47 protein-coding genes (1 of these 47 running past the window's edge) are annotated in these 57,671 nt (G+C 71.6%); 33 read left to right on the top strand and 14 right to left on the bottom strand.

What is annotated here, in order from left to right:
• The 4 genes from AC07DO_RS38025 to AC07DO_RS38010 form a co-directional block, all read left to right on the top strand.
• Window positions 1-95 carry the final stretch of a carbohydrate ABC transporter permease gene (locus tag AC07DO_RS38025; RefSeq protein WP_479066765.1) on the top strand. Its footprint begins 877 nt before the window's first position, so 95 of the gene's 972 nt are visible here — the last part of the coding sequence; its start codon lies off the left edge, out of view; it ends in the stop codon at window positions 93-95.
• A gap of 92 nt (window positions 96-187) precedes the next feature.
• Window positions 188-1,009, top strand: coding sequence for a carbohydrate ABC transporter permease (locus AC07DO_RS38020; RefSeq protein ID WP_479066952.1), 822 nt, complete (start codon window positions 188-190; stop codon window positions 1,007-1,009).
• Between the two features lie 72 nt (window positions 1,010-1,081).
• On the top strand, window positions 1,082-2,317 hold the full coding sequence (locus AC07DO_RS38015) for a glycoside hydrolase 5 family protein (RefSeq protein WP_479066950.1): 1,236 nt from the start codon (window positions 1,082-1,084) through the stop codon (window positions 2,315-2,317).
• Between the two features lie 249 nt (window positions 2,318-2,566).
• Window positions 2,567-5,581, top strand: a complete 3,015-nt coding sequence (locus AC07DO_RS38010; protein ID WP_479066763.1) for an alpha-mannosidase — start codon at window positions 2,567-2,569, stop codon at window positions 5,579-5,581.
• A gap of 234 nt (window positions 5,582-5,815) precedes the next feature.
• Here the strand turns inward: AC07DO_RS38010 and AC07DO_RS38005 are convergent, their stop codons facing one another.
• Together AC07DO_RS38005 and AC07DO_RS38000 are read right to left on the bottom strand one after the other, a co-directional pair.
• Window positions 5,816-6,547, bottom strand: a complete 732-nt coding sequence (locus tag AC07DO_RS38005) for a hypothetical protein (protein ID WP_479066761.1) — start codon at window positions 6,545-6,547, stop codon at window positions 5,816-5,818.
• Between the two features lie 136 nt (window positions 6,548-6,683).
• The gene (locus AC07DO_RS38000; protein ID WP_479066759.1) at window positions 6,684-7,394 is read right to left on the bottom strand and encodes a FadR/GntR family transcriptional regulator; all 711 of its coding nucleotides are present in this window, start codon (window positions 7,392-7,394) and stop codon (window positions 6,684-6,686) included.
• Between the two features lie 175 nt (window positions 7,395-7,569).
• Here AC07DO_RS38000 and AC07DO_RS37995 point away from each other — a divergent pair, with 175 nt between their 5' ends.
• The 8 genes from AC07DO_RS37995 to AC07DO_RS37960 are packed head-to-tail and all read left to right on the top strand — an operon-like array spanning window position 7,570 to window position 15,597.
• Complete coding sequence (locus AC07DO_RS37995) at window positions 7,570-8,664, top strand: sugar ABC transporter substrate-binding protein (RefSeq protein ID WP_479066757.1); 1,095 nt, start codon at window positions 7,570-7,572, stop codon at window positions 8,662-8,664.
• Window positions 8,661-10,202: a sugar ABC transporter ATP-binding protein gene (locus AC07DO_RS37990; protein WP_479066755.1), complete on the top strand. Its 1,542-nt coding sequence runs from the start codon at window positions 8,661-8,663 to the stop codon at window positions 10,200-10,202. Before AC07DO_RS37995 ends, AC07DO_RS37990 begins: the two co-directional genes overlap by 4 nt.
• A complete protein-coding gene (locus AC07DO_RS37985; RefSeq protein ID WP_479066753.1) occupies window positions 10,195-11,232 on the top strand; it encodes an ABC transporter permease in 1,038 nt (345 codons plus the stop codon). The genes AC07DO_RS37990 and AC07DO_RS37985 overlap by 8 nt, the downstream gene beginning before the upstream one ends.
• Before the next feature lie 46 nt (window positions 11,233-11,278).
• Complete coding sequence (locus tag AC07DO_RS37980; protein WP_479066751.1) at window positions 11,279-12,664, top strand: L-fuconate dehydratase; 1,386 nt, start codon at window positions 11,279-11,281, stop codon at window positions 12,662-12,664.
• Complete coding sequence (locus AC07DO_RS37975) at window positions 12,661-13,416, top strand: SDR family NAD(P)-dependent oxidoreductase (protein WP_479066749.1); 756 nt, start codon at window positions 12,661-12,663, stop codon at window positions 13,414-13,416. The genes AC07DO_RS37980 and AC07DO_RS37975 overlap by 4 nt, the downstream gene beginning before the upstream one ends.
• Window positions 13,413-14,432 carry an aldo/keto reductase gene (locus tag AC07DO_RS37970; protein WP_479066747.1) on the top strand — a complete coding sequence of 340 codons (1,020 nt, stop codon included), beginning with the start codon at window positions 13,413-13,415 and terminating at the stop codon, window positions 14,430-14,432. The genes AC07DO_RS37975 and AC07DO_RS37970 overlap by 4 nt, the downstream gene beginning before the upstream one ends.
• A complete protein-coding gene (locus AC07DO_RS37965; protein WP_479066745.1) occupies window positions 14,429-14,743 on the top strand; it encodes an L-rhamnose mutarotase in 315 nt (104 codons plus the stop codon). The genes AC07DO_RS37970 and AC07DO_RS37965 overlap by 4 nt, the downstream gene beginning before the upstream one ends.
• Entirely contained in the window at window positions 14,740-15,597 is an 858-nt protein-coding gene (locus AC07DO_RS37960; RefSeq protein ID WP_479066743.1) for an amidohydrolase family protein, read from the top strand. The genes AC07DO_RS37965 and AC07DO_RS37960 overlap by 4 nt, the downstream gene beginning before the upstream one ends.
• Here AC07DO_RS37960 and AC07DO_RS37955 read toward each other — a convergent pair.
• Window positions 15,585-17,012, bottom strand: coding sequence for a lipase maturation factor family protein (locus tag AC07DO_RS37955; RefSeq protein WP_479066741.1), 1,428 nt, complete (start codon window positions 17,010-17,012; stop codon window positions 15,585-15,587). The two genes, AC07DO_RS37960 and AC07DO_RS37955, sit on opposite strands and share 13 nt — an antisense overlap.
• A 143-nt stretch (window positions 17,013-17,155) precedes the next feature.
• On the opposite strand from AC07DO_RS37955, the gene AC07DO_RS37950 reads away from it, so the two are divergent.
• From AC07DO_RS37950 to AC07DO_RS37915, 8 genes are all read left to right on the top strand, one after another.
• Window positions 17,156-18,268 (top strand): DUF6777 domain-containing protein, encoded by a 1,113-nt coding sequence (locus AC07DO_RS37950; RefSeq protein ID WP_479066739.1) that lies wholly within the window; start codon window positions 17,156-17,158, stop codon window positions 18,266-18,268.
• A gap of 388 nt (window positions 18,269-18,656) precedes the next feature.
• Entirely contained in the window at window positions 18,657-21,533 is a 2,877-nt protein-coding gene (locus AC07DO_RS37945; protein WP_479066738.1) for a helix-turn-helix transcriptional regulator, read from the top strand.
• Between the two features lie 221 nt (window positions 21,534-21,754).
• Window positions 21,755-22,258: a response regulator transcription factor gene (locus AC07DO_RS37940; protein WP_479066736.1), complete on the top strand. Its 504-nt coding sequence runs from the start codon at window positions 21,755-21,757 to the stop codon at window positions 22,256-22,258.
• A 7-nt stretch (window positions 22,259-22,265) separates the two neighbouring features.
• Complete coding sequence (locus tag AC07DO_RS37935; protein ID WP_479066734.1) at window positions 22,266-23,501, top strand: sensor histidine kinase; 1,236 nt, start codon at window positions 22,266-22,268, stop codon at window positions 23,499-23,501.
• A 155-nt stretch (window positions 23,502-23,656) separates the two neighbouring features.
• A complete protein-coding gene (gene aroF / locus AC07DO_RS37930; protein ID WP_479066948.1) occupies window positions 23,657-24,700 on the top strand; it encodes a 3-deoxy-7-phosphoheptulonate synthase in 1,044 nt (347 codons plus the stop codon).
• A 381-nt stretch (window positions 24,701-25,081) separates the two neighbouring features.
• Complete coding sequence (locus tag AC07DO_RS37925; protein ID WP_479066732.1) at window positions 25,082-26,026, top strand: streptomycin biosynthesis protein; 945 nt, start codon at window positions 25,082-25,084, stop codon at window positions 26,024-26,026.
• Window positions 26,027-26,158: 132 nt separating this feature from the next.
• Window positions 26,159-28,261, top strand: a complete 2,103-nt coding sequence (locus AC07DO_RS37920; RefSeq protein ID WP_479066730.1) for a SpoIIE family protein phosphatase — start codon at window positions 26,159-26,161, stop codon at window positions 28,259-28,261.
• A 10-nt stretch (window positions 28,262-28,271) separates the two neighbouring features.
• The gene (locus AC07DO_RS37915) at window positions 28,272-29,132 is read left to right on the top strand and encodes an Fpg/Nei family DNA glycosylase (RefSeq protein ID WP_479066728.1); all 861 of its coding nucleotides are present in this window, start codon (window positions 28,272-28,274) and stop codon (window positions 29,130-29,132) included.
• 108 nt (window positions 29,133-29,240) lie between these two features.
• Here AC07DO_RS37915 and AC07DO_RS37910 read toward each other — a convergent pair whose 3' ends face one another.
• Both AC07DO_RS37910 and AC07DO_RS37905 read right to left on the bottom strand, forming a co-directional pair.
• Window positions 29,241-29,885 carry a zf-HC2 domain-containing protein gene (locus tag AC07DO_RS37910; protein WP_479066726.1) on the bottom strand — a complete coding sequence of 215 codons (645 nt, stop codon included), beginning with the start codon at window positions 29,883-29,885 and terminating at the stop codon, window positions 29,241-29,243.
• Window positions 29,886-29,974: 89 nt separating this feature from the next.
• Window positions 29,975-30,490, bottom strand: coding sequence for a hypothetical protein (locus AC07DO_RS37905; protein WP_479066724.1), 516 nt, complete (start codon window positions 30,488-30,490; stop codon window positions 29,975-29,977).
• A gap of 289 nt (window positions 30,491-30,779) precedes the next feature.
• Here AC07DO_RS37905 and AC07DO_RS37900 point away from each other — a divergent pair, with 289 nt between their 5' ends.
• Window positions 30,780-32,060: a CapA family protein gene (locus AC07DO_RS37900; protein WP_479066722.1), complete on the top strand. Its 1,281-nt coding sequence runs from the start codon at window positions 30,780-30,782 to the stop codon at window positions 32,058-32,060.
• On the opposite strand, the gene AC07DO_RS37895 is transcribed toward AC07DO_RS37900, so the two are convergent.
• Window positions 32,047-35,037: a glycoside hydrolase domain-containing protein gene (locus AC07DO_RS37895; protein ID WP_479066720.1), complete on the bottom strand. Its 2,991-nt coding sequence runs from the start codon at window positions 35,035-35,037 to the stop codon at window positions 32,047-32,049. The two genes, AC07DO_RS37900 and AC07DO_RS37895, sit on opposite strands and share 14 nt — an antisense overlap.
• A gap of 94 nt (window positions 35,038-35,131) precedes the next feature.
• Between AC07DO_RS37895 and AC07DO_RS37890 the strand changes: the two genes are divergently transcribed.
• From AC07DO_RS37890 to AC07DO_RS37875, 4 genes are all read left to right on the top strand, one after another.
• Window positions 35,132-36,292: an ROK family protein gene (locus AC07DO_RS37890; protein WP_479066718.1), complete on the top strand. Its 1,161-nt coding sequence runs from the start codon at window positions 35,132-35,134 to the stop codon at window positions 36,290-36,292.
• A gap of 257 nt (window positions 36,293-36,549) precedes the next feature.
• A complete protein-coding gene (locus tag AC07DO_RS37885) occupies window positions 36,550-37,419 on the top strand; it encodes an ABC transporter permease (RefSeq protein ID WP_479066946.1) in 870 nt (289 codons plus the stop codon).
• Complete coding sequence (locus AC07DO_RS37880; RefSeq protein ID WP_479066716.1) at window positions 37,416-38,345, top strand: carbohydrate ABC transporter permease; 930 nt, start codon at window positions 37,416-37,418, stop codon at window positions 38,343-38,345. Before AC07DO_RS37885 ends, AC07DO_RS37880 begins: the two co-directional genes overlap by 4 nt.
• Window positions 38,346-38,427: 82 nt before the next feature.
• Window positions 38,428-40,059: a type 2 periplasmic-binding domain-containing protein gene (locus AC07DO_RS37875; RefSeq protein ID WP_479066714.1), complete on the top strand. Its 1,632-nt coding sequence runs from the start codon at window positions 38,428-38,430 to the stop codon at window positions 40,057-40,059.
• A gap of 6 nt (window positions 40,060-40,065) precedes the next feature.
• Here AC07DO_RS37875 and AC07DO_RS37870 read toward each other — a convergent pair whose 3' ends face one another.
• Window positions 40,066-41,499 carry an amino acid permease gene (locus tag AC07DO_RS37870; protein ID WP_479066712.1) on the bottom strand — a complete coding sequence of 478 codons (1,434 nt, stop codon included), beginning with the start codon at window positions 41,497-41,499 and terminating at the stop codon, window positions 40,066-40,068.
• A gap of 102 nt (window positions 41,500-41,601) precedes the next feature.
• Window positions 41,602-42,063: a universal stress protein gene (locus AC07DO_RS37865; RefSeq protein ID WP_479066710.1), complete on the bottom strand. Its 462-nt coding sequence runs from the start codon at window positions 42,061-42,063 to the stop codon at window positions 41,602-41,604.
• A 165-nt stretch (window positions 42,064-42,228) separates the two neighbouring features.
• Between AC07DO_RS37865 and lysX the strand changes: the two genes are divergently transcribed.
• The gene (gene lysX, locus AC07DO_RS37860) at window positions 42,229-45,528 is read left to right on the top strand and encodes a bifunctional lysylphosphatidylglycerol synthetase/lysine--tRNA ligase LysX (protein WP_479066708.1); all 3,300 of its coding nucleotides are present in this window, start codon (window positions 42,229-42,231) and stop codon (window positions 45,526-45,528) included.
• A 70-nt stretch (window positions 45,529-45,598) separates the two neighbouring features.
• Window positions 45,599-46,444, top strand: coding sequence for a polysaccharide deacetylase family protein (locus tag AC07DO_RS37855; RefSeq protein WP_479066706.1), 846 nt, complete (start codon window positions 45,599-45,601; stop codon window positions 46,442-46,444).
• A gap of 26 nt (window positions 46,445-46,470) precedes the next feature.
• Here AC07DO_RS37855 and AC07DO_RS37850 read toward each other — a convergent pair whose 3' ends face one another.
• The gene (locus tag AC07DO_RS37850) at window positions 46,471-47,160 is read right to left on the bottom strand and encodes a class F sortase (RefSeq protein WP_479066704.1); all 690 of its coding nucleotides are present in this window, start codon (window positions 47,158-47,160) and stop codon (window positions 46,471-46,473) included.
• A gap of 348 nt (window positions 47,161-47,508) precedes the next feature.
• On the opposite strand from AC07DO_RS37850, the gene AC07DO_RS37845 reads away from it, so the two are divergent.
• Window positions 47,509-48,003, top strand: coding sequence for an LPXTG cell wall anchor domain-containing protein (locus AC07DO_RS37845; RefSeq protein ID WP_479066944.1), 495 nt, complete (start codon window positions 47,509-47,511; stop codon window positions 48,001-48,003).
• A gap of 142 nt (window positions 48,004-48,145) precedes the next feature.
• Here AC07DO_RS37845 and AC07DO_RS37840 read toward each other — a convergent pair whose 3' ends face one another.
• The 4 genes from AC07DO_RS37840 to AC07DO_RS37825 form a co-directional block, all read right to left on the bottom strand.
• Window positions 48,146-48,691, bottom strand: a complete 546-nt coding sequence (locus tag AC07DO_RS37840) for a hypothetical protein (RefSeq protein ID WP_479066702.1) — start codon at window positions 48,689-48,691, stop codon at window positions 48,146-48,148.
• Between the two features lie 264 nt (window positions 48,692-48,955).
• Window positions 48,956-49,168: a hypothetical protein gene (locus tag AC07DO_RS37835; RefSeq protein WP_479066700.1), complete on the bottom strand. Its 213-nt coding sequence runs from the start codon at window positions 49,166-49,168 to the stop codon at window positions 48,956-48,958.
• 134 nt (window positions 49,169-49,302) lie between these two features.
• Window positions 49,303-50,067 (bottom strand): bestrophin-like domain, encoded by a 765-nt coding sequence (locus AC07DO_RS37830; protein ID WP_479066698.1) that lies wholly within the window; start codon window positions 50,065-50,067, stop codon window positions 49,303-49,305.
• A gap of 15 nt (window positions 50,068-50,082) precedes the next feature.
• Window positions 50,083-50,646 (bottom strand): hypothetical protein, encoded by a 564-nt coding sequence (locus AC07DO_RS37825; RefSeq protein WP_479066696.1) that lies wholly within the window; start codon window positions 50,644-50,646, stop codon window positions 50,083-50,085.
• Window positions 50,647-50,964: 318 nt separating this feature from the next.
• Here AC07DO_RS37825 and AC07DO_RS37820 point away from each other — a divergent pair, with 318 nt between their 5' ends.
• The 4 genes from AC07DO_RS37820 (at window position 50,965) to AC07DO_RS37805 (ending at window position 55,848) form a co-directional block, all read left to right on the top strand.
• Complete coding sequence (locus tag AC07DO_RS37820) at window positions 50,965-51,945, top strand: SCO0930 family lipoprotein (protein ID WP_479066694.1); 981 nt, start codon at window positions 50,965-50,967, stop codon at window positions 51,943-51,945.
• A gap of 214 nt (window positions 51,946-52,159) precedes the next feature.
• Window positions 52,160-52,972 (top strand): SAM-dependent methyltransferase, encoded by an 813-nt coding sequence (locus AC07DO_RS37815; protein ID WP_479066692.1) that lies wholly within the window; start codon window positions 52,160-52,162, stop codon window positions 52,970-52,972.
• Window positions 52,969-55,104, top strand: a complete 2,136-nt coding sequence (locus AC07DO_RS37810) for a putative bifunctional diguanylate cyclase/phosphodiesterase (protein ID WP_479066689.1) — start codon at window positions 52,969-52,971, stop codon at window positions 55,102-55,104. The genes AC07DO_RS37815 and AC07DO_RS37810 overlap by 4 nt, the downstream gene beginning before the upstream one ends.
• Window positions 55,105-55,107: 3 nt before the next feature.
• Entirely contained in the window at window positions 55,108-55,848 is a 741-nt protein-coding gene (locus AC07DO_RS37805; protein ID WP_479066687.1) for a VOC family protein, read from the top strand.
• 10 nt (window positions 55,849-55,858) lie between these two features.
• Here the strand turns inward: AC07DO_RS37805 and AC07DO_RS37800 are convergent, their stop codons facing one another.
• Window positions 55,859-56,734: a LysR family transcriptional regulator gene (locus AC07DO_RS37800; RefSeq protein WP_479066685.1), complete on the bottom strand. Its 876-nt coding sequence runs from the start codon at window positions 56,732-56,734 to the stop codon at window positions 55,859-55,861.
• 95 nt (window positions 56,735-56,829) lie between these two features.
• Here AC07DO_RS37800 and AC07DO_RS37795 point away from each other — a divergent pair, with 95 nt between their 5' ends.
• A complete protein-coding gene (locus tag AC07DO_RS37795; protein ID WP_479066683.1) occupies window positions 56,830-57,537 on the top strand; it encodes a succinate dehydrogenase in 708 nt (235 codons plus the stop codon).
• The last annotated feature ends 134 nt before the right edge of the window (window positions 57,538-57,671 follow it).

The raw sequence follows: 57,671 nt of genomic DNA, 5'->3' as shown, positions 1-57,671 counted from the left end.
TCGGCTACGCCTCGGCCATCTCCGTCGTCGTCTTCGTCGTCACCGTCGCGCTCATGCTGCTCGTCCTGCGGGCGGACCGGAAGGAGGACGCGTGACCACCATCGACGGCGGTGCGCGCCACGAGACCCGCACCGACAAGTCCCGGGGGCCGCGTCGGCGGCGGATCACCGACGAGAACGGCCGCAGGATGCCCGTCTGGGAGATCGTCCTGCGCTACCTCCTCCTTGTCGCGGTCCTCGCGCTGATGATCGGCCCGTTCCTCTGGCAGCTGTCCACCGCGCTCAAGGGCCCGCACGAGAACATCTTCAGCTCACCGCCGAAGTTCCTGCCCGCCGACCCCACCCTGCACAACTTCGAACGCGTCGCCGACACCATCCCGGTCTGGGACTACGCGCTCAACTCGCTCAAGGTGGCCGCCGCCAACGTCGTCACCAACTGCGTCGGCGCCGCACTCGCCGGCTACGCCCTGGCGCGCCTGCGCTACCGCGGCCGCAAGGCAGCCACGATCGTCTTCATCCTGGCCATGCTGGTGCCCGTCGAAGGCATCATCATCGCCCAGTTCACCACCATGCGTGAGCTCGGCCTGAACAACACCCTCATCGGTGTGCTGCTGCCCGGCTGCGTCTCCGCGCTCAACGTCCTGCTGATGCGCAACGCCTTCCTCAACGTGCCCTACGAGATCGAGGAAGCCGCGTTTGTAGACGGCGCGAACGTCTGGCAGCGGTTCCTGCGCATCGCGCTGCCCGCCGTCAAGGGCACCCTCGCCGTCGTCGCGATCTTCGCCTTCATGGGGGCCTGGGACGACTTCCTGTGGCCGCTGATCGTGCTGAGCGACCCGGACCGGTTCACCCTCACCATCGGCCTGAACTACCTGCACGGCACGTTCGCCAACGACGAACGCCTCGTCGCCGCGGGCACCGTCATCGCCGTACTCCCGCTGATCATCCTCTTCGCCTGTCTGCAGCGGTACTTCTTCCGCGGTGTGGGCGAGGGCGCGGTCAAGGGCTGAGGCCCGCTCCGCGCCCCACATCCTCCAGAACCAGGATCCGCATTGCCTTCCGCATCGCCTTCCCCGCTGCCCATGGGCCGGCCGCGCTTCGGCGCCAACTACACGCCCGGCCAGGGGTGGTTCCACCACTGGCTCGACTTCGACCTCGACGCCGTGCGCGCCGACCTCGACGCCATCGCCTCGCTGGGCCTCGACCACATCCGGGTCTTCCCGATCTGGCCGTACTTCCAGCCGAACCGCACCCTGATCCGCCCGCGCGCCGTCGAGCAGCTGGTCCAGCTCGCCGACGCCGCCGCCGAACGCGGCCTCGACGTCAACGTCGACGGCCTCCAGGGGCACCTCTCCAGCTTCGACTTCCTGCCCGCCTGGACCCAGACCTGGCACCGGCGGAACATCTTCGCCGACCCCGACGTGATCTCCGGGCAGGTCGATTACCTGCGGACGCTGGCCGCCGCGTTGGCGGACCGGCCGAACTTCATCGGCATGACCATCGGCAACGAGATCAACCAGTTCTCGGCGGGCCCGCACCCCGACCCCGACCGCATCACCGAGGAGCAGGCCGAGAGCTGGCTGCGCACCGTCCTCGCCGCGTGCGAGGAGGGCGCGCCCGGCAAGCTGCACCTGCACGCCGAGTACGACGCCGCCTGGTACCAGGACGACCAGCCCTTCACCCCGGCGCAGGCCGCCGGGCTCGGCGCGATGACCGCCGTGCACTCCTGGGTGTTCAACGGCACGGCCCAGCGCCACGGACGCACCGGAGCGGCAACGCGGCACCACGCGGCGTACATGATCGAGCTGTCCAAGGCCTGGGCGACCGACCCGCGTCGCCCCGTCTGGCTCCAGGAGGTCGGCGCGCCCGCACCGCTCATACCCGCCGAGCACGCGGCCGCCTTCACCGAGGACACCGTCGAGGCCGCCCTCGACTGCCAGGACGTGTGGGGCGTGACGTGGTGGTGCTCCCACGACGTCTCGCGCGACCTCGCGGATTTCCCGGAGCTGGAGTACAGCCTCGGTCTGTTGACCAACGAGGGGAAGGTCAAGCCCGCGGGGGAGGCGATCGCCCGGATCGTGCGGGAGTGGCGCGGCCGTACGTACGCGCCGGCGCCGCGGACGACCGCGGTGGTCGTGGACGACGCCATGTCCCGGCGGTCGGAGTGTGCCCCTGGAGGGGCGGTCTTCGAGGCGTTCGCGCGGCTCGTGGCGGACGGGGTGCGCCCGGCGGTGGTCCTCGCCGGGCGGGTGGCCGACGCGGGACATCTCGCCGCGCGGGGCATCACGGAGGTCGTGACACCGGGGGAGGTCCGCTAGGCCAGAACGCTTCTCCTTCCCCGACCCCGCCCCTCCCCGAGACCAAGGGGCTTCGCCCCCTGGACCCCCTCAATCGCCCTCCGGGCTCGTCCTCGAACGGCGGACGGGCTGCATCTTTGAGCCCCTCCGGCGTTCGAGGAGCGGGGTCTGGGGCGGAGCCCCAGTTTCGGGAAGGGGCGGGATCGGGGAAAGCCCACCGCCCACCCGCCCCCCACTCACTCGCACCGAAGACCCCCCAGGAGAACCCTCATGCATGACGACCGCACCCTGGTCGAAGCCCGCCTCAAGCGGGTTCTGGACGAGCGCATCAGGCCCGCCGTGTACCCCGCGTCCGTACCGCTCGACGTGGCCGTGTGGAACGCGCCCGGCGAGCCCGTGCCGGTCGCCGAAGGGCTCGCCGCCGAGCCGTCGCCGACAGCGGTCGGCGAGAAGTGGGGGGCACCCTGGGGGACCAGCTGGTTCCGGGTGACCGGGACCGTGCCGCGGGAGTGGGCGGGCAGGACCGTCGAGGCCGTCCTCGACCTCGGCTTCGACGAGAACATGCCCGGCTTCCAGTGCGAAGGCCTCGTCTACCGCCCCGACGGCACCCCGGTGAAGGGCCTCAACCCGCGCAACCAGTGGGTGCGGATCGCCGCTCCCGCCGAGGGCGGCGAAGAGGTGCGGCTGCACATCGAGGCCGCGTCCAACCCCGTCATCCTCGACTACCACCCCTTCCTGCCCACGCGGCTCGGCGACAAGGAGACCGCGGGCAGTGAGCCCCAGTACCGGCTGGAGCGCATGGACCTCGCCGTCTTCGACGAGACGGTGTGGCAGCTCGTCATCGACCTCGAAGTCCTCGGCGAGCTCATGCAGGAACTGCCCCAGGACTCCGGGCGGCGCTACGACATCGTGCGCGCCGTCGGCCGCGCCCTCGACGCCGTCGACCTCCAGGACGTGAACGGCTCGGCCGCCGCCGCGCGGGCGCAGCTCGAAGGGGTGCTCACCACCCCCGCCGAGCCGTCGGCGCACCGCATCAGCGCCGTCGGCCACGCCCACATCGATTCGGCGTGGCTGTGGCCGCTGCGCGAGACGGTGCGCAAGGTGGCGCGTACGACGTCGAACATGACCGCGCTCATCGAGGACGAGCCGGACTTCGTCTTCGCCATGTCGCAGGCGCAGCAGTGGGCGTGGATCAAGGAACACCGGCCGGAGGTGTGGGCCAAGGTCAAGAAGGCCGTCGCCGACGGACGGTTCGTGCCCGCGGGCGGCATGTGGGTCGAGTCGGACACCAACATGCCGGGCTCGGAGGCGATGGCCCGTCAGTTCGTGCACGGCAAGCGGTTCTTCCTCGACGAGTTCGGCGTCGAGAACGACGAGGCGTGGCTGCCCGACACCTTCGGCTTCGCCGCCGGACTCCCGCAGATCATCAAGGCGGCCGGCTCCAAGTGGCTGCTCACGCAGAAGATCTCGTGGTCGCAGACGAACCGCTTCCCGCACCACACCTTCAACTGGGAGGGCATCGACGGCACCCGGATCTTCACGCACTTCCCGCCCGTCGACACGTACAACTGCTCGATGAAGGGCAGCGAGATCGCCCACGCTGCGAAGAACTTCAAGGACAAGGGCGTCGCCCGGCACTCCCTCGCCCCGACCGGCTGGGGCGACGGTGGCGGCGGCACGACCCGCGAGATGATCGCCAAGGCGGCACGCCTCCGTGACCTGGAGGGCTCGGCGACCGTCGAGTGGGAGACGCCCGCCGCGTTCTTCGAGAAGGCCGAGGCCGAGTACCCGGGCGCCCCGGTCTGGGTCGGCGAGCTCTACCTCGAACTGCACCGCGCCACCCTCACCAGCCAGGCCGGTACCAAGCAGGGCAACCGCCGCAGCGAACACCTCCTCCGGGAGGCGGAGCTGTGGGCCGCGACGGCGGCGGTGCGGGGCGACTTCGCTTACCCCTACGAGCAGTTGGACCGCATCTGGAAGACGGTGCTGCTCCACCAGTTCCACGACATCCTGCCCGGCTCGTCCATCGCGTGGGTGCACCGCGAGGCCCGTGCGACCTACGCGGCGCTCGCCCAGGAGCTCAACGGCATCATCGACGAGGCGCAGCACGCACTCGCCGGTGAGGGCACGGAAACCTTGGTCTTCAACTCGAACCCGCACACCCTCGACGGCGTCCCCGCAGGAGGCGCGCGGCCCGCCGTCGTCGACGGACAGTCGGCGATCGCCTCCCGCGCCGACGGCGGCTACGTCCTCGACAACGGGCTGCTGCGCGTGGAGATCGACGCGCGCGGTCTGGTCGTCTCCGCGTACGACCTGGTGGCCGACCGCGAGACCGTCGCGCCGGGCCGGGCGGCCAACCTGCCGCAGATCCACGCCGACTTCCCGAACATGTGGGACGCGTGGGACGTGGACGAGTTCTACCGCAACACCGTGACCGACCTCGTGGAGGCGGACGAGGTGACAGCCGGTGAGGGCGGGTCGGTGCGGATCGTGCGCACCTTCGGCACCTCGCGCCTCACGCAGGTGCTCACGCTCGCGCCCGGTGACCGGCGCCTCGACATCGACACCGAGGTCGACTGGCACGAGACGGAGAAGTTCCTCAAGCTCGCCTTCCCGCTGGACATCCACGCGGAGCGGTACGCCTCGGAGACCCAGTTCGGGCACTTCTACCGCGCCACGCACACCAACACGAGCTGGGAGGCGGCCAAGTTCGAGGCGTGCAACCACCGCTTCGTGCACATCGAGGAGCCGGGCTGGGGCGTCGCGCTGGTCAACGACTCGACGTACGGGCACGACGTGACCCGCACGGTCCGCGCCGAGGACTCCGGCACGACCACGACGGTCCGCGTCTCGCTCCTGCGCGCCCCGCGCTTCCCCGACCCCGAGACCGACCAGGGCGTCCACCGCTTCCGGCACGCGCTGGTGCCGGGTGCGGCGATCGGCGACGCGGTGCGCGAGGGCTACCGCGTCAACCTGCCCGAGCGCAGGATCACCGGAGGCGCCGAGGTGGCGCCGCTGGTGACGGTCGACAACGACGCGGTGGTCGTGACGGCGGTCAAGCTCGCCGACGACGGCAGCGGTGACGTGGTCGTCCGCTTCCACGAGGCCCACGGCGGGCGGGCGAAGGCGACGCTCACCACGGGGTTCGCGGCGGGTTCGGTCGCCGTGACCGACTTGTTGGAGCGGCCGCTCGACGGGGTGCCTGTACCCGAACTCGCGGGTGACGCGGTGTCGGTGACGCTGCGGCCGTTCGAGCTGGTGACACTGCGGTTCACGCGGGGCTGAGAGCCTGTCTTTGAACCCCCGTCGTTCGCGCGGAGCGCGGGCGCAGCGGCGTCCGGTGCGTGCGATCGGTGTGCGGCGTTCCAGGTCATGTGGCGGAGCCACCTGTCCTGGGGCGCCGTTCACCATGGGGGTCCCCCCCCTGCTCGAGCGCAGCCGAGAGCTTGGGGGAGTGCGTGCCGGGCGTCGGGGCGCAGGCGGGGGTTCGAAGACAGGCTCTGAGACCCCGGGGTCCCCTCAGCCGTCGGTCCGCAGCCATACGCGCAGCGGGCCGACGGTCTCGAACCCCTGACGGAGCGCGGCCGCGAGGTCGTCGCCGTGCTCGTACCCGACGACGGGCACGCCCGGCCACAACCGGTCCGTGGCCTCCAGACAGGAACGCCACGCGGCGTCCAGGTCGTCGTCGACGGCGAAGAGGTTCGATACGCCGATGACGGAGGCGCCGGGGTAGGCGATGGCGCCCGCGGTGACGGGGTCTGTGGCGGCGGAGGCTGTGCCCGCGGGTGCCAGGAACACCGCTCCGTCGTCGAGCAGCGAGGGCCGGAACAGCCCTCCGCTCTCCCCGTCGCCGCTCCAGGCGGCCTCCCACGCGAGCAGTCGTTCGGCGCCTGCGACCGGCTCCCAGCCGCCGGCGCGCGGCGGTGCGGGTTCCGACGCCGGGCGGTGGATCCACCGTGCCTCGAACAGCACCTCGAAGCCGGCCCCGGAGAGGTCCAGCGTGCCGAAGCTGTCCTTCACGGAGGCGCCGGGGGAGGAGAGGTCGATGCGGGGGAGCACGTCGTCGGGGGTCGCGGCGGGCGAGAGCGTCACGGCGTCGGGATACAACGGGGGAGTGCGCAGCGCGCTTGCCCATACGCCTGCTTCGACGGTGCCTCCCACTCCGTGGGAGCGGCAGACGGCGTCGCACCAGTCGGCGTTGTTGCGTACGGCCGCGGTGAGCGGCGGGGTGGCGTGCGAGTCGGTGATCACCCGCGGATGCTGTCAGAACTGGCCCGTGCGCGTCGCCCGCATTTCTTTCGGCCGCCCCGCGGGGGAGCGGGGCGCGCGAGGTGCACGGAGTGCATGGGGTGTGCGGGGAGTGCGGGGTGCATGGTGTGTGCGGGGCTCACCCCTCCACCTGTGTCCGCAGCCACTCCTCGACCTCGCCCACGTGCGCCGCCGCCGCGGCGCGGGCCGCCTCCGGGTCCCGGGCCACGAGTGCGCGGTGGATGCGGGCATGCTCGCGGCGGGTGCGTTCGAACGCGCCCTCTTCCTGGTAGCCGCGCCAGACCCGGGCACGGAACGTCCGTGACGACAGGCCCTCCAGGATCGCGGCCATCGTGTCGTTGCCCGCCGCGAGGACGATCGTGCGGTGGAACGCCAGGTCGTGCGAGAGGATCTCCTCCGGGTCGTCGGTGGCGTTCATGGCCTCCAGGTGTTTCTCCACGTCCGCCAGTTGGTCGGACGAGATGCGGGCGGCGGCCAGTGCGGTCGCGGTGGACTCCAGTACCCGGCGTACTTCCAGGAGTTCGACCAGGCGTGCTCCCCGGGACAGGTCCGCGACCACCCCGAAGGTCTCCAGGAGGTCGCCGGCCTCCAGCTGGGTGACGTAGATACCGGAGCCGTGCCGGGCTTCGAGCACCCCGAGCACCGTCAGCGCCCGGATGGCCTCGCGCATCGAACTGCGCGAGATGCCCAGCCGCACGGCCAAGTCGCGTTCGGTGGGAAGCCGTTGGCCCGGTTCGAGCCGGCCCTCGCCGATCATCGCCTTGATCTGCTCGATGGCCCGCTGCGTCACGGTGCCCTTCTGCGGGGCGGGCTGGTCCGGCTGGTCCACGTAACGCTCCTCCACTGGACGGGACGCCGCAGTCTAGTCAGTGATGTGGTCCGACCACTACGGCCGGAAACCGGGGAAAGTCGGCGACGAGGGGTGTTGTGGGCGGCAAGTGGTCTGATAAATATTCGCGTCATCAGGTCCCCCTCGTTCCCCCCTGCCGATGAGGAGCCCGCCGATGGCCAGCCGGAACGTGCGCAGCAAACCGAGCAACAGGCCCAGCAGGACGGGGACTTCGCGGGCAGTGCGCGCCGCGGCGGCGACCGCCTGCGCGGCCCTCGCACTCGCCGCCTGCGGCAGTACGAAGGACACCGCGTCGCCCGGCGCGGGTGGCGGCGGCGAGGGCAAGGTCGGTGTGGTCCTGCCCCTGCTGACCTCGCCGTTCTGGCAGTCGTACAACGACTACGTGCCGAAGATGGCGAAGTCCGAGGACGTCGACGCGATGAAGACCGTCAACTCCAACAGCGACCCCTCGCAGCAGATCACCGACATCAACAACCAGCTCAATCAGGGGGTCAAGGGGCTCGTCGTCGCGCCGCTCGACAGCGCCGCGATCGCCGCGGGCCTCGACCAGGCCGAGCGCAAGGGCGTCCCCGTGGTCGCCGTCGACGTCGCCCCCGAGAAGGGCAAGGTCGCGATGGTGGTCAGGGCGAACAACGTCGCGTACGGCGAGAAGGCCTGCGACTACCTCGGCGAGAAGGTCAAGACCGGCAAGGTCGTACAGATCATGGGCGACCTGGCCTCCGTCAACGGGCGTGAGCGCTCCAAGGCCTTCCGGGACTGCGTCAAGAAGAAGCACCCGAAGCTGAAGGTCCTGGAGATCCCCGCCAAGTGGGAGTCCGACACGGCAGCCGCCAAGCTGGACACCCTGCTCAACTCCCACCCCGACATCAAGGGGATCTACATGCAGGCCGGCGGCGTGTACCTCGCGCCCACCCTGCAAACCCTCAAGTCCAAGGGGATGCTCAAGAAGGCGGGGGAGAAGGGGCACATCACCGTCGTCTCCAACGACGGCATCCCGCAGGAGTTCGACGCGATCCGCGAGGGCCGGATCGACGCGACCGTCTCGCAGCCCGCCGACGCCTACGCCAAGTACGGCATGCACTACATCAAGGCCGCGATGAACGGGGAGGAGTTCAAGCCCGGGCCGACCGATCACGGATCCGAGATCGTGAAGCTGCCCAGCGGCATCCTGGAGGACCAGCTGCCCGCCCCGCTGGTCACCAAGGGGAACGTCGACGACTCCGAGCTGTGGGGCAACACGGTCACATGACGACGACCGAACTCCCCACCGGCCGGGCCGGTGTGACCCCGCTCGTCGAGGCGTCCGGCATCGTGAAGCGGTACGGACCCACCGTCGCCCTCCAGGACGGCCGGCTGACCGTCCTGCCCGGCGAGTCCCACGCCCTCGTCGGCCGCAACGGCGCGGGCAAGTCCACCCTCGTCACCGTCCTCACCGGACTGCAGGCCCCCGACGCCGGCACAGTCCGCTTCGACGGCGAACCCGCGCCGCCCCTCGGTGACCGCGACGCCTGGCGACGCAGAGTGGCCTGCGTCTACCAGAAGCCCACCGTCGTCCCCGAACTCACCGTCGCCGAGAACCTCTTCATCAACCGGCAGCCCGCGGGCCGCGGCGGCTTCATCAGCTGGCGCAGGCTGCGGAACGAGGCAGCGGAAGTCCTGGAGATGTGGGACGTCCACGTCGACCCCGACGCCCGCACCGCAGAACTCAAGGTCGAGGACCGCCAAATGGTGGAGATCGCACGGGCGTTGAGCTTCGGCGCGCGCTTCATCGTCCTCGACGAGCCGACCGCGCAGCTCGACAACCGCGAGATCGAACGCCTCTTCACCCGCATGCGCGCCCTCCAGGAATCCGGTGTCACGTTCCTGTTCATCTCGCACCACCTCCAGGAGGTGTACGAGGTGTGCCAGACCGTCACCGTCCTGCGCGACGCCCGCTGGATCCTCAGCGCCCCCGTCGCCGACCTGCCGCGGGGCGCCCTCGTGGAGGCCATGGCGGGCGAGGTCACCGCCGCGAAGGCCGACGCCGAGGCAGCCGTGGCCCGCTCCGGGGTACCGGCCGACGCCCCCGTGCTGCTCAACGTGCGGGGGCTGACCAGCGAGTCGTACACCGGCATCGACCTCACCGTGCGCAAGGGCGAGGTCGTCGGGCTCGCCGGATCCAGCGGCAGCGGCAAGATCAACCTCGCGGAGAGCTTCGCCGGACTGCACACCCCGACCGCCGGAACCGCCCGGCTCGACGGGCGGCCCCTGCCCTTCGGAGACGTGACCGCGGCCCTGCGCGCCGGGGTCGGCTGCGTACCGCGCGACCGGCACGGCCAGGGCCTCGTCTTCGGCATGAGCATCGGCGACAACGCCACCATGAGCGTCCTCGACCGCCTCGGCCGGCACGGGTTCATCGGCACCGACACCAGGCGGCGCTTCGCCGACGACCTCATCGACCGCCTCGACATCCACGCCGAAGGCCCCGACCAGCCCGTCTCCGACCTCTCCGGCGGCAACGCACAGAAGGTCGTCATGGCCCGCGCCCTCGCCTCCGACCCGCGCCTGCTCGTCCTCATCAACCCGACCGCGGGCGTCGACGTGAAGTCCAAGGAGTCCCTGCTCGCCCGCGTGGACCACGCCCGCGAGGACGGCACCGCCGTCCTCGTCGTCTCCGACGAACTCGACGACCTGCGCCGCTGCGACCGCGTGCTCGTGCTCTTCCACGGCCGGATCGTCGCCGAACACGCCGCGGGCTTCCACGACCACGAGCTGATCGCCTCCATCGAAGGAATGGACCATGGCTGACCTGAAGGCCCCGTCGGCCTCGACCACGGCTCCCGTACGCCCGGGGCGCGACAAGGCGGCGGCGAAGACCGTGCTGCTGCGACGCGCCCGGGAACTCGCCCTCGTCCCAGCCCTGTTGCTGCTCGTTCTGCTCGGCGCGCTCGTCAACGACTCGTTCCTGACCGAGCGGAACCTCATCTCCATCCTCGGCGCATCCGCCGCGCTCGCCATGGTCGTCCTCGCCGAGTCCCTCGTCCTCATCACCGGCAAGTTCGACCTCTCCCTGGAGTCGGTCGTCGGCATCGCGCCCGCCGTCGGCGCGCTCCTCGTCCTGCCCGCGGCCCAGGCCGGCTTCGGCACGGACCTGCCCGCCGCCGTCGGCATCCTCGCCATCGTGCTGGTCGGCGCGGCCATCGGCGCCTTCAACGGCGTCCTCGTCGTGAAGCTCAAACTCAACGCGTTCATCGTGACGCTCGCCATGCTGATCGTGCTGCGCGGCGTCCTCGTCGGCGCCACCGAGGGCAAGACACTCTTCGGCATGCCCGACGCCTTCTACACCCTCGCCACCACCACCTTCCTGAGCATCCCCCTGTCGGTATGGCTCGCGGGAGCCGCCTTCGGCCTCGCGGGCTTCGTCCTCAAGTACCACCGCGTGGGCCGCGCCCTTTACGCGATCGGCGGCAACCCGGACGCCGCGCGCGCCGCGGGCATCCGCGTCGACCGGGTCATGCTCGGCGTGTTCGTCGTCGCCGGGGCCCTCGCCGCGGTCGGCGGCCTCATGCAGACCGGCTACGTCGGCGCCATCAACGCCAACCAGGGCCAGAACATGATCTTCACGGTGTTCGCCGCCGCCGTCATCGGAGGCATCAGCCTCGACGGCGGCAAGGGCACCATGTCCGGCGCCCTCACCGGCGTCCTGCTCCTTGGCGTCGTACAGAACCTGCTCACCCTCGCCCAGGTGCCGTCCTTCTGGATCCAGGCCATCTACGGCGGAATCATCCTCGTCGCCCTGATGATCGCCCGCGTCACCACCGGCCGCGCACAGGACTGAGAGCCACGGTCAGCCGCTTCCCCGCCCCTTTCCGGAAAGGCCCCCCGTGCCCCCGACCTCCGCCCGCATCACCGCGGTAGACACCTACGACATACGGTTCCCCACCTCGCGGGAGCTGGACGGGTCCGACGCGATGAACCCGGACCCCGACTACTCCGCCGCCTACGTGGTGCTGCGCACCGACGCCGACGACGGCCTGGAGGGGCACGCCTTCACCTTCACCATCGGGCGCGGCAACGACGTGCAGGTCGCAGCGATCCGCGCCCTGCGCCACCACGTGATCGGCCGCCCGGTCGACGACATCTGCGCCGACCCGGGCACCGTCAACCGCGCCCTCGTCGGCGACAGCCAGCTGCGCTGGCTCGGCCCGGAGAAGGGCGTGATGCACATGGCCATCGGCGCGGTCGTCAACGCGGTCTGGGACCTCGCCGCCAAGCGCGCCCGCAAACCCCTGTGGCAGCTGCTCGCCGACGCCACGCCCGAGTGGCTCGTCTCCCAGGTCGACTTCCGGTACATCGCCGACGCCCTCACCCCGCAGGAAGCCCTCGACCTGCTGCGGTCCGGCCGTACGGGAGCGGCGGACCGGACCGCCGCCCTCCTGGAGCGGGGCTTCCCCGGCTACACCACCTCCCCCGGCTGGCTCGGCTACAGCGACGAGAAGCTCACCCGCCTCGCCCGGCAGGCCGTCGCCGACGGCTTCACACAGATCAAACTGAAGGTCGGCGCCGACCTCGCCGACGACATCCGCCGCTGCCGCACCGCCCGCGAGGCCATCGGCCCCGACATCCGCATCGCCGTCGACGCCAACCAGCGCTGGAACGTCGACGAAGCCGTCCAATGGACGCGCGCACTCGCCGAGTTCGACCCCTACTGGGTCGAGGAGCCCACCAGCCCCGACGACGTCCTCGGCCACGCCGCCATCCGCGCGGCCGTCGCCCCGGTCAAGGTCGCCACCGGCGAACACGTACAGAACCGCATCGTCTTCAAGCAGCTCCTCCAGGCCGACGCCATCGACATCCTCCAGATCGACGCGGCACGCGTCGGCGGAGTCAACGAGAACCTCGCGATCCTGCTGCTCGCCGCCAAGTTCGACGTCCCCGTCTGCCCGCACGCGGGCGGCGTCGGACTCTGCGAACTCGTCCAGCACCTGTCGATGTTCGACTACGTGGCGCTCGCCGGGACCACGGAGAACCGCGTCATCGAGTACGTCGACCACCTCCACCAGCACTTCACCGACCCCGTCGTGCTGCGCGCCGGCCACTACACGGCCCCGACCGCGCCCGGCTTCTCGGCGACGATGCGCGCCGAGTCCATCGCCGCATTCACCTACCCGGGCGGCACGTTCTGGGCCGCGGACCTCCTGCAGGAGAAGCACGCGCGGGACACCCCCGCACACGACCGCACCACACGGGACAAGGGAGCAGCCGCATGACCGACTTCCAAGGCCTCAAGGCCCTCGTCACCGGCGGGGCCTCCGGCATCGGCCGGGCCACCGCCGAGCTCCTCGCCGCCCGCGGCGCCGATGTCGCCGTCCTCGACCTCGACCCGGGCGGCGTCGACAAGCCCCTGCGCGCCTACGCCGCCGATGTCACCGACGACACGGCCGTCCGGGACGCCGTCGCCGTGGCCGCCGCCGACCTCGGCGGACTCGACGTCCTGGTCAACAACGCGGGCATCGGCGCCCAGGGCACCGTCGAGGACAACGACGACGCCCAGTGGCACGCCGTCCTGGACGTCAACGTCCTCGGAATCGTCCGCACCACCCGCGCCGCCCTGCCGCACCTGCGCCTCTCCACGGACGCGGCGATCGTCAACACCTGCTCCATAGCCGCGACCGCGGGCCTCCCGCGGCGCGCCCTGTACGCGGCGTCGAAGGGCGCGGTGCTGTCCCTCACCCTCGCCATGGCCGCCGACCACGTACGCGACGGGGTGCGCGTCAACTGTGTCAACCCCGGCACCGTCGACACCCCGTGGGTCGCCCGGCTCCTGGACGCCGCCCCCGACCCGGCCGCCGAACGGGCCGCACTGGAAGCCCGACAGCCCACCGGACGGCTCGTCACGGCCGAGGAAGTCGCGGGCGCCATCGCCTACTTGGCGAGCCCCCTGTCCGGCGCCACCACCGGCACCGCACTCGCCGTCGACGGCGGCATGCAGGGCCTGCGACTGCGGCAGGCGACCCGATGAGCGCCCTGGCGCGGCGCCCCCTCGGCCCCGGCGGCGTCGAGGTGACCGAGCTGTCCTTCGGCGCCGCCGGGATCGGCAACCTCTACTCGCCGGTCACCGACGCGCGGGCGGCCACCGCACTCGACCACGCCTGGAACGCGGGCATACGCTACTTCGACACCGCCCCGCACTACGGCCTCGGCCTGTCCGAGCGCAGGCTGGGCGAGGCACTGCGGGGGCGGGACCGCTCCTCGTACGTCATCTCCACGAAGGTCGGCAGGATCCTGGAGCCCGCCGACGAGGTGTCCGGCGACGACCTCGCCGACGGCGGCTTCGCGGTGCCGAGGACGCACCGCAGGATCTGGGACTTCAGCGCGGACGGCGTGCGCCGCTCGATCGAGTCCAGCCTCACCCGGCTCGGCACCGACCGCGTCGACGTCGTCTTCCTGCACGACCCCGACAACCACGAAGAGGAAGCCTTCCGCGAGGGCTACCCGGCCCTGGAGAAACTGCGCTCCGAAGGCGTCGTCGGCGCGATAGGCGCGGGCATGAACCAGGCGGAGATGCTCACCCGCTTCGTCCGCGACACGGACGTCGACGCCGTGCTCTGCGCGGGCCGCTACACCCTCCTCGACCACCGGGCCCACACCGGGCTGCTGCCCGCGGCGAGCGAGCGGGGCACCTCGATCGTCATCGGCGGCGTCTTCAACTCCGGACTGCTCGCCGACCCCAAACCGGGTGCCCGCTTCGACTACGTCGAGGCGCCACCGGACCTGCTGGCCCGCGCCCGCGCCCTGCGCACGCTCGCCGAGCGGCACGGCACCACGCTGCGAGCCGCCGCCCTGGCCTTTCCCTTCGGCCATCCGGCCGTCGCCAGCGTGCTCGTCGGCATCCGCGCACCCGAGCAGGTCACCGACGCGGCCGAGCAGTTCGCCGCCGGGGTGCCTGCCGACTTCTGGCAGGAGGCACGGGAGACCGGGCTGCTGCCTCCGGAGGTGCCGGTTCCCGTAGAGATACGGGGAGGTGGCAGGCCGTGAGAGTCGCCCTGCACACCACGGTCCGCGCGGACCGCGTCGACGCGTACGACGCCGCGCACCGCGAGGTGCCCGCCGAGCTCACCACGGCGATCCGGGCCGCGGGCGCCACCTCCTGGACCATCTGGCGCAGCGGCACCGACCTCTTCCACATCGTGGAGTGCGAGGACTACGCCCGCATGCTCGCCGAGCTGGCGAAGCTGCCGGTCAACATCGCCTGGCAGGCACGGATGGCCGAGCTGCTCGACGTCGTCCACGACTACTCGGCCGAGGGCTCGGACGCGGGCCTCCCCGTCGTGTGGGAGCTGCCGTGACGGGGAGCGCGCCGGGCCTCGTCGACGCCCACCACCACGTGTGGGACCTCTCCGTGCGCGACCAGGACTGGATCACCGGGGACGCCCTGGCCCCGATCCGCAGGAACTTCTCCCTCACCGACCTCGCGCCCGAGGCCCGCGCGGCCGGCGTCGGCGCCACGGTCGTCGTCCAGACGGTGACCGTCCCCGAGGAGACACCGGAACTTTTGGCGCTCGCCGATGGGAGCGACCTCGTCGCGGGCGTCGTCGGCTGGACGGACCTCACCCGCCCGGACGTGGCCGACACACTGGCCGCCCTGCGCGAACTCCCCGGCGGACAGCACCTGGTGGGCATCCGGCACCAGGTGCAGGGCGAACCGGACCCCGAGTGGCTGCTGCGGCCGGACGTCCGCAGGGGGCTGTCCGCCCTGGCCGACGCGGGCCTCGCCCACGACCTCGTGGTCCTGCCCCACCAGCTGCCCGCCTGCGCCAGAGCGGCGGCGGACCTGCCCGGACTCACCTTCGTCCTGGACCACTTGGGCAAGCCGCCCATCGTCCGCGGAACCCTCGAACCCTGGGCGTCGGCGGTCCGCGCCCTCGCCGCACGCCCCAACACCGTCTGCAAGCTCTCCGGCATGGTCACCGAGGCCGACCGCGCGACATGGACGGTGGACGACCTGCGGCCGTACGCGGACACGGTGCTGAACGCCTTCGGTCCGCGACGGCTGATGTACGGCTCCGACTGGCCGGTCAGCACCCTCGCGGCGACCTACACCGAAGTCCTGGACGCGGCACGCCTGTTGACGGACACACTGGACACGGCCGAGCGTCAGGAGGTCTTCGGCGGCACCGCCCGGCGCGTCTACTCGCTCTGAGCCGGCGGCGCGAGTCGCGTCGGCCCCAGGAACTCACGGACGTACGTGCGCTCCCAGCACGCGCCCGTATCGCGCAGCTCGCGCCAGGTCGTGAACCGGTAGCGGTACAGCCTGGCGCGGACGTACGCGGGCGGGGACCCGGGCGGGAACGGTGAGCTCCGCAGCAGGCGCAGCGTGTCACGGTCGTCGTCCAGCAGGCGTTCCACCAGCGGGCCGAACCACGAGCGCGCGTACGCGGGGGAGAGCCCGGCGAACCACATCATCCAGTCGAGCCGCAGATGGTACGGAGCGAACTGGCGCGGCCAGCGGTGTACGTCACCGGGCTTGCCCTTGAACTCGTAGGCCCGCCAGTCGGAGTCCTCGCGGGGCACGGTGTCCGCCGTGCCCTCGATGACGATCTCCTGGCGCACCCGGTTGACGCTGCCGAACGCGCCGTACGCGTTGACGAGGTGCAGCGGGTCGAACGAACGGTTCATGACCTGCCGCCGGGACAGCAGATTGCGCACCGGCCGACAGCTCATGGCCAGGAGCAGTGCCGCCACGGCGGTGACCACCACCTCGTACCAGAGGGGCGCGTCCGCGACCTCGGGCGGCGTGTGCCAGGCGGACAGGTCCAGGGCGGAGAACGCGAGCACGATGGTGATCCAGTTCAGCCAGGAGAAGTTGCCGGACAGGACCAGCCAGAGCTGGGTCACGATCATCAGGCAGGCCGCACCCGTCGCCACCGGCTGTGGAGTGAACAGCAGGAACGGCACCACGAGTTGGGTGACGTGGTTGGCCGCGACCTCGACCCGGTGCACCGGCTTCGGCAGGTGGTGGAAGAACCAGCTCAGCGGCCCGGGCATCGGCTGTGTCTCGTGGTGGAAGTCCAGGCAGGTGAGCTTGCGCCAGCACGCGTCCCCGCGCATCTTGATCAGCCCGGCGCCGAACTCCACACGGAAGAGCACCCACCGCATCAGGAAGAGCACCAGGACGGGCGGGGCGACCCGGTCGTTGCCGAGGAAGACCGCGAGGAAGCCCACTTCGAGGAGCAGCGACTCCCAGCCGAAGCCGTACCAGGTCTGCCCCACGTTCACGATGGAGAGGTACAGCGCCCAGGGCACCAGCCACAGCAGCATCGCGCCCCACAGCGGCAGGAGACCGTCCACGCCGGCGAGCAGCGCCACCGCGACCGCACACCCCGTCCACGCGCAGAGCGCGAAGAACCGGTCCGAGAAGTGCAGCTGGAACAGGCTGGGGGCGCCGCGGAACGGCACCCGCTCGACGTACCGGGGCACCGGCAGCATCCCGCGCTCCCCGATGAGCGCCCGGAACTGCAGGGCGGCACCGAGGAACGCCGTCAGATAGAGCGCGGCCAGGGCCCGCTGGAAGATCAGCCGACTCAGCCAGTACGCATCCGCCGTGAACCACTCCACGGGTCCATTGTGCTGCCCACCAGGGTTTTCCGTACGCCGACCGGGCCGCACGCCCGGCTTGCGGGCCCGCGGGAACCCCCGCAAACAATGGCGGAACACCCCCGTCAGCGGGGGCACACGGCACGGCAACGGCGGGAGAACCGGTGCGCACATCCACCAGGACCCACGCGATCGTCTTCGCGATATCCGCGGCCCTAGCGGTGGCGGGCTGTTCGGGCGACGGCGACAAGAAGTCCGCCGACGGCGGCAGCGAACCGTTCATGCAGCCGGTCGCCGCCCAGGGCCCCGACCCGTTCACCGAGTCGACCGCGGAGACCGGCGCCTCCCCGCAGCCCGTCACCCGTTCGCCGCAACCGTCGCCCACCGGATCGGCGACCCCGCAGGGCACCCGTTCCATCCCGGGCGGAACACCGGGACTGTACGGCGGCACGTACAACGTCGGCAGCTGTGACGTCGACCGGCAGGTGCGCTTCCTCACCGACGACCGGGGGAAGGCGCGCGCGTTCGCGCAGGCCTCCGACATCGAGGAGGCCGACGTCCCGGGCTATCTGCGCGGGCTGACCCCCGTGGTGCTGCGGGCCGACACGCGCGTCACCAACCACGGCTTCCGCGACGGCTCGCCCACGCGTTTCCAGTCCGTCCTGCAGACCGGCACGGCTGTCCTCGTCGACGACCGGGGCCTGCCGCGCGTGCGCTGCGCCTGCGGCAATCCGCTGAAGCCGCCGGTCGCGTTCGAGCGCTCGCCCCGGCACAACGGGCAGGCGTGGAGCGGCTACCGGCCGACGCGGGTCGTCGTGGTGACCCCGGCGCCGCGGCCGATCGTCGACATCACCATCGTGAACATCGTCAACAACACCTGGATCGAGCGGAAGATCGGCGACGGGAAGGCACACCACGACCGCCCGACGAAGCCGCCGACCCCCACACCCACGCCGACGCCGACCACGCCGAGCCCGACGTCCCCCTCGCCGTCCAGCCCGACACCCACGGATCCGGACGAGACGGAGCCCGACGAGACGAGCCCGGACGAGACCGGCTCCGGTCAGACCGATCCCGACGAGACCGGTCCCGACGGAACCAGTCCTGACGGGACGAGCCCCGACGGAACCAGCCCCGAGGGCACCAGCCCTGGCGAGTCCAGCCCGGACGAGGACGCCGGAGACTCCCCGACCGGCTGCCCCACGCGGACGGGCACGCCTCCCCACCCCGCGTCGCCGCTCCCGCCCGGCTGCCCCTCGCCGGCGCTGCCCTCGTAGGCGGCGGGGAGCCATATCGGTCAGACGGCGGGTGAGAGGGCCATGCGGAACGCGCCAATCGTTCCCGGGCCCTCTCGTCGCTGTCGCCCCTGTCGCCACGGACGTCCTTTCCCCGCATCGCAACCGCGTTCTGGAATATTGCCGAGTTCAGTCATCAGGCAAATACGACGGAGTTTTCGAATGATATGGAGCGGGCGCGTCCGATTGGTTGGGGGGTGGCGCATTCACATCGGTTATGGCATGGCATTGAGTCAAATGGCGCTGGTAGTTGATTTTCAAATATGGCAGAGTCGTCGGTCGGGTGGCCGGTCAAGTCCAAGCATGGGATCCAACCGGTCTTCCGGCCACCCCGAGGACCAGCCATCAGCCGCGGGGGAGAAGTCGGCTCATGAACTTGGTGGATCGTGGTGAAGAACTTTCCGTCATGGAACACATGCTCGCCTCAACCGAGAGCGGGCACGGCGGCGTCCTTATGGTGAGTGGCGCCGTCGCCACTGGCAAGACCGCGTTGCTGCGCGCCTTCGGCACGCGCGTCACATCCAAGGGCGCACTCCATCTGCAGGCCACAGCGTCCGGCGCGGAGACGGACCTGCCTCTCGGAGTCATGGGGCAACTGCTTCTCGGCGCCGGTCTGCCCGGGGCTGACGCCCGCCGTGCGACACGGCTCGTGGCGCTCGTCGCGGACTCGGCCCGCTCGCGACGGGTGGCCGGCGAACGGCCCGCCGTTGCGATGGACGGGATTCCGGAACTCTGTGGACTGCTGCTCGAAAAATCCAGGGAAAGGCCCCTGGTGCTCAGTATCGACGATGTCCAGCACGCGGACGAAGACTCGCTCGAATGCCTCCTGTACCTGTCGCGCCGACTGGCCGTGAGCCGCATTCTGGTCGTGCTGGGAGAGAACAGCGACTTCCTGGCGGGCAATACGAGATTGCGCGTCGATTTACTGCGTCTGCCCGGCTGCCGGAATATCAGGCTCGGCCCGCTCCAGCGGTCCGGAGTCGCAGAAATGATCTCTGCATTCGGTGCGCCGGGGTGGGGGACGCGCACGTTCGTCCCCGAACTGCTCCACATGGGCGGCGGCAGCCCGCTCCTGACCCGGGCGCTCATCGAGGACCACCGCGCCAAGGGCGCCGCGGCCGCCGGTTCCGGCGGTCCCGTACCGGGCGAGTCCTTCGTCCGTGCCGTCGCCACCTGCCTCTACCGCAGCGACCTCGCCACCCGCCGCACCGCGTGGGCGCTGGCGGTCGCGGGCCCCGACATGTCGCTCGCCGAACTCACGGAGGTACTCGGCGTCGGCAGGGAATCGGTCCTGCGCAGCCTGCGCGCCCTGAACGAGGCGGGCCTCCTCGACGCGGGCTGGTTCCGGCACGAAGCGGGGCGCACCGCGGTCCTCAGGAGCCTGGAGCCCGCCGACCGCGCCCGCGTCGAGGCCTGCTGCGCCCGGGTCCTGCACGAGCACGGAGCGGCCGCGTCCGCGGTCGTACGGCACCTGATCGCGGCCGGGACGGTCGACGCGCCCTGGGCGCGTCGCACCCTGATCGAGGCCGCCGAGCGCGCCCTCGCCGACGACGAGGTCGACCTCGCCCTCACCTGCCTGCGCATCGCCCGCGACACCAGCACCGACGCCCACCAGTCCCTGGAGATACGGGCCGCCCTCACGCGGGCCCTGTGGCGCGTCAACCCGGCCGGCGTCGCCCAGCACCTGCCCGAGCTCACGGCCGCCGCGCTGGACGGACGGCTCGGCACCCGGCACGCCGACGCGTTGGTCGGCCACCTGCTGTGGTTCGGCCGCCCGGAACGGGCCCTCGACGTGCTCCGTGCCGTCGAGCGGCAGAGCGCCGAGCGGCCCGGCCGGACCGGTACCGGCACACCTCACCGGCACGACTGCCCGCGCCTGTGGCTGACGTACGCCTATCCGGGCCTCTCCGTGCCCGACTGCACCGCCCCCGGCGGGACACCGGAACACACGACCGCGCGGGACACCACCCCGCAACACGCGGCGGCCCTGGCCCGCAGCCCGCACCGGCGGGCGGCGAGCCTGGTGACGTCGCTCCTCGACGGGCCGGGCAAGGACGTGGTGGTCAGGGCCGAGCAGATCCTGCAGTCCACCCGGCTCGACGACGACACCGTCACGGCGCTCCTCGTCGCCGTCGACTCCCTGGTGCTCGCCGACCGCCTCGAGGCGGCGGCCTTCTGGTGCGAGACGCTGCTCAACGAGGCCGCCGAACGGCGCGCGCCCCTGTGGCAGGCGCTGCTCGCCGCTGCCAGGGCCCGCATCGAGCTCAGGGCGGGCGCTCTCGCCACCGCGCGGAAGCTGGCGCGTTCGGCACTCACCCTCGTACCGGCGGACGGGTGGGGCGTGGCCGTCGCCGCGCCCGTCGCCACCGCACTGTTCACCGGCACCCTGATGGGGCGGCTCGACGAGGCGGCGGAACAACTCGCCGTACCCGTACCGGACTCGGCCTTCCAGACGACCGACGGGCTGCTCTACCTCCGGGCCCGCGGTCACTACTACCTCGCCGCAGGACGGCCCTACGCCGCGCTGGACGACTTCCTCACCTGCGGGGACCTCATGCGGCGGCGCCGCTTCGACCTGCCCGCGCTGGTCCCGTGGCGCACCGACGCCGCCGAGGCCCACCTGTCGCTCGGCGACGACGAGCGCGCCCGCGCCCTCGCCGAGGAGCAGCTCGCCCTCGCGGGAGGTCGGAACGGCTGGGTGCGCGCGGTATCGCTGCGCGTGCTCGCGGGCACGTTGAAGGCCGCGCACCGGCCGGCGCTGCTCGGCGAGGCCGTCGAGATCCTGCGGGACCGCGGACACCGCATCGAACTCGTCCGCGCCATCGACGCGTTGGCCCGTACGCAGCGCGAGCTGGGCAAGGTCGGTGGGGCCAGGGCCCTGGCCCGTAAGGCGCAGCGGCTCGCGGGGGAGTGCGGCATGCCCGTGCCGCCGTCCGCGGCCGACCCGGGCAGCCCGCACCCGGCTGAGCAGCCGTGGTCGGCCGGGAACCGCCGACATCCCGACGAACTCAGCAACGCCGAACTCCGTGTGGCCACGCTCGCCGTCCGCGGCCACACCAACCGCCAGATCGCCGACAAGCTCTGCATCACCATCAGCACCGTCGAACAGCACCTGACGCGTGCCTACCGCAAGCTCGCCGTCCAGCGGCGCGCGGACCTCGCGGCCAAGATCGGCCCGGTGACGGGGCCGGGCGACGACGAGGAACCCGCGACGCACGACGCCTGCGACCGGCTGCACGTGGGCTAGCGACCGGACATCCGTCATGCGCCTGTCTCCCCCTCGGTGAGGCCGTGGCTGCCGTCGCGGTGACGCGGTTCCGTTTCTACGCGGCGGGCGGTCACACCGCGGTCCGAAGATCTGCCACCGACCCAACCGGCCCACAGGAAACGGCCCGCACGAACCGGCACCCCGGAAGCCGCGCCGGGCTGTGACCGGTGCGTGACGGGCACTCGGGCACCGTGGGATTCATGATCAGCTCCATCCCGATGAGGGCCCTGGCCGCCCAGGCCGTCGACGTCGTGCTCGACCGGGACCCGCCAGGCGTGCCCGGCGGCGAGGTCTGCCGAGGACCGGCCGAACGGCTGGTGCGGGCCCGTGTGCTGTTCCTGACCGCGTCCGGCACGATCGCCCACGCCGAACCGGTGGCGCGCGTCCGCGCACTCGGCGGCCGTTCGCGGGCCGCGCCGCCCCCGGTACTCGTACGTGGCGACCCGGGCCTCGGCCCGGCGCGGCGGGTCGCCTCGCGTGCCGGAGAGCGGTCGGCGCTCACGCCCGAGGAGTTCTCGGTCCCGGAGTGTCCGCTCGCGGCCCGGGGCCGTGTCGTCCCGGTCGGCGAGCTCCCGAAACGGGTGTGGGGCACGGCGACGGGCCCGTTCACCACCACGGTCGAGGTGACGATCGGCTGCCCGCGAGCCAAGCCCGGCACCCCGCCCGTCGTCGAGACCGTTCCTCGGGGCGGCCACCGGATGTGAGGGGCCCATGCACCTGCCCTCGCGGCGTGCGGGCGTACGTCTCACGCTGCTGTACGGCGCGCTGCTCGTCGCCTCCGGGGCGGTCCTGCTCGCGCTCACGTACCTGCTCGTCCTGCGCTTCCCCGCGGACCGGGTCCTCGTCGACGGGGCGGGAGCGGGGGCGGACGTGCGTACCGGCCGCTCCGTCGGAGGGGACCCCGGCGTGCAGTCGGCGGCCCGCTCCGGCGACGTCTTCGCGCGGCTCCAGGAACAGGCGGTCCGTCAGCACGCCGACCAGTTGCGGGAGTTGCTCGCGCAGTCCGGTGTCGCGCTCGCCGCCATGCTGGCGGCCTCGGCCGTCCTCGGGCGGCTGGTCGCCCGGCGTGTATTGCGCCCGCTGCGGGCGATGACCGGCACCGTCCGGCGTATCTCGGCGCACACCCTCCACGAACGGCTTGCCGTCGAGGGCCCGTCCGACGAGCTCAAAGAACTCGCCGACACCGTGGACGGGCTCCTCGGCCGCCTGGAAGCGGCCCTCGGCTCCCACCGGCGCTTCGTCGCCGAAGCCGCCCACGCCCTGCGCGCCCCGCTCGCCCTGGAGCACACGTTGCTGCGGGAGACGCTCATCGACCGCGACGCCACCGCGGAAACGTTTCGCGCGAGCTCCGAGCGGCTCCTGGAGATCAGCGAACGGCAGGCCCGCCTCCTGGAGTCCCTGCTGACGCTCGCGGGCAGCCACCGCGGCCTCGTCCACCCCGAGGAACTGGACCTCGCGCTCCTCGCCGAGTGGGCACTGCGATCCGCGCGACCGGAGAGCGAGCGGTACGGGCTGCGGGTGGCGGCCGCCGTCGGGCCCGCGCCCGTCACGGGCGACCCGGCGCTCGTCCAGCGCCTGGTGTCCTGCCTCGTGGACAACGCGGTGGGCCACAACCGCCCCGGTGGAACGGTGCAGATCACCACCGCCGTACGGGACGGGCACGCCGTCGTCTCCGTCGCCAACACCGGCGACCGCGTGCCGCCCGAGCAGGTGAACCGGCTCTTCGAACCCTTCCATGGCCCCGGCAGAACGGCCGGCGACGGCCACCCCGGTCTCGGCCTGGCGATCGTGCACGCCATCGCACTCGCCCACGACGCGGTGATCAGCGCCCGCGCACACCCGGACGGCGGACTCGCCGTGGAAGTCGCGTTCCCGACACGGGCCGGAGATCCACGTAAAGGCGTAGAAGACATTGGGCAGTTGGACATGGGCGCGGGACTTCATTGAGTAAAACCCCGGACACCTCCTACCGTGGTCGCCCGACGTAATTCCCCGAAGGGTCCCGCACGACGGGCCCGAAAGAATTCCGGGGAATATCACGTATCCGCGATCGGTCCCGCTGGTCGGCGCGGCCTCATCCACGGGAGGAACCCTTGGTCGTCGTGATGGCCCCCGAGGCCACGCAGCACGATGTGGACGCCGTCGTCGCTCTGGTGCGCACGGCGGGCGGGGACGCGTTCGTCAGCCGGGGCGTGACCCGCACCATCGTCGGGCTCGTCGGGGACGTGGCCGCGTTCGGCGCCCTCAACCTCGCCCACCTGCGCGGTGTCCTGGACGTCGTGCGCATCTCGGTGCCGTACAAGCTCGTCAGCAGGGAACACCACCTCGACCGCTCCGTGGTGACCGTGGCGGGCGTCCCGATCGGCCCCGGCACGCTGACCGTGATCGCGGGTCCCTGCGCGGTGGAGACCCCCTCGCAGACCCTCGCCGCCGCCCGGATGGCCAAGGCGGCCGGAGCCACGCTCCTCAGGGGCGGCGCCTTCAAACCGCGCACGTCGCCGTACGCCTACCAAGGGCTCGGCGAGAGCGGACTGCGCATCCTCGCCGACGTACGGGACGAGACGGGTCTCCCCGTGGTGACCGAGGTCATCGACCCGGCAAGCGTCGAACTCGTCGCCCCCTACGCCGACATGCTGCAAGTCGGCACCCGCAACATGCACAACTTCGCCCTGCTCCAGGAGGTGGGCGCGGCCGGCAGGCCCGTTCTGCTCAAGCGTGGCTTCGCCGCCACCGTCGAGGAGTGGCTGATGGCCGCCGAGTACATCGCCCAGCGCGGCAACCTCGACATCGTGCTCTGCGAGCGGGGCATCCGCACCTTCGAGACCGCCACCCGCAACACCCTGGACATCAGCGCCGTACCGGTCGTCCAGCGCCTCTCCCACCTGCCGGTCGTCGTCGACCCCTCGCACTCGGGCGGCCGCAGGGACCTCGTCCTTCCGCTCACCCGCGCCGCCCTCGCCGTCGGTGCGGACGGCGTCATGATCGACGTACATCCCGAGCCGGGGACCGCGCTCTGCGACGGCGACCAGGCCCTCACCCAGGCGGAGATCGACGAGCTGGCGCACGCCGTCGAGACCCTGTCCGCGCTGATGGGGCGCACCCTCGCGGGGTCCGCGGCCGGCGCGCACGCCGGTAGGGGTGAATAGGGGTGGCGGAGCCCGTGGCGCGCCACTAGTGAGGGGTACCAGGCCGGAAAACGCGTTGTTAAGGTGAACATGACCGGCCGGGGAAATGCATCCCACGGCCCGACAGTACGGATTCCGTGAATTCCCGGAATCCGATCGCGGTGATTGAAGACGGCGAAGGGCGCACCCGTGCGCGCCGCACCCTCCGCCGTGATCCGGGAGAACACACGCTGCAGAGCGCGCAACGCATTCACTTCAGGGCCCTCGACCAAGGGCGAACGCGTACGCGGCGCGGCGGTGTGGCGTGACCGGTCGGCATGCCGGGACACGCACACGGGGGACATCAGAGCTTGAGGGGGAGTTGAGTTGGCAACACCCGAGCACGCAGAGATCGACCGATTAATGGTCGTCGAAGTCGAGATCGGCTCGCTTTCGACGGCAGATTCACCGAGGACGGCCGGCGTCGATCCGGAGCACGTTCAGGCACTGGCGGTCGTACAGACCCCGCTGCCGCCCATCACGGTGCACCGCCCGACGATGCGGGTCATCGACGGACTGCACCGGCTGCGCGCCGCCGAACTCCAGGGGCAGCGCAAGATCGCCGTGCAGTACTTCGACGGCGCGGAGGACGACGCCTTCGTCCTCGCCGTCGAGTCCAACGTCACCCACGGCCTGCCACTGACCACGGCCGACCGCAAGCGGGCGGCCGCCCGCATCATCGCCACGCACCCGCAGTGGTCGGACCGGATGATCGCCTCGGTCAGCGGCATCGCACCCGGCACCGTCGCGGACATCCGCAGGCGTGCGCCGGGCGGCGGGGACGGAGAGGAGAGCCGGATCGGCCACGACGGCCGGGTGCGGCCCATCAACGGCGCCGAAGGACGCAGGGTCGCCAGCGAGCTCATCGCGCAGAACCCCGCCCTGTCGCTGCGCCAGGTGGCCCGCGTCGCCTCCATCTCGCCGGAGACGGTACGGGACGTACGCAACCGGATGATGCGCGGCGAGGACCCCGTTCCGCAGCGCGGGAAGCGCACGGACCACGGCAGCCAGGTCCCCGCACCGCGGGTCGGCCGCCCCACGGCCGTGCCCGACCGGGACGCTGCCGACGACCGCGCCGCCGCCGTCAAGCGTCTCAAGGCCGACCCGGCGCTGCGCTTCAGCGAGATCGGCCGCACCCTGCTGCGGCTGCTCAACATCCACACGATCAGCATGGACGAGTGGGACCAGATCATCGAGAAGGTCCCGCCGCACTGCAGGGGCATCGTCGCCTACCTGGCCGGGGAGAGCGCGGAGATGTGGACGGAGGTGGCGATGCGGGTCCAGAGCAAGGTCGCGGAGACGGCGTAGCCGCCCCCGCACGGTGTCCAAGTGGGCGGCGCCCGCGGTTGGACGGCCGAGCCCTGCCCGCCGCGACCGTGCCCCGCCCCGGGCGCCGTGCTCCCGCGTGCGGCCGCGGGAGCCTCCGCCTAGCGTGATCCCATGGAGCACGACCCGGCGGGGCAGAGCCGCTGTGGACAGCAGCCGGCCGGGGAACCGGCCGGCTGTTTCCTCGCGCTGTACGGGGCCGCGCTGCGCACGGGCCGCTTCGACTGGGACCTCGACACGGGCCTCATGACGATGGACGCCACCGCCCACGAGGTCTTCGACGTACCTCCCGAGCAGTACGACAACAGGCCCGAGACCCTCGCCTTCCGCGTGCCGACCGTCGAGGGGCACCGCCTCGACCAGATCGTCTCGCACGCCCTGAAGGACGGCAGCGAGACCTACGGCGCGTACTTCCGCATCCGCTGCCACACCGGGGCACTGCGCTGGACCCACACGCAGGGCTGCATCCAGCGGGACGCCACGGGCCGCCCGCGCCGCATCGTGGGCCTCGTCAGGGACGCCACCCGGGAGCTCGGCGACAGCCCGGCCGCGCTGCGCGAGCGGGCCGACGAGGAGGCGGAGCGACGCCGCACCACGAGCCTCGTCCAGGGCACCACGGCCGCGCTGGCGCACGCCCGCACGGTCCGGGACGTCATCGACGTCCTGCGCGACACCCACGGACTCGCCCACCTGGGCGCGTCGAACCTGGTGATGGGACTCGTCGAGGCGGGCCGCATCCGGCTCGTCGCCGAGGGCCCCGCGGGCAGCTTCGTGCCCGGCACCCGCCTCACGGGCGTCGACGAGGACTACCCCATGAGCGAGGTCGTCCGCACCCTCGCCCCGCGCTACATCGAGACGGCCGACGACTTCGCCGAATCCTACCCGCTGCTCTGGCCGCACATCGACGAGCTCGGCATCACCGCGGCCGCCTATCTGCCCCTGATCGCGCAGGCCCGTCCCATCGGTGTGCTGGGCCTGCTCTACCAGGACAAGACGGGCTTCACCGAGGACGAGCGCAACGTCCTGGTCGCCCTGGGCAGCAGCATCGCGCAGAGCTTGCAGCGCGCCATGTTCTACGAGCAGGAGAAGGACCTCGCACAGGGCCTCCAGCAGGCGATGCTGCCCCGCACCATTCCCGGCGTGCCGGGTGCGGAGATCGCCGTCCGGTACCGCTCGGCGGCCCTCGGACGGGACATCGGGGGCGACTGGTACGACGTGATCTCGCTGCCCGGCGGCCACGTGGGCGCCGTCATCGGCGACGTACAGGGCCACGACACGCACGCCGCCGCCGTCATGGGCCAGCTCCGCATCGTTCTGCGCGCCTACGCGGCGGAGGGCCACACGCCCGCCACCGTCATGGCCCGCGCCTCCGGATTCCTGCACGAGCTGGACACCGACCGCTTCGCGACCTGCCTCTACGCCGACACCGACCTGTCCACCGGAGTCGTGCGGCTCGTCCGTGCGGGACACCTCGACCCGCTCCTCCAGCGCACCGACGGCTCCTGCCGCCGGGTCTCCGTGGACGGCGGCCTGCCCCTCGGCCTCTCGGCGGAGTTCGGCCGCCTCGACTACCCCGTCACGACCCTCGAACTCGCTCCGGGCCAGACCCTGTTGCTCTGCACCGACGGCCTCGTCGAGGAGCCGGGCGCCGACCTGGACGACGGCATGCGCGCCCTCGCGGAACTCGCCGCCGTCGCACCCCGCGACCTGCAGCGGCTCGCCGACCGGCTCTGCGGCATCGTCGACGGCCGCGGCGGGGACGACGACGCCGCGCTCCTGCTGCTGCGCCGCCGCACGGACGACGCGCCCCGCGCGGGCGGCCGCCTCCAGCAGCACGTCGCGCCGAGCGACCCGGAGGCGCTCGCGGACGCCCGGCACATGATCAGGGCCGCGGTGCGGGCCTGGGGCGCCGCCGAGCGCGCCGACGAGATCGAGCTGGTGGCCGACGAAGTGATCACCAACGCGCTCATGCACACCGACGGGTCCGCGGTCGTGACCCTGCGCGTCCTGACCGGCACCGACCGGCGGCTGCGTGTCGACGTCGAGGACTCGTCGAGCGCCCTGCCCCGCCGCCGTGACGCGGGCGAGTCCGGGGTGTCGGGCCGCGGCCTGCTCCTGGTGGACCGGCTCGCGGACGTGTGGGGCGTGGAGGCGCGAGGCGGCGGCAAATGCGTGTGGTGCGAGTTCGTCGTGCCCGCCCGAGAAGAGCGGGAGTGAGGGAAGAGCCATGCCCGAACTGCCAGAAGTGGAAGCGCTGCGCGAGTTCCTGACGGACCATTTGGTCGGCAGGGAGATCGAGCGCGTGCTGCCCACCGCGGTCAGCGTCCTCAAGACGTACGACCCGCCGCCCGGCGCCCTCGAAGGCCGCACCGTCACGGCCGTGGAGCGGCACGGCAAGTTCCTCGACATCGACGCCGACGGGACGCATCTGGTCACCCACCTCGCCCGTGCGGGCTGGCTCCGCTGGCACGACAGCCTTCCCGAGGGCGTGCCCCGCCCCGGCAAGGGCCCGCTGGCGCTGCGCGTGGCCCTGGCGACGGGGGAGGGCTTCGACCTCACGGAGGCGGGCACGCAGAAGCGTCTGGCGGTGTACGTCACAAAGGCGCCGCTGGAACTCCCCGGCATCGCGCGGCTCGGCCCCGACCCGTTGGCCGCCGACTTCGACGAGGAACGGTTCGCGGGCCTCCTGGCGGGCGAACGGCGGCAGATCAAGGGGGCGTTGCGCGACCAGAGTCTGATCGCGGGCGTCGGCAACGCGTACAGCGACGAAATCCTGCACGCGGCCCGCATGTCACCGTTCCGGCTCACGTCGAGCCTCACCGAGGAGGAAGTCCATGGGCTGCATGTGGCGTTGCTGGCCACGCTGACCGAGGCGGTGGAGCGCTCGCGCGGTGTCGCGGCGGGCCGTCTCAAGGCGGAGAAGAAGAGCGGCCTGCGCGTGCACGGCCGCACCGGCGAGCCGTGCCCGGTGTGCGGCGACACGATCAGGGAGGTCTCCTTCGCCGACTCCTCGTTGCAGTACTGCCCGACCTGCCAGACGGGCGGGAAGCTGCTCGCGGACCGGAGGATGTCGAGGCTGCTGAAGTAGCGCGGTCCAGGGGCGCCGCGGGGTCGGGAGGGCCGCAGGGCCAGGAGGGCCGTACGGTCGGGAGGGCCGCAGGGCCAGGAGGGCCGCGGGGTCGGGAGGGCCGCGGGTTCAGGACGGCCGCAGGGTCAGGAGCGGCTCGCCCCGCGCCGTGCGCACCTCGTACCGGTCGGTCCGCGCGGTGCGCAGGGCCGAGGTGCCCTCCGTCCGTACCGTCGGCGCGGGCGCGCGCCACGACATGACGGTCTGCTCGGACCCGTCGGCGGCCACGGCGACCAGCTCGCAGACCCGCTCCTCGTGCGCCGTGTCCCGCACCGTAAGACCGATCTCCGTGCCCCAGGCACGGTCCCGGGCGGTGAGCGTGGCGGATACCCCGCTGCGGGCGTCCCGCGCGGTGATCCGCACCGGGCCCGTCCCGTCCGCCGACGCGAGGGTCATGGCGGAGGCGCCGAGCACCAGGACGGCCCCGACGGCGACCGAGCACAGCCGTCGACCGCGCCGGACGCCGGAGAGCAGCCCTGCCCGGCCCAGAAGGCGGTCCAGGAGGCCGGGGGAGGGCGCGGCGAACGGTTCCACCGGAGCCGGGGTGGCCCGGCCGTAGCGCTCCAACTGGAGCGTCGCCGTGGACAGTTCGTCGAGCGCCAGCAGGCAGGCCGGGCATTCCGTGAGGTGATCCTCGAAGCGGAAGGCGTCCGCCTCGTCCAGGACGCCGAGCGCGTAGGCGCCCGCGTCACGATGCCGCTCCAGGGGCCTCATGGCGTTCCCTGCCGTTCCGTGTCGGTGCGGAGTGCTGTTCCTCCTCCGGTACGCAGCGGAACGCGGAATCATTCAAGAGCCGAACGGCCTCAGAAGAGATGGATCGCCAGGTGCCCCAGCGGCAGCCCGAGCCGCCACGCCGGGGTCCACACCTTCGGCCCGTCCTCCTCGCCCTGGACGGCGCGGCCGGGCACGGAGTCCAGATCGGGCGCCAGGAGCTCGGTCTCCTGCAGCCAGCGCCACGCCTGGTCGGCGAGGTCCAGATCGGGCCCTGGGCCCGCGGCGGCGCCCGCCGTGAGCAACGCCATCCGCTCGCGCACCCAGTCCTGCCAGGGCTGGCCGTACGCGGTCAGGCTCAGCCAGGTGTCCAGCTGGGAGACCACGCGGATGCCGGACAGCTCACCCTCGGTGTCCGACAGGAAGATCGTCAGGGCGAGGGCGTCACGCCCCGCCCGGTACTCGAAGGAGGTGGGCGGCATCAGATCGCCGGTGCGCAGCAGCTCGTCGGCGATGTACTCGGCGTACAACCAGGCCATGGGGACGACCAGTTCGCCGCCCCGGGGGCCTTCCGTGCCGTCGGGGTTTCCTCTGCTCTCGTGCCGCATCCTGCTCCGCCTTCCTCCGGTCCGTGCGCGTCACCGGCCTCTGGCCCCCCAGTCCGGCACACGGTGAGGACAGCCGATTACCCGAGAGGGGTGCTGAGCAAGGCGCTTTACGGAGGCTTGACCCGGGCGCCGGTTTCATCGCAGGTGAGCCGCCCTGTGTTGTTCGCGTCACAGGTGGAATTGTATGACTCCTTTTCAGGTACTTGGACGGCAATGGTCCTTGATTAACCGTTAGCTCCGTATGTGGATTCATCTGGCCGAATATCGCCCCAGCCAGGGAGTCCGACCGATGAAGCAGCGCGCAGGGATCACACGGCACACGCGTCCCGTCCCCACCTCCCACAACCCGCGGAAGGCCCCGCGTCCGCGTCCCGCGACGGCCGCCGCGGCCCTCCTGATCGCCGGCCTCGCGGGCGCCACCGCCTGCGCCGCCCAGCAGCCGGCGGCGGGGAAGGAGCCCGTCCGGCACGGCGACTCCCACCGCGCCGACGAGGGCGCGGCCCCGGCGCACTCCCCGGCCGGCGGCTCCGCGGCGGGCAGGCGCGGCTTCACCCTCGCCGCCTCCGGCGACGTCCTGCCGCACGCCTCGATCATCCGCAAGGCCAACGCGGACGCGGGCGGCGACGGCTACGACTTCAAGCCGATGCTCGCGGGCGCCAAGCCCGTCATCAGCAAGGCCGACCTGGCGATCTGCCACATGGAGACGGTCTACGGCGCGGACGGCGACTACAGCGGCTACCCCAGCTTCAAGTCCCCGCCGCAGGTGGCCCGCGCACTCAAGGCCACCGGGTACGACGCGTGCTCCACCGCCTCCAACCACACCCTCGACGACGGCGCGGCCGGTGTGCGCCGCACCCTCGACGCGCTCGACAAGGCGGGCGTCAAGCACGCGGGCTCGGCCCGCACGGCCGCCGAGGACAAGACCCCCGCGTGGCTGCGGGCCGGCGACGCCAAGGTCGCGCAGCTCGCCTACACGTACGGCACGAACGGCTACCCGCTGCCGAAGGGCAAGCCGTGGACCGTCGACCTCATCGACCGAGACAAGATCGTGGCGGACGCCAGGGCGGCCCGCAGAGCGGGCGCCGACGTCGTGGTCGTCAGCCTGCACTGGGGCAGCGAGTGGCAGGACGCCCCCGACAAGCAGCAGCTGCGGCTCGGCAAGCAGCTCACGGCGTCCCGCACGGACGGGCGCCCCGACATCGACCTCATCCTCGGCACCCACGCCCACGTCCCGCAGGCCTACGAGAAGGTCAACGGAACGTGGGTCGTCTACGGCATGGGCGACCAGGTCGCCGGCGCGATGATCAATCACGAGGGCGCGCACGACCCGCGCGGCAACCAGGGCACCATCGGCCGCTTCACCTTCGCGCCGCCCGCCGGGCCGGGCGCCCGCTGGCAGGTGAAGAAGGCCGAGTTCCTCCCGATGTTGTTCGACACGGGCTCCGTCCGCGTCGTCAACCTCAACAGAGCGATGGACCGCGGCGCCGACGTGAGCGACGTCCGCGACCGCATCCGCCGCGTCGTCCTCAGCCGCGGCGCGGGCAAGGACGGCCTCGTCATGGGGAAGTAGCCGCGGCGGGTCCGGCCGCGGGCGGGTCGATCCGCAGCAGCCAGCCGCGTCCCGGAGTCACCGGGACCGGCTCGCCCGCCGCGAACGACCGCTCCGGCTGGAAACCCTCGACCGCGGGCGCGTACGCCGCCACCGGCCCCGCCTCCGCGGCCAGGACGACCTCGACGGGCTCCGGCGCCCAGGAGGCCAGCGCGGTCGCCGTCCCGCCGGGACCACGCCACGTCGTCGCGAGGACGTCGTCCCGCCCCGTCCGCACCGGCGGCCCACCGGCCCACCAGCCGGTCATCTCCGCCTCGGGGAGGCGCAGCAGGTCGAAGGCCCGCCACAGCGGCCGTACGTCGGTCATCGGGGCCCGCGCCGTCATGCCGAACACCAGCCCGCGCCACGGATTGCCGCCGCCCTCCAGCATCTCGCCCATCAGGCCGAACGGGATGCCGGACAACTCGACCAGCCAGTAGGCGGGGTCGGCGCCGTCCGCACCGTCCCGCCCTTCGTAGTCGAAGAGCTCGCCGAGCCAGAGCCGGTCGACGTACGGCAGCAGCTCCGCGTACAGATTCGCACTCGACGCGAAGCCGTCCGGCTCGCGGAACTGGTTGCACGAGTGAAGGTCGACCAGCGGGGCGGACGCGGCGGACCGGGCGAGCGCCTTGCGGACCCGCTTCATGGTGGTCCTGTCGTACGCGACGTCGTCCAGGTAGAGGCCGTCCACGCCGGCGGCCCGGCGCAGCCGCTCGATGCCGCACACATAGGAGTTGTGCCAGCGCGAGTCGCCGGACGTGACGACCGCGACGTCACCGACGTCGGGCGCCACCCACCCCGGGACATAGCCGCCGCCCAGGTGCTCCTGAAGCCACGCGTGCCCGCCGCCGGGCCCGGGCGCGAAGATCTCGTCACCGAGCGCGGCGAGCACCGGCAACTCCGGCGTGTGACGCGTGAGTTCGCGGATCGTGTCGTACACCTTCACGCGCACCCCCAGCCGGTGCGCCTCGTCCGTGTAGGCGCGCAGCGTCCCGGCGGCGAGCAGCGGGTCGTTGATGTAGGGGTTGGGCGGCGTCGCGTGATGCAGATTGACGACGTTCGCGCCGTACGCCGCGACCTCGCCCGGGGAGGCGTACGCGTGGAAGTACCGCTCGGTGAGCTGCCGTGCCGGGTCGAGCGGCTTGAACGGGGTGAGCAGCAGCCGGAAGGTGAAGCGGCGGCTCTCGCCCGCGCGCAGTCGCAGCGGACCGCTGAACGCGGTGAGCGCCCGCACCCCGTCGCGCGTGCGCAGCCGCATCCCGCCGTCCCCGTCGCCCGCCCAGGAGCGGGGCGTGACCAGGGGCTTCTCCCGGTAGTAGTTGGTGTTGAGCGGGCGCGCGTAGTGCTCGTCGCGCAGTGAGAGCTGCAGGCCGGCCGACGGGTCGCCGAGCCAGAAGGCGTCCTGGTTGCGGGTCGGGGTGTCCCACGTCCAGTCGTACGTCGCCGGGCACGCGCGGCCCGTCAGGCCGAGGCCCATGGCGTACCGTGCGATGTCCTCGCGCAGCGGCACCTCCAGGCGCACGTCGAGTTCGGTGTCGGCGGTGGCCTCGACGGTGGCGCGCAGGGCGAGGAACCCGTCGGACTCCAACTCCCCCTCCAGGCACAGGAGTACGTCCTCGCAGGTCGCCGTCGTCGACCAGCGCACGCGGGCCGGGCCCGGCTGGTCGAGGGTGAGCGGCCCGTACTCCAGGGCGCGGCCCACGCCGAACGTCACGGGGGCGGCGAGCAGTTCGCGCTCGGGGCCGTCGGCGCGGGTCACGGACGGCGTGAAGGCGGAGGAGATCCGGTGGGGCAGGCCGTCGGGGCCGAGCTCCACGGCGCGCCCGAGGATCGAGAGCCGCCGCCCGTCGACCTTCACGGGAGCGAACGGCGGGACCACCTCGTCGTCCTGTGCCAGCGTCGAGTCGAGCCAGCGGAGCCGGGCGAGGCGTGCCGGATTGCCCGCGCCGTGTTCGGGGACGACGGCCTCGCGCACGGTGAGCCGCAGCGGCAGCGTGCGTTCCGGGGCGCCCTGCGCGCTGACGGCGATCTCACCCTCGTAGAGACCGGGGCGGGCCCCCTCGGGCACGTCGATGCCGCACCACAGCGCCGTCACCCCGCCCTCAACGACCTCCACGTTCCGCCCGAAGGCGGCGCCGCGCGCGTCGACACCGCCCGTGCTCAGGCACCGCGCGGCGAAGGGCAGCCCGCGGACCTCGGCGCGCACGTCCGTGAGGTCGGCCAGCGCGTACACGCCGACCTGCACCGTGTAGAACTCCCCGCGGTCCGCCGCGCCCGTGAACGGCGCGCCCGGCGCCGTCCGGGCCCAGCGCGCGGGCAGGCTCCCGTACCGGCCCAGTGGGTACGCGCGATCCTCGGCGAAGACGACGAACCGCTCGCCGCGGTGCGCTCGGCGCAGGGCCTCGCACTCGGCCGCGGTCGCGGCGAAGCCCATCGGGGCGAACGAGTCGAGGGCGCTCGCCGCTTCGTAGCGGAAGGCCTCGGCGCGGGGGAGCCTGGCCCAGCCACCGCCTTTTCCGTCGGTGCCCGCTCCCTCGACGCCGCCGCGGTCGAGGCCGCAGCGGTGCGCCCAGCCGGGGTCGGCGGTCCTGGTGGGCGGCCGGTAGGCGGCCTGCGGGTAGTACGGCTTGCCCGTGTGCGCGTACGGCAGGTAGTGCACCGCGTACGCCCCCGGGCCCTCCACCGGTTCGAAGGCGATGCGGCCGCGTTCCCCGGTCGCCTCGACGGTCACCGTGTTGTGCACGCGCAACCCGGAGGGCGCGAGGACGATCACGTCCACGTCGCCCATGACGGAACGTACGCTCACGCCCTGGCGGCGCCACGGGAGTTCGGCCGCGACCGCGGGGGCCGCGTCGGTGACCTCCACGAGCAGGCGATGATTCCCGTAGACGTCCTGATCCCAGATACCGACGCCGCACGCCAGCTCGGGATGGCCGGCCCGCGGTTCTGTCTGACCCATCCGTGCTCCCAAGGGCGTGTTTGTTAGGTAAGTTTCTGAATCGCTCCGGGTCACCCTGGGAGCAACCGATTGTGCTGTCAAGGGGGAGGGACCCATGAGTGGCGACCCGTTGAGTGGCGATCCGTCACTGCTGCGACGGCTGAACGCGGCGGCCGCCCTGCGTGTGCTGCGCGAGCGCGACGAGATCACCGTGCCCGAGCTGGCCGCGCTGATCAGCGTCTCCCGGCCCACGGCTCAGGACCTGACGGCGCAACTCCTGCGCGAGGGACGGCTCGTCGAGCTCACCCCGGGCAGCGGCGGCGTCGGCAGGCCGGCCCGCAGGTTCCGGTTCCGTGCCGAGGCGGGGCACGTCCTCGGCGTGGACATCGGCGCGCACAAGGTCCTCGTGCTCGCCGCCGACCTGCTCGGCCGCACCGTCGCGGCCCAGCGCGTCGCCGTCACCCCCGAACTGCCCGCGCACGAGCGGCTCGACGCCGTGCGCGCCGCGATCGCCGGCTGCCTCGCCAAGCCCGAGGCGGCCGGGGTGCGCCCGCTCGCCACCGGCATCGGCACCAGCGGCATGGTCGACACCGAGGGGCGGGTCGCGGTCAGCGACTCGCTGCCCGAGTGGACGGGACGCGACCTCGCCCGCGAACTCGCGGGCACCGTCCACGGGCCCGTCGTCGTCGGCAACGACATCCAGCTGGCCACCCTCGCCGAGTGCACCGGCGGCGTCAGCGTCGGCGTGCGCGACTGCGTCTACCTCTACGTCGGCAACCGCCTCGGCATCGGCCTGTGGCTCCGCGGCGAACTCCACCGCGGGCACCACGGCGCGGCGGGGGAGATGGTCGCGGGCGACGGCTGGGAACTCTCCTACCAGCGGCTTCTCGACTGGTTCGCCGGTCACCAGGGCGCGGAACGGCCCACCCGCGAGAACGCGGCACGCGCGGTCGTCACCGCAGCGGCCGCCGGTGACGGCGGCGCCCGCTACACCCTGCGCGCCTTCGCCGAATGCCTCGCCGACAGCCTCACCCGCCACGTCGCCGTGCTCGACCCGCGCGCGGTCGTGCTCGGCGGTGGCATCTCCCGCGCCGGCGTCCTGCTGAGCGAGCCGTTCGCGCGACGCCTCGCCGAACGCAGCCCGTACGCACCCGAGGTGCGCACCTCCGTCCTGGGTGAGGAATCCACCGCAATCGGGGCGGCCCGCCTCGCACTGGACCACCTGGAACAGATGGAACACACCGAACGCGCGGCGCAGAAAAGTCCAACCCCTTAGGACCCAGAAGTGGTTGACGGGCGCGGGCGGCCCTTCCATGATGTGGCTCACTTTCGGAAAGTTGGCTTCTTTATTCGCCGCATTCGCCGCCAGGCCAGGGAGCACGAGTGACATCCCCTGCAACGCGACGCAGGCCACAGGCCGCGTCACCGCCCGCGTCCGTGTCCAAGACGCCGCCGAACTCCCCGTCGCCGGGCCCCGGTGCGCAGCTGCGCCTGCGCGCCCCGCTGCGTGTCCGACTGCGCAACAACTGGGTGATGCTCGCCCTCATGGCTCCGGGCGTGCTGTTCTTCATCGGGTTCTTCTACGTCCCCATGCTGGGCAACGTCATCGCCTTCCAGGACTACCAGCCCTTCATCGGCTTCAAGGACAGTCCGCTGGTCGGCCTCGCCAACTTCCAGGAGCTCTTCGCCGACCCGGCGTTCTGGGAGTCGGTCCGCAACACCCTCGCCTTCGCCGCGCTCCAGCTGATCTTCTTCTTCCCGGCCCCGCTGGCCCTCGCACTGCTGATCAACAGCCTGGTCAGCCCGCGGGTGAAGAAGTTCGTGCAGAGCGTCGTGTACCTGCCGCACTTCATCTCGTGGGTCCTGGTCGTCGCGCTCTTCCAGCAGGTCCTCGGCGGGGCTGGCCTCTTCAGCAACTATCTGCGCGACCACGGCATGTCGCCGCTCGACGTGATGAGCGACCCCAGCACCTTCCCGCTCCTCATCACCGGCCAGGTGATCTGGAAGGACATCGGCTGGGGAATGATCATTTACCTGGCGGCGCTCGCCAACGTCGACCAGAGCCTGTACGAATCGGCGGCCGTCGACGGCGCGGGGCGCCGGCGCCGCATGTGGCACGTCACCCTGCCCGCGGTCCGCGGCGTCACCATCATGCTGCTCGTGCTCCGCCTCGGGGACGTGCTCTCCGTCGGCTTCGAGCAGTTCCTGCTCCAGCGCGACGCGGTCGGCGCCAGAGCCGCGGAAGTACTCGACACGTACATCTACTACCACGGCGTCGTCTACGGCGACTGGGGCGTCGGAGCCGCGGCAGGACTGGTCAAGGGCGTCATCGGCGCGCTGATGATCTGGGGCGCCAACAAGGTCGCCCATGCCTTCGGAGAGCACGGGGTGTACAGCAAATGACCGGCTTCGGATTCCCCCTGCGCACCAACCGGGCCCGGCTCCGCGAGGAGCGGCCCGCCTGGGAAGAGCCGCCGACGAGGATCGGCTCGGCCGCCAAGGCCGTCGTCATCACCGTCATCTGCGCCGTGATGATCCTGCCCTTCCTCACGGTGCTCTCCACCAGCCTCGCCTCCCGCGAGGAGATCACCGAGTCCGGCGGCTTCGTCCTCTTCCCCACGGACCCGACCCTGGAGGCGTACCGCACGATCCTGTCCGGCGGCATCGTCTCCCGCGCGGTCGTCGTGAGCGTCCTGATCACGGTGGTCGGCACGGCGCTGTCGCTCCTGACGACGATCGCCCTCGCGTACGCCCTGAGCAAGCGCGGCGTCCCGGGCAGCAAGCCGATCCTGCTGATGGTCCTGTTCACGCTGCTGTTCGCGCCGGGCATGGTCCCGATGTACGTGGTCGTCAAGGAGCTCGGACTCCTCGACTCCTACTGGTCGTTGATCCTGCCGGTGCTCATCAACGCCTTCAACCTCGTCGTCCTGCGGGCGTTCTTCATGAACATCCCCGAAGAGCTGTACCAGGCGGCCCGCGTCGACGGCGCGGGGGACTGGCGCATCCTCACCCGCATCGTGCTCCCGCTCTCCAAGGGCGTCGTCGCCGTCGTCGGCCTCTTCTACGCGGTGACGTACTGGAACGCCTTCTTCAACGCCATGCTCTACCTGAACGACTCGGGCAAGTGGCCCATCCAGCTGGTCCTGCGCACCTATGTCGTCCAGAACAAGTCGATGACGAGCGACCAGCTCGGCATCGCCCACATGCCGCCGCAGCAGTCCCTGTCCATGGCCGTGGTCATGCTCGCGCTGCTGCCGATCCTGGCGCTCTTCCCGTTCCTCCAGAAGTACTTCACCAAGGGCGTGCTCACCGGCGCCATCAAGGGCTGACCCACCCCACCGGTGCCATCGACGGCTGACCCCTCCCTTCCTCCCCACCACGACCACATCCGCGGAGATCCCCATGCCCGGCATGTCCCGACGCACCTTCCTCAGCCTCTCCACCTCCGTCGCCGCGGGCGCGGCCGTCACCTCCCTGACGGGGTGCGGCTCGTCCGCGAAGAAGACCGGCGAGGCGGCGTCGTCGAAGGTGAAGCTGCCCGCCCACGTCCCCTTCACCAAGATCAAGCCCGACCTCGCCCCCAACGCGAAGGGCCTCTCGGCAGGCTTCCTCTCCTACCCGAAGGAGCTGGTCCGCAGCGTCGCGAAGACCCCCGGCGACGGCTCGAAGATCACCATGCTCACGGAGATCTGGACGCAGCCGCCGACCCCCAAGGGCTCCAACGCGTACTGGCGCAGGCTCGACGAGGAGCTCGGCGTCGAACTCACCGCCATCCTCGGCACCGACCCCGGCTACGAGGAGAAGTTCGCCGCGACCATCGCCGGCGGCGACCTGCCCGACCTGCTGTGGATACCGCCGAACCAGGGCATCCAGCACGTCGCCGAGCTCCTGGAAGCCAAGTGCGCGGACATCACGGAGTACGTCTCCGGGGACGCGGTGAAGAAGTACCCGAACCTCGCCGCGATGACCCCCGCCCACTGGAAGACCGCGGTCGTCAACGGCAAGATCTGGGGCGCGCCCGTCCCCTACCCCTCCTTCGGCCAGGTCTACGCCGGCAACCCCAAGGTCTGGGAGAAGGCGGACGGCATCGCGTCCAGCGGCCCCGAGGAGTTCCTCGCCAAGTGCAAGGAGGTCACCGGCGGCAAGACCTGGGCCCTCGAACCCATCTACGTCAACGCGGTCAGCGTGCTGAGCCAGTGCTTCGGCGCCCCCAACAAGTGGCGGCAGAACAAGGACGGTTCGCTGACCTGGTTCCAGGACACCGACGAGTACGAGGCGGCCCTCGACTTCGTCCTGAAGCTCAAGAAGGCGGGCGTCTTCTACCCCGGCAACCCGAAGATGGCCGACGCCTACATCAAGATGGCGCAGGGCACGATCGGCGCCACCGTCCACGCCAACCCGTACAACGCGCGCAAGGAGATCCGCGTCCAGGACCCCGCCCTCGCCGCCGAGATCCTCATCCCCTTCGGCGCGGGCGGCAACAAGCCGAACCACCACTACCACCTGGGCACCATCGGCTACACCGCCCTCAAAAAGGGCGACGAGAAGCGGGTCCGCATGCTCCTTCGCGTCCTCGACTACCTGGCCGCCCCGTTCGGCAGCAAGGAACGCGAGTTCCTGGAGTACGGCACCGAGGGCGAGGACTTCACGTACGACAAGAACGGCTTCCCCGACCGCACCAAGCAGGGAAAACAGCAGGTCGAGGGAGTTTTCAGCGGCCTGCAGACGTCGACGACCGCACCCTTCGCGCTCATCGCGTCCAGCTTCCCCGGCACGGACCGCGTCCAGGACGTCAAGGACGTCTACGCGGCCGAGCAGAAGCTCCTGGAGACCGCGATCCGCAACCCCGCGGTCGGCCACTACTCGGACGCGTACACCCAGCACTACGGGCGCATGTCCACCGAGGCGACCGACCTGGTCAACGACATCGTCAGCGGGCGGAAGAAGATCGGCGAATGGCGGCCCTTCTGGGCCGAGTGGAAGAACAAGGGCCTGGAGCAGATGGCCCGCGAGTACCAGAAGTCCATCGAACGGAGCTCCTGACCCGCCTCACCCCCCGGTGGTGCTCCCGTCCGTCTTCGCCAGCTCCGACCTGCGGTACGAGTAGCTGAAATAGACGACGAGGCCGAGCACGAACCACACGGCGAACCGCACCCAGGTCTGCCACTGCAGGAACGTGATCAGCCAGATCGAGAAGACCACCCCGATCGCGGGCACCACCGGCATCCCGGGGCAGCGGAACGTGCGCGGCAGCTCCGGCCGCTTGTAGCGCAGCACGATCACCGCGACACACACCACGACGAACGCCAGCAGAATGCCGATGTTGGTCAGCTCGGCCGCCTCGCCGATGGGCAGGAACCCGGCGATGGCGGCCGACGCGACCCCCACGATCCACGTCACGCGCGTCGGCACGTGCCGCGTCGGATGCGTCTTGGCGAACCACTTGGGAAGGAGGCCGTCCCGGCTCATCGAGAACCACACGCGCGTGCAGCCGAGCATGAACGTGAACATCACGGTGAGGATGCCGATGATCGCGCCCACCGCGATGACGTCCGCGAGGCCACCGAGGCCCACGGACTTGAAGGCCGTGGAGAAGCCGCTCTCCGGGTCGACGTCCTTGTAGCTCTGCATGCCGGTGAGGACCAGGCACGCGAGGACGTACAGCACCATCGAGATCGCGAGGGAGTAGAGGATCGCCTTCGGCATGTGCCGCTGCGCGTCCTTGGACTCCTCGGCCGCCGTCGACATGGCGTCGTAGCCGAACACCGCGAAGAACACGGTCGCCGCGCCCGTGAACGCGCCGCTGACCCCGTAGGGGAAGAAGGGGTCGTAGTTCCCGGTCTCGATGTGGAAGAAGCCGACCGCGATCACGACGAGGACCACGATCACCTTCAGGACGACCACGATCATCTCGAAGCGCGCGGCGTTCTTGATGCCGAGCGTGAGCAGGTACGCGATGAACAGGCACAGCACCGCGGCGAACAGGTCGACCTTGTGCCCGTCGCCGGTGCCGGGCGCGCCCATCATCCAGTTCGGCAGCTCGGCGCCCATCTCCTCGACGAGGAAGCCGAAGTAGCCGGAGATGCCGATGGCGACCACGGCGACGATCGCGGTGTACTCCAGGAGCAGGTCCCAGCCGATGAACCAGCCGGTCAGCTCGCCGAGCACCACATAGCCGTAGGTGTACGCCGAGCCGGCCTTCGGGATCATGCCGGCGAACTCGGCGTACGAGAAGGCGGCGGCCGCGCTCGCGACACCCGCGATCAGGAAGGAGACCAGTACCGCGGGGCCCGCCGTGCCGTTGGCGACGGCCCCGGCGAGGCTGAAGATGCCGGCGCCGATGATGCCGCCGACGCCGATGGCGGTGAGCTGCCAGAGCCCGAGGGACTTGGCGAGTCCGCCGCCCGCCCCCGCCTCGGTCTCCTCGATCTGCTCGATGGGCTTGCGGCGCAGCACGCCGTGTCCCATCCGTAGTCCCGACATGAGCTCCACCTCTTCGCAGACGGCCGTCGGCTGATGGCGGATCATGATGGCCCAGTGCGGGACGCTACGGAAGGAGCCACACCAGGTCAGGTCATGCGGGTGTTACGGAACCACGGTGACCGGCCACCGGCCGGCCTTGACCAGACGGACGGCGACCGAGCCCACGATGCGGTGGCCCGCCTGCTCGGACGCGCCCACGACGACGGCGTCGGCCTTGAGGTCGTCGGCCGCGGTGACCAGACCCGTGTAGGGGTCACCGCGGAACGTGTGGAACTCCCAGCGGACGTCGAATATGTCCTTCACCCGCTCGGTGGCGGCCCGGATCTCCGCGATCAGCCCCTCGGCGATCTCGTCGGTGGTCTCGGCGACCGGCACCCCGAACGCGGCGCCCGCCGCCATCACCGGCTGGATGTACACGACGGCGAGCAGGGCCCGCTGCCGACGGGCCAGGCCACCGGCATATGCCGCCGCCCTCAGCGAGGAGTCGGAGCCGTCGACTCCGGCGACGATCACCTTGGGGCCGTCGGTGCCGCGTTCGAACTGCTGGGACTGGTCTTCACTCACGCCGGAAGATTAGCGGAGGCAGTCATACCGCCCGCGTTCCGGGCCGGGTGGGACGCGCCACGACGGGCCGCCTTCCCGGAGCCGCCGTGCCCCGTCCCGGGCCGGCATGCCCCGTCCCGCCGCTCTCGACCTGCGCGGTGGCACACCTCTTCCTAGAGTCGTGCCATGACGGTCAGCACGGAGGAGCCCGAGGCCAGGGGACGGATACGGGCCCGAGGCGGCTTCCTCGGCCGCGTCCCGGAGGGCTTCGCCGCCTTCTTCGGCGCCCTCGGCGTCTTCTGCGCGGTCCTCGCGGTCGTCTCGCCGCTGCGCCGCCTCCTCATGCCCGTCATCCGCGTCCTCGACCTCCTCACGGTGCCGGTCAGCGCGAACCTCGCGTACGCCGTCTTCCTCTTCCTGCTCGCCGCCGCGACCGCCGCGCGCAAGAAGGTCGCCTGGTGGCTCGTCGTCAGCTATCTGGGCCTGCTCCTCGCGTTCGACGTGCTCGGCGCGGCCCTCGGCTACTGGGCGGAGTCGCTGCCCTCCTTCGTGATCTGCGGCGCCGCCTTCGTGCTGCTGATCGTCGCCCGCAAGGAGTTCTCCGCGGACTCCCGGCGCGGCGCCGTGTGGCGGGCCATCGCGGTCCTCGCCGCCGGACTCGGCGTCGCGATCCTGGCCGGCTGGGGCCTGGTCGAGCTGTTCCCCGGCACCCTGGTACGTGGTGAGCGGCTGCTGTGGGCAGCGAACCGCGTCTGCGGCGGTCTCATCCACGGCCACGACTACTTCGACGGCTCCCCACCCCGCGGCCTCTACTTCTGGCTCGGCCTGTTCGGCGCCCTCGCCCTGCTCAACGCCGCCACCACGCTCTTCCGCTCCCAGCGCATGGAAGCGGCCCTGCACGGCGACGAGGAACCCCGCATCCGCGCCCTCCTCGGGGCCTACGGCGCGCAGGACTCGCTCGGCTACTTCGCGACCCGGCGCGACAAGGCCGTCGTCTTCTCGCCGAGCGGCAAGGCCGCCGTCACCTACCGCGTCGAGGCCGGCGTCTGCCTGGCCAGCGGCGACCCCGTCGGCGACCGCGAGGCCTGGCCGCACGCCATCGGAGCCTGGCTCGACGTGGCACGGCAGTACGCGTGGGCCCCCGCCGTGATGGGCGCGTCCGAGGACGGGGCGACCGCGTACGCCCGCGCCGGGCTCGGCGCGCTGCAACTGGGCGACGAGGCGATCCTGCACGTCGCCGACTTCGACCTGGACGGCCGCGACATGCGCGTCACACGCCAGGCCGTGAACCGCGTCCGCCGCACCGGCGCCACCGCCCGCATCCGCCGCCACTCCACCCTCACCGACGAGGAGATGGAGGAGATCGTCGACAAGGCCGACGCCTGGCGGGACACCGAGACCGAGCGGGGCTTCTCCATGGCCCTGGACCGCCTCGGCGACCCCGAGGACGGCGACTGCCTCCTGGTCGAGGCCCTGGACGCCGACGGGAAACTCCTCGCGCTGCTCTCCCTCGTCCCCTGGGGCAAGGACGGCATCTCCCTGGACCTGATGCGCCGCGACCGCACCGCACCCAACGGCGTCATGGAGTTCATGGTCGCCGAACTGTGCGCGGCCGCTCCTCGGTCCGGTGTGCGCCGCATCTCCCTGAACTTCGCAGTGTTCCGCTCGGTCTTCGAGGAGGGCGGCCGCATCGGCGCGGGCCCGGTGCTGCGTCTCTGGCGGAAGCTGCTCCTGTTCTTCTCCAAATGGTGGCAGTTGGAGGCGCTGTACCGCTCCAACGCCAAGTACCACCCCGAGTGGTACCCGCGCTTCATCTGCTACGGCGACAGCGGCGCCCTCGCCCGCATCAGCCTGGCGTCCGGCATCGCCGAGGGCTTCGTCTCTGTGCCGTCCCTGCGCAAGCTCTGGGGCAAGGGGCGCAAGCCGCGGGGCGTCACCCAGCCCGCGACCACCGAGGGCCTCCCGTCGATCGCCGCACTCGGCCTGTCCGGCGCGGACGACACCACCGACGCGGACCCGGCGTCCAGGCTCCCCGAACAGATCCGCATCCGGCACCACAAACTCGACCGCCTGCGCGCCGAGGGCGTCGACCCCTACCCCGTGGGCCTGCCCCCGCGCACCCACGAACTCGCGGCGATCCACCGCGACATGACGGCGTCCCGGGTCACGGTCGCGGGCCGCGTCATGCTCGTACGCGACTTCGGCGGCGTCGTCTTCGTCGTGCTGCGCGACTGGTCGGGCGACCTGCAGCTCGCCCTCACCCGCGACACCTCGGGACCCGACGTCCTGGACCGCTTCACCGCGGGCACCGACATCGGCGACCACATCACCGCCACCGGCACCGTCGGAGCCAGCGACCGGGGCGAGCTCACCGTCTTCGTCACCGACTGGCACCTCACCGGCAAGTGCCTGCGCCCGCTGCCCGACAAGCGGCGCGGCCTGACCGACCCCGAGGCCAAGGTCCGCAGGCGCTACCTCGACCTGATCGCGAGCCCCGGCGCCCGCGACGTGGTCCGCGCCCGCTCCACCGCCGTACAGGCACTGCGGCAGGGGCTGCTGGACCGCGGCTACCTGGAGGTCGAGACGCCGATGCTCCAGCAGATCCACGGCGGTGCCAACGCGCGCCCCTTCACCACCCACATCAACGCCTACGACCTCGACCTGTATCTGCGCATCGCCCCCGAGCTTTATCTGAAGCGGCTCTGCGTCGGCGGCATGGAGAAGGTCTTCGAGATGGGCCGCACCTTCCGCAACGAAGGCGTCTCCTACAAACACAACCCCGAGTTCACGATGCTGGAGGCCTACCAGGCCTTCGCCGACTACGACGTGATGCTCGACCTCACCCGCGAACTCATCCAGGGCGCCGCGACCGCCGCTTTCGGAGCCCCCGTCGCCCGCAAGGCCGACGCCGAAGGCAGGCTCGTCGAGCACGACATCTCCGGGCCCTGGCCCGTCAGGACGGTGTACGGCGCGATCTCCGACGCGCTAGGCGAGGAGGTCGACGCGGACACGCCGGTGGAGGCCCTGCGCCGGCTGTGCGACCGGGCCGCCGTCCCGTACACGACGGACGACGGCCGCGGCGACGTCGTCCTGGAGATGTACGAGCGGCTGGTCGAGGAGAAGACCGAGCTGCCCACCTTCTACAAGGACTTCCCGACCGACGTCTCGCCGCTCACCCGCCAGCACCGTACCGATCCGCGCCTCGCCGAACGCTGGGACCTCGTCGCCTTCGGCACGGAACTCGGCACCGCCTACTCGGAGTTGACCGACCCGGTCGAGCAGCGCCGCCGCCTCACCGCGCAGTCGCTGCTCGCCGCCGGGGGAGACCCCGAAGCCATGGAGGTCGACGAGGACTTCCTCGATGCCCTGGAGTACGCGATGCCGCCCACCGGAGGCCTCGGCATCGGCGTCGACCGGCTCGTCATGTTCCTCACCGGCCTGACCATCCGCGAGACCCTGCCCTTCCCGCTCGTCCGCCGCGTCTGAACGGGTGCTTTCGGGAGCCGCCCCGGTGTTGGTGTTCCGCGCCGGCCTTCCGCCATGCGACGGATTAGTCATGAAAGATGATCAGCTGACTCCGGGGCGGCGGGTCCTGCTCCGCGCCGCGGCGCTCCTCGGCCTGGCCACGACCGCGGCGTGCGGCGGAGCGGAGGCCCCGCCCGACCCGGGCCCCTCCGCCCCGGCAGGCGGCCCCGCCGGGGGCCCGCCCGCCGCCCGCCGCCTCAAGCCCTCCGCGTACCGCCTGCAACCCCTCACGGGATACGGCCCCCAGCGCGCGGGGCGGGCCCTGCCCCAGGTGCGCAAGGCGCCGATCCTGCGCATGCCGGGCCGTGAGCGGTCGATGGTCCTGTCGTTCGACGACGGACCCGACCCGCGCTACACGCCGGGCATCCTGCGGACGCTCCGCAAGCACGACGCGCGGGCGGTGTTCTTCGTCTGCGGCGAGATGGCCGTCGACAACATGGACCTGCTGCGGCAGATGGTCGACGACGGGCACCTGATCGGCAACCACACCTGGAGCCACCCGCTGCTGCCCCGCCTCGGCAGGGCCGCGATGCGGGAGCAGATGGAACGCACCTGCGACGTCATCGAGGAGGCGACCGGCGAGCCTCCCGAGTGGTTCAGGGCCCCCTACGGAGCGTGGAACCGCAACGCCTTCCAGCTGGGCGCCGCGCTCGGCATGGAGCCGCTCGCCTGGACCGTGGACACCCTCGACTGGACCGAGCCCGGCGCGGCGACCATCGTGCGGCGCGTGCGGGCCGGCGCGGGGCCCGGCGTCGTGGTGCTCTCGCACGACGCGGGCGGCGACCGTTCGGGCAGTGTCGAAGCACTGGACACCTACCTGCCCGAGCTGCTCGACTCCGGCTACCGCCTCACGGTGCCGAGCCGCTCCACGTTCTGAGCTTCCCTTCCGGCTGGTCGTCCTGCTCAGCGCACGGCGACCAGACGGGCGAAGACCACGACGTTCCCGTCGTATCCGGACTGCTTGGAGAAACCGCCGCCGCAGGTGATGACCCGCAATTCGGGAGTTCCGCTGTTCCCGTACACGCGCTTGCCGGGGAACTTGTTCTTGTCGAAGACCTCGATGCCGTAGATCTCGAAGATCGCCGTCTTCTTGTCCGCGCGCCCGACCTCGATGTGGTTCCCCTTCTTCAGCGAACCGAGACCGTAGAAGACGGCGGGGCCCCGCTGGTTGTCCACGTGGCCGACCACCACGGCCGTGCCCTTCTCACCGGGCGACACGGCGCCGGTGAACCAGCCCGCGAGGTTCGGGTCCTCGGGCGGCGGCGCGTCCACCCATCCCTCGGAATCCAGCCCCACCTGCATGATCGGCGCGTCCACCCGGATGCCCTTGATGCGCACGCGCTCGGCCGGCGAGAACGTGAGGGGCACCGGGGCGGCGACCCTCGCGTCGGGCGCACGGTCCGCCGCCGCGGCGGAAGCGGGCTGCGGCGGGCCCACGTCGAATTCCCCGGAGCCGTTGCGGATCAGCGCGAGTCCGGTCAGCAGGACAAGCGCCATCACACCCCACGGGGCGCGCTTCTTCTGCTTCTCCTCCTCCTGGAAATCCTGCATGTCCTGGAACTCGAACTCATCGGCCGGCTGGGACGAAGGCATGCTCTATCCCCTCTCGAACACGGCGGAGAGCCGCGTCCGTTGCGCGTACCAAAACGCTAAGCGCGGGGCGCGCGGCGTGCGAAAGGGCGGGAGCGAACGGGTGGCGACGGGGGCGAAGTGCGCCATCCGAGTCGCGCCGGACAGGATTTTTCTGACGGTCCGTGACCTGCGGAGATAGCGGGTTGCGCGGACGCGCCCCGGCGTGTCGTCTCACCGGGACGGCCGATCGCCGACATGCGGGTCCGCGCACGTCATCTGAGGGTCGGTCTGGGAGGCGCTCTCGCCGATCGACCGGGGACGGTATCCCCGGGGCGTCTTCCGCGGAGGATTGCCATGCGTACTTCTCGTATGCGGACCACACGTGCCCTCGCGGTCGCCGCGGCGGCCGTCGGTGCCGTCGGGCTCGCCGCCCCGGCCGCGTCCGCCTGGGCCGACCCGACCAACATCGTGGCGATGCCCAGCGTGATTCCGAGAGGGGGGCATCTGACGGTCACCGTCGACGGGTCGTCCTGCCAGACGTCCGGCAGCAAGATCACGTCACCCGCCTTCCCGGACACGAACCTGCACCCCATCACGGGCGGTTCGACGGCGAGCGGCACCGCGATCGTCCACAAGCACGCCCGTCCCGGCGCCTACGACATCACGGCCCACTGCGGCGGCAAGACGCTGACCCGCCCGGCCGCCTTCACCGTCATCCACGGCGGTGTGCGCGGCGGCGTCGGCGGCACCGCGCAGTCGGGCGCGACCGGTACCGACATGGCGATCGGTGGCGCGCTGGTCGCCGCGGCGCTGCTCGGTGGCGGTGTGTTCTGGATGCGTCGCCGCTCGGAGAACAGGATCTGACCACAGGTCCCGTACCGTCGTCGGGCCGGCGCGACCCCCTTCCGCCCCGCGCCCGGCACCACCCTGCTCGCACGGCAGGTGAACGGCGCCGCGCCCCCGGGATCCGGAGACATCCCGGGGGCCGCGCGCTGCGTCGAGGGGGTCAGGAGTTGTCCTCGCCGGTGCGCCGACGGGCCTTGTAGTACGCGGTGCCCAGCGTGCCGATGATCAGGGCGCCGCCGAGGGCGATCTCGTGCAGGTCCAGCCCGCCGAAGCTGCCGCCGACACCGGCCTTGACGCCCTTGTGGTGCTGGTTGTGCTGATTGTGGTGCGAGTTGTCGTCGGGGCGTCCCGTGGCGATGGTCAGGTCGGTCTTGTCGCTGCCGGGGTTGCTGCCGTTGCAGGTGAACGTCACCTCGTACATCGCGCCGGGCTTCGCGTCCCAGAACACGTGGGCGGTGGCGGACTTCTGCCCCTTGGGGATGGTGGTGTCGTCGAAGACGCCGGAGGTGACCTTCGTGTCGCCGTCGTCGCACCCGTCGACGTTGAGGGTGACCTGGCCGCCCGCGGCGACCGTCTTGGGGGAGATGCTGAAGCCGAACGCGGTGACGTTCTCCTCGCCGACGGCGGCCGCGGAGGCGGCCGGTGCGGAGAGGGCCAGCGCGGAAGCGGTGAGCAGAGCGGCCGAAGCGACGCGTATCGCGCGCATGGTGAATCCTCCGGGTCTCCGAGGGGCAGCTGCGGACCTTCTTCCGCTGGCGCCTGATATGCACCTCGATGCCCGAAACGCTAGGTACGGTCCCGGCGCGCCGCGATTCGTGTCGCGCGAACGGGGCAATCGTGTGGGCCGGTCGGGGGAACGGTGCGGCGTGGACGGCGAGGGCCGGTGATGTGCGAGGGGCGTCGGGTGCGGACGCGGGGTTCGCGGACCTCGGGGTGACTACGGCACATCGGACAGGTGGCGGGGGTGCCTTCAGGCGTGCGGCCATACGTGCCGGCCGCCGCGCCACTCGACGAGGTGCGGGTCGTCCAGCGCGATGTCGGCCTCGCCGAGCCCGGCCCGCCGCAGGAGTTCCGTCAGGTCCTCGTCGCTGCGGGCGACGCCCGCGTCCTGTCCGCGCACGGTGACCTGCCGCCCGCCGTCGGCGGCGGGCGGGTGGACGACGATCGGTGATTGCCAGGCCATGGGACCAGAGTGCGCTGTTTCGGCCCGCGGCGCACCGCGGTTCACGGCCAACGCGGACGCCGGTCGCCCCAACTGGTGCCGCCGGGGCGGGTGGTGGAGGAACCTCGCGATCCCTGCACCCGCCCCGGCCGGGGTCAGCCCCCGAGGTGGGGAAAGAGCGACTTGAACGGCTCCGCCGTCGCCGCGATGCCCCGGCTGTAAGGGGCGTCGAAGTCCCAGATCAGGAAGAGCAGGAAGGCGAAGAGAGCGGAGAACAGTCCGGCGAGGACCAGTTCGCGCGGTGTACGGCGGATCTGCAGGGCGAAGATCATGCCGATGGTGACGAGACCACCCGTGATCAGGCCGAACCAGACCACGCCGGGCATCGTCGCGCCGACGCTGTCGGCACGGGCGCTGCGCGCGTCGTCCGCGGCGGCCACCGCGTCGACCAGCGGCTGGTACGCCTGTGCCTCGAAGTCCGACTTCGGTTCGTAGTCGGTCACGTCGTGACGTACGCGCGACAGCAGCTCCGCACCCCGGTCGGTGAGTTCCCCCTTGGACTTCATCGTGTCCCACTCGGTGGTGACGACATGGCTGACATAGGTGTGGACGTCGTCCCGAATACGCTCCCGCACTCCCTCCGGGTAGATCCGCGCGCGCTCCGAGACCTCGTGCAGCGACTGCGCCTCGACGCGGACGTGTTCCTGGGCGGCGCCGCGCGCCTCCCAGACACCCGCGATGGCCAGGCCCAGCACGATGGCGTACACGACACCGATCATCATCGTCATGTACTCGATCACGTCCGGTGTCTCGGACGCGTCGTAGTCCGCCCCGGTCCTGCGGTGCCGCAGGAGGGTCACGATGAGCACGACACCGCAAGCGGCCACCATCGCGAGGGTGAGAACAAGCCATTCCGACATGAATTCCTCCGGCGGTCAGCGCGGGCGCAGCGCGGCGACGGCGAGTACGGCGGGTGCCGTGACGAGCAGGGTGAGCGAGACGAGGGACGGGCCGTGGCGCGGCGGCTGACTGCGGGGCCGGGCGTGGTACTCCGGATACGCCACGGGCTTCGGCTTCGGTTCGGCCTTGGGGGGCTTCGGCGGTCGGGGGGAGGGCTTGGGTTCGGATTTCGGCGCGGGCGCCGGTGCCGCGGCCTGCCGGTGGTGCGGAGGCGGTGGTGGTGCCGGGCGGACGGACGGCTCGGGTGGCTCGGGCGGCGCGGGGGCCGGGGGCGGCTCCGGTGCCGGCGGCTTGGGAGGCGGGGGCGGAGGCGGTGGTTCCGGGGGTGGGGGCGGAGGAGGTGGCTTCGGCGGGTGTGAGGGCCCGGCATGGCAGTCGGCGCCGTCGCCCGCGACGGCCACCGAGCCGCCACCCGTGGCGCCCTGACCGACCGACGCGTAGGCGCAGGCGTCGGCGGACGCCGAGCCGACGGCCGACGACGCGCCGAGCAGCAGGGCGAGTGCGACGAGCGCCAACACGCGTGTGACGAGGGGCGACAAGGCTCGCGGAGTTCCGTGCACGACGAGGAGCATGAGCCCCGCGCGCGCCCGCTACGCCATCCGAGCCACCGAATGACCCGAAGGGAGGACTCGTGGGCGTCACGTGTTTGACGCCGGGCGCCCGCGACCCCCCGCCCGTGTTCGAACACCGCACGTGTCTCACGAACCTCACACGCCCCGCACGCCGCACCTGCTCCACGTGCCGCGCAAAGAATCTTGTACCGCGGTTGAACGCGCCGCCCGGCCCGACCCGTACCTAGGGCCATGTTGCGACGCAAACGGGCGTCACGACACCTCTGCGGACAGTGGGAGTCAACGATGCTGTATCCAAGTGGGGGTTCCCCCAGGGCCTGGCGGAGCGCCTCGCTCGTGGCGACAGCCGCGGCCCTGCTGGCGCTGACGACGGCGTGCGGCCAGGAGAAGGGCGACCAGTCCCCGAACGGGCAGAACGTGGGCAACGAAGCGCCGGCGAAGGGCGACGGCTACGGCGGGGACGGCGGCTACGGAGAGGACTCCGGCGCCGCGGACAAGGGCGCGGACGCCAAGGCGGAGGCGGCCGGGCAACTCGCGGTGTGGGACAGCAAGAAGCTCGGAAAGGTCGTCACCGACAGCGAGGGCCGCACCCTCTACCGCTTCGACAAGGACACCGCACAGCCGCCCAAGTCCACCTGTGACGCCGCCTGCCTGAAGGCATGGCCGGCCGTCGCCGCCGACGGCGCCAAGGCCGCCCCCGGCGTCGACGAGTCCCTGCTCGGCGAGGTCACCGCCGCCGACGGCACCAAGCAGCTGACCATTGACGGCTGGCCGATGTACCGGTACGCACAGGACGCCAAGGCGGGCGACGCCAAGGGTCAGGGCGTCGGCGGCACTTGGTACGCCGCCGCCCCGGACGGCAAGAAGGCGGCGCCCGCCGCGGCCGACACCGCCCCCGTCGACCCCGCGGGCCTGTCCACCCGCAAGGACCCCAAGCTCGGCGAGATCGTCGTCGACAAGAACGGCATGACCGTCTACCGCTTCACGAAGGACTCCGCCTGGCCCATGAAGTCGGCCTGCACCGGCGCCTGCCTCGACAAGTGGCCCGTGGTGGCGCCCGTGGACAAGAACGACACTCGAGGAATCCTCAAGAAGGGCTTCACCGTGTTCGACCGGCCGGACGGCGGGAAACAGCAGACGATCGACTGCTGGCCGCTGTACACCTTCTCCGGCGACAAGAAACCCGGAGACACCAACGGTCAAGGCGTGGGCGGCACTTGGTACGCGGCGAGTCCCCAGGGCAAGCCGGTGGGTGCCCCCAAGTAGCCCGGCACGGCGCACGGACAGACCGGCCCGTCCCCTCCCATATCACAGGGAGGAGGCGGGCCGGTCGACGGTGTGGGACACGGCACTTGCCAAAGGCAGTGACCGAGAACGGACGGCCAATTTCCGTTTTGACTCGCTCCCTTGGCAGACGATCAGTAGCCTCACCCTCGAACACCGGATCGCCTGCGCCGTCCCCCTACGCCTTGGAGTCTTGATGGAGCGTCCCGCCTGGGCACCGCCCGGCATCGACCTCTCGATGCCCAGCGTCTCCCGCATCTACGACTACTACCTGGGCGGCTCGCACAACTTCGAGGTGGACCGGGAGGCGGCCCGCAAGGCGATGGAGTTCATGCCGGGGCTCCCGAAGATCATGCAGGCGAACCGCGCCTTCATCCGACGGGCGGTGCACCACGCCGTGGGGGAGGGCATCACCCAGTTCCTCGACATCGGCTCGGGGATCCCGACGTTCGGCAACGTCCACGAGGTGGCGCAGCAGGCCAGCCCCGAGGCCGCCGTCGTCTACGTGGACCACGACCCGGTGGCCGTGGCGCACAGCCGGGCCGTGCTCGAGGGCACCGAGCGCACCGCCGCCCTCGCCGCGGACCTGCGCAAGCCCCGGGACATTCTGGGCAGTTCGGAGGTCGCGTCGGTCCTCGACCTGGACCGACCGGTGGCCCTTCTCCTCGTCGCCGTCCTGCACTTCGTCGAGGACGCGTACGATCCTTACGCGGCGGTCGCCGAACTGCGGGACGCACTCGCGCCCGGCAGCCTCGTCGTCCTCAGCCACGCCTCGTACGAAGGGATCCCCGTTCCCCCCGAGCAGGCCGGCCGGACGGTCGGTGTATACAAGGACATCCGCAATCCACTGATCATGCGCTCGCGCGACGAGATCGCGCGGTTCTTCGAGGGATACGACATGGTGGAACCCGGCCTGGTGCCGATGCCGCACTGGCGGCCCGACACCGCGCCCGAGGAGGAGGATCCGTACTCCTTCTCGGGGTACGCGGGCGTGGGACGGAAGCGTTGAGCGGCGAGCAGGACGGACCCGAGGGCAGAATCCGCCGGTTCGCCACCATCTGGAGCCGTGCGATCTTCCCCGTCACGGCCACCTCGATGACCCGTCCCGAATTCGAACAGCAACTGGTGCCGCTCGCCGGGCGGTTGAGCGACGCGCTCCGGGAGCGGGTCTTCGACGCGGCGGAGAGCCAGGCCGTCGGCGCCGCGCTCATCGGCACGCACTGCACGGACCCCGAGGCGCTCAGCCGCACGCTCGACTGCGTCGACGCCTACCTGGTCCTGTACTGCGGCGGCGACGGACCCCGGGAAGAGCTGCGGGCCCGCTCAGCCCGGATCCAGCACGCCATGGCCGCGGGCTTCGCGCAGGCGCTCCGCGAGCGCACCCTCGCCGAGCAGGAGGCCATCTCCCGGGCCGCGCTGAACGCGCGCAGCGCCGTCGCCGAGGCCCTGCACGCCAGTGAGGCACGCTTCCGCGCCGTCTTCCAGGGCGCCGCGATCGGCATCGGTATCGCCGACCTCGACGGCACGGTCCTCGAGGTCAACGACGCGCTGATCCGCATGTTCGGCGGCTTGGAGCACCAGCTCCGCGGACGCAACGTCGGAGAGTGGACGCACCCCGACGACTCGCCCCACGTCTGGAAGCTCTACGAGGAGCTGGTGCGCGGCGAGCGCGAGCACTACCGCGTGGAGAAGGCCTTCTACCGCCCCGACGGCACGGTCCTGTGGACCAACCTGACGGTGTCGCTGCTGCGCGACGCGGACGGAGCGCCGCAGTACCAGCTGGCACTGATGGAGGACACCACCGAGCGCCGGCTGCTCAACCTCCGCCTGCGGTACGAGGCCACCCACGACGCGCTCACGGGACTACCCAACCGCACCCTGTTCTTCGAGCGCCTGGACAAGGCGCTCTCCGCGGGACACAACGCCCGGTTCGGGCTCTGCTACCTCGACCTCGACGGATTCAAGACCGTCAACGACAGCCTCGGGCACGCGGCCGGCGACCGGCTGCTCGTCGAGGTCGCCGACCGGCTGCAGTCCTGCGCGACCGCACCCGGCGAGATGGTGGCCCGGCTCGGCGGCGACGAGTTCGTGGCGCTCACCACGGGACCCGACACCGAGACCGAGGTGGACGAGCTCGCGGGGCGCATCATGAACGCCCTGGCCACCCCGATCCGCGTCGACGGGCGCGAGCTGACCGTGCGCGGCAGCATCGGCGTCGTGGAGGGCCCGGCCGGAGAGCGCGGCGCCGCGGAGGTCCTGCGCAGCGCCGACATCACGATGTACCGGGCCAAGTCCGCGGGCGGCAACCGCTACGAGCTCGCCGACCCCGAGGCCGACGCCCGCGCCATCACCCGGCACGGCCTGACCACGGCGCTGCCCGCGGCCCTGGAGCGCGGCGAGTTCTTCATCGAGTACCAGCCGCTCGTCCACCTCGGCGACGGCAGCGTGCGCGGCGCCGAGGCGCTGGTGCGGTGGCTGCACCCGCAGCACGGCATCATCGGCCCGGACCGCTTCATCCCGCTCGCCGAGCACACCGGTCTGATCGTGCCGCTCGGCCGCTGGGTCCTCGAGGAGTCCGTGCGCCAGGCCCGCCGCTGGGAGGCACGCCACACCGAGGCCGGCCCGCTGCGCGTCAACGTCAACCTGTCGCCCATGCAGCTGACCCACCCCGGCCTGGTCTCCGACACGGTCGACATCCTGGAGCGCGAGGGCCTCGAGCCGGGCGCCCTGTGCCTGGAGGTCACGGAGTCCGCGCTGATAGGAGCCGACGACGACCTGCTCAAGCCGCTGCGCAGGCTCGCCGAGATGGGCGTGGACATCGCCCTCGACGACTTCGGCACGGGTTACTCCAACCTCGCCAACCTGCGCCGCCTGCCGGTGAGCGTCCTCAAGCTGGACCGCTCGTTCACCCAGGGCATGCAGCACTTCCCCGCCGACCCGGTCGACCTCAAGATCGTCGAGGGGATCGTCGCACTCGCGCACAGCCTCGACCTCGCGGTCACCGTCGAGGGCGTGGAAACGGGCGCACAGGCGGACCAGCTGCGGGAACTCGGCTGCGACACGGCTCAGGGCTGGTACTACGCCCGCCCGGGCCCGCCGGACCGCCTGCACGAACTGGCGCTCGCGGACGCGACGGGCTGAGCGATGATCCGCTGGGCGTACGCGTTCATCGACCGTCCGCGCGAACGCTTCGCCGAGGCGGCCGCGTTCTGGGCGACGGCGACGGGCTCGCGACTCTCCGCGCCCCGGGGCGCGGCCGGTGAGTTCGTGACGCTGCTGCCCCCGGGGCCCGCCGACGCGTGCGTGAAAGCGCAGGCCGTGGCGGGGCCCGGCGGCACACACCTGGACCTCGCCGTGGACGACATCGCCGTCACCGCGGCCGAGGCCCGCGCGCTCGGCGCCACCCCGGTCCACGCGGAGGAAGGCCTTGAGGTGCTCCGTTCCCCGGCGGGCCTCGTCTTCTGTCTGGTGCCCTGGTCGGGCGAGGCCTCCCGCCCGGCACCGCTCACCGCCCCCGACGGCGCGGTCAGCCGTCTGGACCAGGTGTGCCTGGACATCCCCCCGGAGTCCTACGACGCGGAGATCACCTTCTGGACGGCCCTCACGGGCTGGAAGTCCACGAAGGGCGCACGCCCCGAGTTCCACCGCGTGACGCCCCCGCCGAACCTTCCGCTCCGCCTCCTCCTCCAGCGCCTGGACTCTCCGGGTCCCGCCGGAGCCCACCCGGACCTGGCCTGCTCGTCCCCGGCCACGACCCGAACCTGGCACGAGACGCTCGGCGCCACGTACGTGTCGCGGGGCGCGGCCTGGCTCGTCATGCGGGACCCTGCGGGCGTGACGTACTGCCTGACGGGCCGCGACCCGGAGACGGGCGGCCTGCCGTAACCGGTGCCCCTCAGCGTTCCAGCAGCATCCGCTGGAGTTCGCGCGCCGCCCGCGGCGGTGCCACGTCGCTGCGGTGGGCCAGGGCGATCGTGCGGTGGAGGCTCGGCTTCGCCAGGGGGGTCATGCGCAGGTCCGGGCCCGAGCGTTCCGCGACCATGCGGGGGACCACCGCCACGCCGAGGCCCGCGCGGACGAAGCCGAGGACCGCGTCCATCTCACCGCCCTCCACCGCGAACTCGGGCTCGAAGCCCTCGGCGCGGCAGGCGGAGACGGTGAGTTCTCGCAGGTCGTAGCCGTGGCGGAACATCACTAGGCGTTCGCCTTGGAGGTCGGCGATGCGGACCGTGCCGCCGAGGGGACGCGAGCCCGGTGCCGAGACCACCACCAGGTCCTCGCGGAGCAGTTCGATGGTCGTCAGCGCCGGTGAGGGCGAAGGCAGGGGGAGGACCACCAGCGCCAGGTCCAGGGCTCCGCGTGCGAGTTGGCGTACGAGATCGTGCGAGCCGCCCTCCTCGATGAGGAGCTGGATGCCCGGGTGACGGTCGTGGAAGGCGCGCAGGACGTCCGGGAGCAGGCCCGTGCACACGCTCGGAGTCGCGCCCAGCCTGATCCGGCCGCGGCGCAGCTGCGCCAGTTCCTGCACCTCGATGCGGGCCGTGTCCGCGTCGGCGAGGATCCGGCGCGCGAGGGGCAGCAGCGCCTCGCCCGCGTCCGTGAGCGTGATGTTGCCGCGCGCCCTGCTGAAGAGCTCGGCGCCCAGCTCCTTCTCCAGGGCCCGGATCTGCTGCGAGAGGGAGGGCTGGGAGACGTGCACCTCTTCCGCCGCCCGTGTGAAGTGCCGGGTCTCGGCGACGGCTACGAAGTAGTGGAGCTGCTGGAACTGCATACACGGAGCGTACGGGCATTCATAGCCAAAGGCTATGGAGATGAGCCGAACCATCTCTTGGACTGATCGGGACTTTCGGCCGTAGCGTCACTGGCATGGCTCTGGCAACGCGGACGGACAAACGGCCGTCCATGACCCGCACGCTCTGGGACTCCACCATCGGCAAGAAGACGGTGATGGCGGTCAGTGGCTTGATCATGCTGCTCTATCTGTTCCTGCACATGTTCGCGAATCTGAAGATCTTCTTCGGGCCCGCGGAGATCAACCGTTACGCGCACTGGCTCCGTACCCTCGGCGAGCCCTTCATGCACTACGAGTGGACGCTCTGGCTGGTCCGCGTCGTGCTGGTCGCCGCCGTCGTCGCGCACGCCACGTCCGCGTACCAGCTGAGCCGCCGCGACATCAAGGCGCGCCCCACCCAGTACGTGCACAAGCGGCGCGATGCGAGCTTCGCGACCCGCACCATGCGGTGGGGCGGGGTCATCCTCGCGCTGTTCATCGTCTGGCACATCCTCGACCTGACGACCGGCACCGTGCACCCGGGCGGCTACGAGCACCTGAAGCCGTACCAGAACGTCGTGGACACGTTCTCCACCTGGTACGGGAACGCCATCTACATCGTCGCCGTGGTGGCCGTCGGCTTCCACGTGCGGCACGGACTGTGGAGTGCCGCGCAGACCCTGGGCGTGGGCACCGCGACCCGCGACCGCGTCCTCAAGCCCCTCGCCAACGGTCTCGCCGTCGTGCTGACCGTGGGCTTCGTCTCCGTCCCCGTAGGTGTCATGACCGGAGTGGTGAGCTAGATGAGCGCCTTTGCTGAGTATGTGACCGGTGAGCCGGTTGTCGATGGCAAGGCTCCGGCCGGGCCGATCGCGGAGCGGTGGGACACCCGGCGTTTCGAGGCGAAGCTGGTGAATCCGGCCAACCGGCGCAAGCA

Source organism: Streptomyces sp. NPDC045678 (genome assembly GCF_056432085.1).
The sequence above is the reverse complement of the archived record's forward strand: the minus strand, read 5'-3'. Positions and strand labels throughout refer to the sequence as shown.

Bases quoted from the DNA above. Each gene is read 5' to 3' on its own strand.
- AC07DO_RS37830 (WP_479066698.1), bottom strand. From the start codon at position 50,067: ATGTCGGAATGGCTTGTTCTCACCCTCGCGATGGTGGCCGCTTGCGGT.
- AC07DO_RS37975 (WP_479066749.1), top strand. From the start codon at position 12,661: ATGACCGACTTCCAAGGCCTCAAGGCCCTCGTCACCGGCGGGGCCTCC.
- AC07DO_RS37985 (WP_479066753.1), top strand. From the start codon at position 10,195: ATGGCTGACCTGAAGGCCCCGTCGGCCTCGACCACGGCTCCCGTACGC.
- AC07DO_RS37805 (WP_479066687.1), top strand. From the start codon at position 55,108: ATGATCCGCTGGGCGTACGCGTTCATCGACCGTCCGCGCGAACGCTTC.
- AC07DO_RS38015 (WP_479066950.1), top strand. From the start codon at position 1,082: ATGGGCCGGCCGCGCTTCGGCGCCAACTACACGCCCGGCCAGGGGTGG.
- AC07DO_RS37970 (WP_479066747.1), top strand. From the start codon at position 13,413: ATGAGCGCCCTGGCGCGGCGCCCCCTCGGCCCCGGCGGCGTCGAGGTG.
- AC07DO_RS37855 (WP_479066706.1), top strand. From the start codon at position 45,599: ATGAAAGATGATCAGCTGACTCCGGGGCGGCGGGTCCTGCTCCGCGCC.
- AC07DO_RS37795 (WP_479066683.1), top strand. From the start codon at position 56,830: ATGGCTCTGGCAACGCGGACGGACAAACGGCCGTCCATGACCCGCACG.
- AC07DO_RS37885 (WP_479066946.1), top strand. From the start codon at position 36,550: ATGCTCGCCCTCATGGCTCCGGGCGTGCTGTTCTTCATCGGGTTCTTC.
- AC07DO_RS37920 (WP_479066730.1), top strand. From the start codon at position 26,159: ATGGAGCACGACCCGGCGGGGCAGAGCCGCTGTGGACAGCAGCCGGCC.
- AC07DO_RS37945 (WP_479066738.1), top strand. From the start codon at position 18,657: ATGAACTTGGTGGATCGTGGTGAAGAACTTTCCGTCATGGAACACATG.
- AC07DO_RS38010 (WP_479066763.1), top strand. From the start codon at position 2,567: ATGCATGACGACCGCACCCTGGTCGAAGCCCGCCTCAAGCGGGTTCTG.
- AC07DO_RS37850 (WP_479066704.1), bottom strand. From the start codon at position 47,160: ATGCCTTCGTCCCAGCCGGCCGATGAGTTCGAGTTCCAGGACATGCAG.
- AC07DO_RS37875 (WP_479066714.1), top strand. From the start codon at position 38,428: ATGTCCCGACGCACCTTCCTCAGCCTCTCCACCTCCGTCGCCGCGGGC.
- AC07DO_RS37800 (WP_479066685.1), bottom strand. From the start codon at position 56,734: ATGCAGTTCCAGCAGCTCCACTACTTCGTAGCCGTCGCCGAGACCCGG.
- AC07DO_RS37840 (WP_479066702.1), bottom strand. From the start codon at position 48,691: ATGCGCGCGATACGCGTCGCTTCGGCCGCTCTGCTCACCGCTTCCGCG.
- AC07DO_RS37935 (WP_479066734.1), top strand. From the start codon at position 22,266: ATGCACCTGCCCTCGCGGCGTGCGGGCGTACGTCTCACGCTGCTGTAC.
- AC07DO_RS37940 (WP_479066736.1), top strand. From the start codon at position 21,755: ATGATCAGCTCCATCCCGATGAGGGCCCTGGCCGCCCAGGCCGTCGAC.
- AC07DO_RS37915 (WP_479066728.1), top strand. From the start codon at position 28,272: ATGCCCGAACTGCCAGAAGTGGAAGCGCTGCGCGAGTTCCTGACGGAC.
- AC07DO_RS37820 (WP_479066694.1), top strand. From the start codon at position 50,965: ATGCTGTATCCAAGTGGGGGTTCCCCCAGGGCCTGGCGGAGCGCCTCG.
- AC07DO_RS37995 (WP_479066757.1), top strand. From the start codon at position 7,570: ATGGCCAGCCGGAACGTGCGCAGCAAACCGAGCAACAGGCCCAGCAGG.
- lysX (WP_479066708.1), top strand. From the start codon at position 42,229: ATGACGGTCAGCACGGAGGAGCCCGAGGCCAGGGGACGGATACGGGCC.
- AC07DO_RS37990 (WP_479066755.1), top strand. From the start codon at position 8,661: ATGACGACGACCGAACTCCCCACCGGCCGGGCCGGTGTGACCCCGCTC.
- AC07DO_RS37845 (WP_479066944.1), top strand. From the start codon at position 47,509: ATGCGGACCACACGTGCCCTCGCGGTCGCCGCGGCGGCCGTCGGTGCC.
- AC07DO_RS37895 (WP_479066720.1), bottom strand. From the start codon at position 35,037: ATGGGTCAGACAGAACCGCGGGCCGGCCATCCCGAGCTGGCGTGCGGC.
- AC07DO_RS37905 (WP_479066724.1), bottom strand. From the start codon at position 30,490: ATGCGGCACGAGAGCAGAGGAAACCCCGACGGCACGGAAGGCCCCCGG.
- AC07DO_RS37900 (WP_479066722.1), top strand. From the start codon at position 30,780: ATGAAGCAGCGCGCAGGGATCACACGGCACACGCGTCCCGTCCCCACC.
- AC07DO_RS37880 (WP_479066716.1), top strand. From the start codon at position 37,416: ATGACCGGCTTCGGATTCCCCCTGCGCACCAACCGGGCCCGGCTCCGC.
- AC07DO_RS37870 (WP_479066712.1), bottom strand. From the start codon at position 41,499: ATGTCGGGACTACGGATGGGACACGGCGTGCTGCGCCGCAAGCCCATC.
- AC07DO_RS37815 (WP_479066692.1), top strand. From the start codon at position 52,160: ATGGAGCGTCCCGCCTGGGCACCGCCCGGCATCGACCTCTCGATGCCC.
- AC07DO_RS37835 (WP_479066700.1), bottom strand. From the start codon at position 49,168: ATGGCCTGGCAATCACCGATCGTCGTCCACCCGCCCGCCGCCGACGGC.
- AC07DO_RS38020 (WP_479066952.1), top strand. From the start codon at position 188: ATGCCCGTCTGGGAGATCGTCCTGCGCTACCTCCTCCTTGTCGCGGTC.
- AC07DO_RS37890 (WP_479066718.1), top strand. From the start codon at position 35,132: ATGAGTGGCGACCCGTTGAGTGGCGATCCGTCACTGCTGCGACGGCTG.
- AC07DO_RS37910 (WP_479066726.1), bottom strand. From the start codon at position 29,885: ATGAGGCCCCTGGAGCGGCATCGTGACGCGGGCGCCTACGCGCTCGGC.
- AC07DO_RS37925 (WP_479066732.1), top strand. From the start codon at position 25,082: ATGGTCGTCGAAGTCGAGATCGGCTCGCTTTCGACGGCAGATTCACCG.